We start from the raw sequence: 57,671 nt of genomic DNA, 5'->3' as shown, positions 1-57,671 counted from the left end.
AGGGGCTTGCCCTGGCCCGCGTGCGCAAGCCGGACGCCAACCTGGACGAAATGTACACCCGCTGGGGTCTGACCTCTGCCGCCAAGGACAGGCTGCGCGAACGCCGCCAGCAAAAGTTCTTGCGGCTCTCGCGTCAGGCGGCGCGCGACAGGCGTCCCTTCTTTACCAAGATGGCCGTTGCCACCTGGGACTGGCTCACCAAGCCGTGGGTCAGCTTCAAGTACGATTTCTACCGCAAGCACCAGATGCGCATCCGCACTTTTATGGAAGAAATCGACAACGAGTGGGAAGTGTTCAAGAGCCGCCTGCTGGCCCCCTGGCACAAGCTCACCCGCAAGTTGCCCAGCGCCAAGGCCGAAAGCAGCAAGGTCAAGGAGTTGACCGCCCTGTCTACGTGGTCGGACGATGGCCGCCGCAGCCGGTGGAACTACATTTCGCCGCGCTACAAGACAGACCGGGCCATCACCTGCCCCAACAGCGCCGCCTATGGCTGCCTTGACCTGTGGGGGCCTGACCTCTTTGCCGAATTCGCGGGCGTGTGCAGCCACTGCGGCTACCACTTTCCCATGGAGCCGGAATGGTATGTGAAGAACGTCTTTGACCTCGGCTCGGTCTTTGAATTCAACAGTGAGATTGAAGCGGGCAACCCCCTTGATTTCCCCAACTTCAGCGACCGAGTTCTTGACGCGCAGAAGAAAACAGGGGCCAAGAGCGGCTGCATGACCTTTGAAGCCCGCATAGACAACACCAAGATGGTCGTAGCCATGCTCATGGGCACCTTCCGGGGCGGCTCCGTGGGCGCGGCAGAAGGCTACAAGTTTGTGGAAGCCGCCCAGCGCGCCGCCAAGAAGCGTTATCCCTTCCTGGCCTATGTGCATGGCACGGCGGGCATCCGCATTCAGGAAGGTACGCACGGCGTTATCCAGATGCCCCGCTGCACCGTGGCTGTGCGCCGCTACATTGAATCCGGCGGCCTGTATATGGTGCTGTACGACACCAATTCCTTTGCCGGGCCTGTGGCCAGCTTCCTCGGCTGCTCGCCCTATCAGTTCGCAGTGCGCTCGTCCAACATCGGCTTTGCCGGGCCGGGCGTTATCAAGGAAACCACGGGCATGGACATCCCGCCCAAGTACCACCGCTCGTACCGCGCTCTTTCGCGCGGGCACATTCAGGGCATCTGGGACAGAAGGGAAGTGCGAGCCAACCTCAAGCAGGCCCTGCTGACCATTGGCGGCAGAAACCTGTATTACAGGTAGCGCCCCACTGCGTAGAAAAACGACAAGTATTCCGAGTGACGCGGCGGCCGGGAACAGTCCGGTCGCCATGCGCCGGCGGTTCGGGGGCAGCAGCCCCACCAACCGGAGCGTCGCCAATATATAACGTTAACGGACCCAAGCATGATAAACATATCTGCACTGCTGGACGAAATAAAGGCTTCGCCCTACCGCGAAATAGTCATCAGCACGCCCCACACGGGCAAGGTGACATTTGCGGGCATAAAACAGGGCGACAAGGTGGTAGGCCCGCAGGGCCAGTGGAAGGAAAAGCCCGGGACGCTCATCGCCACGCTTGAACGCGAACGCAATCCCAAATCCATCTGCGCCAACGAAAAAGGCGAGATCAGCCTTCTGCACACCGAACTTGAAGGCACATTTGTGGAGGCTGGCACTCCCCTTGCCGTGGTGCGGCACATGCTCACCCGCGCAGAGGTGGAACGCATCCTGCTCAAAAAAGCCCTGCATCTTTTTGTTGCGCCCGAGCGGGCCAAGTACTACTTCACACCTGAGGTGGACAAAAAAATCCGCGCGGCAGATTCTCAGTCGGTAGCCGTGCGCGAAGGCATGGAACTGCTCATCATGTCGCGCATGAAGCGCGAGGTGCCGCTGGTCTATACGGGGCCTGCGGGCGTTATCTATGCCGTCTACTTCACCTATAACGAAAACATCGACGCCGGAGCGCCCCTCATCGGCGTATGCCCGCAGGATCAGCTTCCCGCCATTCAGGAAGTCATCATGCGCGTGCAGACCGAATGGACTGAAAAAGACTAGGCTCTCCTGCCAGCACAGGCCGTTGGCCCTGCACACGCTGCCGAAAACAGCACGTCTGGGCGCGGCAAATTCGCATACGGGCGGCCCGCCGCCAAGGGAGCACCTATGGGCAATGCACTGCAAATCCGCGTGAGCGCCGTCACCTGGAACGAAGACCTGCTGGAAAAACTCTGGCCCAAACTTACAGAGCTGGCTTTCAGCGTTCCCATCAAGCACGAAAAACATGGAGTGCTTGAAATGGTGAAGGCGCTGGATGAAGGCTTGCAGTTTTTGCCCTGGTCGCCAGCCCGCCGCAAGGCCCTTGGCCCCGGCATTCTTGAAGCCGCAAGGCTCAAGGCCGAACTGGAAGCGGCCCTTGCCGAATGGCAGCCGCGCGAAGCCAACAAGTTGAGCGACTCCCTTGAAGACGTGCTGGATCAGCTCGAAAAGGCGTTTGTAGCCTGAGTCTGAAACTCGAATACCACCTTGGAGCATCACCATGCTGAATAAAGTAATGATTATTGGCCGTCTGGGCCGCGACCCCGAGCTGCGGTACACCCAGAGCGGTTCGCCCGTTGCCACCCTGAATGTCGCCACCGACGAATCCTACACCGACCGTGACGGCAACAAGGTGGATCGCACTGAATGGCACCGCGTTTCTGTTTTTCAGCGCCAGGCAGAAAACTGCGCCAACTTCCTTGCCAAGGGCAGCCTGATCTACGTGGAAGGCAGCCTGCAAACCCGCAAATGGCAGGATCAGCAGGGCCAGGATCGCTATACCACCGAAATCAAGGCTCAACGCGTGCAGTTTCTTGACCGCAAGGGCGGCGATGCCCCGCGTGAGGGCGGCGGTGGCCGTGGATTTGAAGACGACTACGGCGCGCCCGCTGCCTCTGCGGCTCCGCGCGGCAATGCCCCTCGCGGCGGCCAGGGCGCGCAGGGCGGACGCGGCGGCAATGCCCCCCAGGGCGGCAACCGCAAACCGCAGCCCATGGACGATGATCTCGGCCCGGCCTTTCCTTCCGAAGCCTCCAACATGGACGATGTGCCGTTCTAGGGGCTAATCCCTCAGATTTTTGACCGCAAGGCGTGGATGCTACATCCACGCCTTTTTTGTTGCTTCTGTTTTGACGAGGAGCTGGGCATGGTGGTTGAGAAAAATTTCCCCCAGTCAGCAAATTTCTATCCAGCCAAACAGTTTTTCTCCCTATTTCGCTGCCTGCAAGCAATTACGCCAATTCGCGCAACATAGCCTAGCAAAAGACTTTGCGAAAAAAAGCGCACTTTCACATGCTTTTTCGGGTTCAGGCACATTTTTATTGTGAATCCCCCTTCTCTTTTTGCGCGATTCAGCGTATAGGTATCGGTGAATTTTCCGTATTACCCGCTGTGGCTGTGGTTTTTTTGGCGAGTAGTCAGGAAAAGTTTTAAGAGGTAGTTGACTTTTTGTTAGATTATTCACAAGATGCGAACTGAACGCTGCCCTTCCGCATGGCGACGCGGCCACGGAAGGATGCCCACATAACTAAAACACGGAGGATTTCGCAATGTCCAAGCTGGTAGCTCCTCATGGCGGTAAGGGTCTGGTCTGTTGCCTTCTGGAAGGTAAGGCCTTGGATGACGAGAAGAAAAAAGCCGCAGGCCTGAAGCAGATCGAGATTTCTTCCCGCGCCAAGGGCGACCTGATCATGATGGGCATTGGCGGTTTCTCGCCTCTGAACGGCTTCATGAACAAGGCCAACTGGAAGAGCGTCTGCGAAAAGATGACCCTTTCTGACGGCACCTTCTGGCCCGTGCCCGTTACCCTTGATGTTCCCGCTGCTGACGCCAAGGCCCTCAAGGTCGGCGAAGAAGTGGCCCTGGTTCGCAAAGGCGAAATCATGGCTACCATGAAGGTCGAAGAAGTCTATGAAATGACCGAAGCCGACAAAAAGTGGGAATGCGAACTGGTGTTCAAGGGCACTGGCCCTGACTCCGAAAAGTTCTGGGAAGTGGCCCCCGCTGACCACCCCGGCGTGAAGATGGTTCTGGCTCAGAACGAATTCAACGTTGCCGGTACCGTTAAGGTTCTTTCGCAGGGCGAATTCCCCGAAAAGTTCCCCGGCGTGTACATGACCCCTGCTCAGCTGCGCGCCAAGATGGACGAACGCGGCTGGCAGAAGGTTGCCGCTCTTCAGCTGCGCAACCCCATGCACCGCTCGCATGAATACCTGGCCAAGATCGGCGTGGAAGTTTGCGACGGCGTGGTTATCCACTCCCTCGTGGGTTCCCTGAAGCCCGGCGACATCCCCGCCGAAGTGCGCGTGAAGTGCATCGACACCCTGGTTGACAAGTACTTCGTGAAAGACTTCGTCATTCAGGCTGGCTACCCCCTGGACATGCGTTATGCCGGTCCCCGCGAAGCCCTGCTGCACGCCACCTTCCGCCAGAACTACGGCATCAACAACCTGCTGGTTGGCCGCGACCACGCTGGCGTGGGCGACTTCTACGGCATGTTTGAAGCCCAGGAAATCTTCCGCAAGATCCCTGTGCCCGCCGAAACCGGCAAGCGTCTGCTCTGCGAACCGCTGAACATTGACTGGACCTTCTACTGCAAAAAGTGCGACGGCATGGCCAGCATGCGCACCTGCCCCCACACCAAGGAAGATCGCGTCATCCTGTCCGGCACCAAGCTGCGCAAGATGCTCTCCGAAGGCGCGGAAGTGCCGGATCACTTTGGCCGCGCTGAAGTGCTCGTCATCCTGCGCGAATACTATGCCAGCCTGACCGAAAAAGTTGAAATCAAGATGCAGCGTGCGGCCTCCGGCTCCACCATGTAAGCTTGACCGCAGCAACACAACGCGAGAGGACGCCCGAAAGGGCGTCCTTTTGTTTTAGCTGCATCCCCACTGCGGCCAACAGTTATGGCCCCCTGCGGCCTGGGCTTGCCGAATTTGGGCATATTGCCAGCCCTTGCCGTATGCGATCTGAAATAATAGTGCACGGCATACTTTCGCCACAGCCTCCGCAATATAGTTTTGCACAGCCCTTATTGGCGCACAACCACCATGCAACAGAGATGGGGCCGCGCTTTACGAAAAAGCAAAAACAGCCTATAACCTGAAACGAGTTGCATGAAATCGCGGCTACAGCCCGATGTTTCGGCGGGCCTAATGATGGTCAGTACCGGGCCTGTCGCGCTATTGCTGCACCAGCCGAAAAGCTATTACATTCACAGGTACCTATGAACCGAACCCATCAATTATTTCCTGGCATTCTGAGCATGGCCGTTCTGGCTGCGGCCTTCTGTATCTGGAGCGCCTTTGGCAACGAAGTGAACCTGTGTGTAACTTCTGGCTGCGCACTGTTCCAGGATACGTCCGTTGCGGGCATATCACTTTGGTGGGCTGGCGGGGTCATGTTCACGCTGCTTGCCGCAGCTGCCTTGATGGGTGCGGCCCAATTGGGCCTGATTCTGGCGGGTTTGGCCCTTCTGGGCGATATCGGCCTTTTGCTGCTCATGGCGGTTACGGCCCCCTGCGTGAGCTGCCTTATTGTAGCCTGCTTTTTTGCCATGATCTACGCTGGCTTTCGGCAAGCAGCGCAGCGCAGCCGCTCCGGTCTTCCGGCGGACAAGCCGGGCCGTTCGCTTTTGCTGGCTCTGTGGGCTCTGCTGTTTATCGTCAACACGGGTACCGCCCTGCGTACGCAGGCGGACGTGTGGGCCATCACGGACAACAGCAACGAAGCCAGCGTGCGCATGTTTTTTTCTCCCTCCTGCCCCAGTTGTCAGGAAGGCATCGCCCTTCTCTCCGGCCATGTGGATGTGGCCTTCTACCCTCTGGCAGAAAATGAAGCCGACATTCATACAGTCGCGCGCATGCTGCGCCTCATGGATAACGGCGCAAGTCTTTCTGAAGCCCTGACCAAGGCAAAAGACATTGCTGCGCCATCGGGCATGGCCGCCACCGCGCCCGACATGCTGCTGCTGCGCCTGCGCATGTTGCGCAACAAGGCCCACGTGTTCATGGCTGGTTCGCAGACAGTTCCATTTTTTGAATACCACGGCTTGCCCGCCATGCTGAAAAAGAATACCAAGCAGCAGGCAGGCCAGGCTTCTTTGCCGCAAGCTCCTACTCCCCCCCCGGCAGCAGGCAGTGCAGATTTGCCGCTTGACCCGCAAGTGGCTGGCCAGTGTTCTGGCACAACGCCCTGCCCTTAGGCAAAGCCGGCTCGAGTTCTTTTTGCCTCCGGCGCAGGAACTGCACGGGTCGATTTAGCCTGTCCAGGCGTGGCCTTAAACTGCCCTGGCTTATCGCCTCCACCGGGGCCTTGTGCAAAAAATGACAAACCTTGCGTTTTAAAAGCGCAAAGGGGCTTGACGCCCTTTGCGCTTACTATTTATATGAGAGAGCCTTAGACAAAAGGGCACGGGGACAGAATGAAAGCAATCGACGTGTTTCGTAAACACAAGAGCGAGATGGTGCGTTTATGGACAGACTCCGTATTCGACACCTATCCATTTGAAACAACAGGTTTTCTTCGCACAAAAGACGACCCCTTCGGCAATCCGGTAGCAAACATGACCAAGGAAGCCGCAGGGGCCGTGTACGATGCCGTTACCGGCGAATCCGTGGAAGTGGCCCAGACCCGCAAGGCAATGGACCGCTTTATCAAACTGCGGGCAGTGCAAAAATTCTCCCCCAGCCAGAGCCTGGCCGTGTTCAGCCTCATGAAGCCTCTTCTGCGGCAACACGTCATGCCTGAACTTATGGCCCAGGACGACCTGGCGGCCTACCTTGAGACCGAATCGCGCATCGACAGCCTGACGCTCCTGGCCTTCGACATGTATATGGAAGACCGGGAAATTCTGGCTGAGTCGCGCATTACGGAAATACGCAACCAGCACGCCCAACTGGCGCGCTGGGCGCAACAACTGGAAAGCGGAGCCGTTCCTTCAGGGGACGACCGCTGACATTCCGCGTTCATTAGGCCGTAGGGCCTGACCGTGGGCTTTGCAGCATGCGGGCCAGAGATCTCTCAAATCCCGTGGTGGGCTTTTGAGGCAACTTTAGTGGAAGTGAGGTAGGGAATGTTCAATTCATTACTGCTGGTGCTGCTCATAGGAGCCATCGCCTGGGCGGGAGCGGCCATAGGGCTTGCGGGCCTGTTCGGCGTGGCGCTGCCTTATGTGGCAGTAGTCGTGTTCATCGCCGGTGTCGTCTGGCGCATGGTGTACTGGGCCAAATCGCCCGTGCCCTTCTGCATCCCCACCACAGGTGGGCAGGAGCAGTCGCTTGACTTCATCAAGCAGGCAAAAATCGACTGTCCCAGCACAACTTGGGGTGTTGTGCAGCGCATGTTTCTGGAAGTGTTCTGCTTCCGTTCGCTGTTCCGCAACACGGTTGCGGAAGTAAGGGAATTTGATCCCGTCAGCAACGGGCCGCGCACCATCTATTATTCCTCCAAGTGGCTGTGGGTTTTTGCCCTGCTGTTCCACTACTGCTTCCTGCTGGTTTTTATCCGTCACTTCCGTTTCTTTATGGAACCCGTGCCTTCCTGTATTCGCTTTCTGGAAAGCATTGACGGCATCATGCAGTTTGGCTCGCCCCGTTTCTTCTGGACGGGCGGCCTGTTGCTGGTAGCGCTGCTGTTCCTTCTGGGACGCCGCCTGTTTAACGAACGCCTGCGCTACCTTTCGCTTGCCAACGACTACTTCCCCCTGTGGCTGATCATCAGCATCGTGGGTACCGGTATCTGCCTGCGCTATTTCGACAAGACCGAAATCGCCCAGGTCAAGATTTTCGTCATGGGCCTGACCCACTTTGCGCCGGTGTCCACCGTGGGCATCAACGCGCTGTTCTTCACGCACCTTACTCTGGTCTGCGTACTGCTGATTTACTTCCCCTTCTCCAAGCTCATGCACATGCCGGGCGTGTTCTTCAGCCCCACGCGCAACATGGCGAATAATTCCCGCCGCGTGCGCCACATCAACCCCTGGAATCCGCCCAAGCAGTACTTCACCTACGCCGAGTACGAGGACACCTACCGCGACGCCATGGCTGATGCCGGGCTGCCGCTGGAAAAGCAACCCGAAAAGGCCGCCGAGTAAGGAGTTTCCACGATGGCAAAATTACCTACGCCGCAAATGCTTGTGTCCAGCCGCCCGGCCTTTCCCGCCCAGGACTGGCTTGACACCAAGCCCGAATTTACACCGGGCAGCTTCTGCTATCCGGCCAAGCAAGAGACCATGGAACTTCTGCACATGCCCAATCCCCACGAATGGGATCCGGCGGCAGAAGACTGGAACCTGCCCGAAAACTGGGAACAGATTCTCTGCGATGCTTTTGAAGAACGCCTTGAAAAGCACCGTTCGCTCAAGCTGTTCATGGATATCTGTGTGCGTTGCGGCGCTTGCGCCGACAAATGCCACTTTTTCCTGGGCACCAATGATCCCAAGAACATGCCCGTGTTGCGCGCCGAGCTGCTCCGTTCGCTCTACCGCCGCGACCACACCATGCTGGGCAAGATACTCGGCAAGAAAGTGGGCGCTCGCGGCTGGGACAAGGAAGTAGTGAAGGAACTCTTCTACTACGCCTACCAGTGCACCGAATGCCGCCGTTGCTCGCTCTTCTGCCCCTACGGCATCGACACGGCGGAAATCACCGCCATCGTGCGCGAACTCCTGCATGAAGTGGGCCTTGGCATCCACTGGATCATGGATCCGGTCAAGAACTGCAGCTTCACCGGCAACCACCTTGGTATCAAGCCCCACTCCTTTGTGGAAATCGTGGAAATGCTGGCCGATGACTGCGAAACCATCACCGGCATCCGTCCCAAGACGCCCTTCAACGAAAAGGGCCACGAAATCCTGTTCATCACGCCCTCTGGCGACGTATTTGCCGACCCCGGCATCTACACCTTCATGGGCTATCTGATGCTCTTCCATGAGCTGGATCTGGACTACACCTTTTCGACCTACGCTTCGGAAGGCGGCAACTTCGGCTCCTTTACCACGTTCAACATGGCAAAGAAGCTCAACGCCAAAATGTACGCCGAAGCCGAACGTCTGGGGTCCAAGTGGATTCTGGGCGGCGAATGCGGCCACATGTGGCGCGTGATCAACCAGTACATGGACACCTACAACGGCCCGTCGCCCTCGCACATGACGACGCCTGTTTCTCCCTACACGGGCACGGTGTTCCAGAACGCGGCTTCCACCAAGATGGTGCACATTGCCGAGTTCACGGCTGACCTGATCCACCACAACAAGCTGAACCTCGACCCCAGCCGTAACGACCATATCATCACCACCTTCCATGACTCGTGCAACCCTGCGCGCGGCATGGGTCTGCTTGATGAACCCCGCTACGTGCTCAACGCCGTGTGTAACAACTTTGTGGAAATGCCCGAAAACACCATCCGCGAGCAGACCTTCTGCTGCGGTGCCGGTTCCGGCCTCAACACAGAAGAAATCATGGAACTGCGCATGCGTTCCGGCATGCCGCGCGGCAATGCCCTGCGCTATGTGCAGGAAAAGCACGGCGTCAACCACATGGCCTGCGTGTGCGCCATTGACCGCGCCACTCTGCCCCCGCTTGCCAATTACTGGGCGCCCGGCGTCAATGTGAGCGGCCTGCACGAACTGGTGGGCAATGCCCTTGTGATGAAGGGTGAGTGCAAGCGCACCATGGATATGCGCCAGGAAGACCTGCCCAACGTGGTAGAGGATGATGACGCGCCCGAGGCGCAGGGGGAGGGTCAATAGATGTATAACTCCAAAGCTGTAATTCTTGGGATCATTATCTTTGTGGTCCTGTTCACCTCCCCGTTCTGGGCAAGCATGCTGGGCAAGTCCTATACCAGCACCGGTATTGCGCTGCCCAAGAATGAAAAAGAGTGTGTGGAAAATGTGGATTTCATGCGCGACAAGCACATGCAGCTGCTCAACGAGTGGCGTGATGAAGCCCTGCGCAACGAAAACCGCACCTATGTGGCATCCAACGGTAAAAAGTGGACCATCAGCCTGCAGAACACCTGCATGAAGTGCCACACTGACTACAAGGGATTCTGCGAAAAGTGCCACGTTGCCAACAGCGTTGATCCCTATTGCTGGACCTGCCACATCATTCCCCAGGGGAGCAAGTAATGAACAAGAGCAGAAGAAGCTTTCTGAAAGTGGCGGGGCTTTCTGCCTGTGCCCTGAGCAGCGGGTTGGCTGGCCTTGGCGCCTTGTCCGGCGTTGCTCAGGCCAAGATTGCCCCCGGTCACTATGAAAAAGGTGCCAACGCCCTGCACGCCAAGCGCTGGGCCATGGTTATCGATACGCGCCAGTTCAATGGCCCCAAGGACTACGAACCGCTGATCGAAGCCTGCCATAAATTCCACAACGTCCCGCACGTTCCGGGCGATCAGAACATCAAATGGTTCTGGCTTGATTCGTTCGAGCACACCTTCCCTGATGAAATGAACGCCTTTTTGGACAAACGCCGGGCCGAAGCCAGCTATCCGCTGCTTTGCAACCACTGCACCAATCCGCCCTGTGTGCGCGTTTGCCCCACGCAGGCCACCTACAGGATGGAAGACGGCATTGTGGCCATGGACTACCACCGCTGCATCGGCTGCCGCTTCTGCATGGCTGGCTGCCCCTACGGCGCGCGTTCCTTCAACTTCAAGGATCCGCGCAAGTTCCTGGCAGATCCCGTGCCCAATCCGGCCTTCCCCACGCGCATGATCGGCGTGGTGGAAAAATGCACCTTCTGCGCCGAGCGTCTGGCCGTTGGCCAGTTGCCCGCCTGCGTTGAAGCTTCTGGCGGCAAGATTCTCTTCGGCGACCTGGAAGACCCCAATTCAACGGTGCGGCAGGCTTTGTCCGCCAACTACAGTATCCGCCGCAAGCCCAACCTGGGCACGCAGCCCGGCGTTTACTACCTCATATAGGGAGGACAGGCCATGGTTGAAAAATTGCTCGAAGGTCCCAAGACCTACTACTTGTGGCTGCTCTTCCTGCTCTGCGTGATCGCAGGCTGCGGCATTGTGTACCTGGATCAGCTCCAGAACGGTCTGTCTGTGACCGGCATGAGCCGCGACGTTTCGTGGGGACTGTATATTTCGCAGTTCACCTACTTCGTCGGTGTTGCCGCCTCAGCCGTTATGCTGGTGTTGCCCACGTACTTCCACCACTATAAAAAATTCAAGCGCATGATCATTTTTGGCGAATTCATGGCCGTTGCGGCCGTGGTCATGTGTGCCCTGTTCATCGTGGTTGACCTTGGGCAGCCCCAGCGCATGCTCAACGTTATGCTGCACCCCACACCCAATTCCGTCATGTTTTACGACATGCTGGTGCTCATTGGCTACCTTGGCCTGAACATCATTATCGGTTGGGTGACCCTTGAAGCCGAGCGTCACGAAATCGATCCCCCGAAATGGATCAAGCCCCTCATCTATCTTTCGATTCTGTGGGCCTTCTCCATCCACACGGTGACCGCCTTCCTGTACGCTGGCGTTCCTGGCCGCCACTACTGGCTTACCGCCATCATGGCTGGCCGCTTCCTGGCTTCCGCTTTCTGCTCCGGTCCTGCCATCCTGATGCTGCTCATGCTCTTGCTGCGCCGCCTCACCGGCTTTGACGTGGGCAAGGAAGCCGTGAAGACCCTGACCACCATCATCGTGTACGCCATGTGCGTGAACGTGTTCTTCTTTGTGCTGGAACTGTTCACTGCCTTCTACAGCAACATTCCCGGCCACATGGAGCCCATCCACGTGCTGTTCTTCGGTCACGGCGGGCATCTGCTGTGGGTGAGCTACTGGATGTGGGCTGCGGTTCTCATGGCCTTTGGTTGCCTTGCCATTCTTATTCCGCCCAAACTCCGCACGCACCCCACGCTCATGCCTATTGCTCTGGCCATGCTTGTGGCTGCTTCGTGGATCGACAAGGGTCTTGGTCTTCTGATTGGCGGTTTCACCCCCAACATGTTTGAAGCCATCACCCCCTACATGCCCACCGGTAAGGAAATTGCCGTGGCCCTTGGCGTGTACGCCGTGGGCGCGCTGGTAGTCTCCCTGCTCTGGCGGATTGCTCTTGGCGTGAAAAAAGAAGTGAACCACTTCTCTGACTAATCGTCAGGTACGTGTACTCAAACGCCCCCGCGTCGCTGACGCGGGGGCGTTTTGTCGTGCGAGCGGATATGTCAGCAAATAGCAGTCAGCACCACAAACAATGATCCGCGTAGCCATAACGGCATTTCTTCAACCGCAAGCTTGACTCGCACCCATGCTCGCGGGCATAGTATCAGCCATTCCCCGTTATTTTATTCGCAAGGAGCCATGGATGCATCAAGCGCTCAAAGACGCCATAACCATAAGCAAAACTCTGTTGCGCAACGGCTATGACGCTCATGTTATCAACGCCCCCTTGCAGGAGCACCTGCTGGAAAACGCCACGCAGCCCACTGTGGATATTGCCTGCGAGCCGGATCTCGATACGCTTATCAAGCTTTTTCCCAAGGCAGTGCCCCAGCACGACAAGCGCGCTCTGGCAACGCTGGAAGAAAACGGCTTTGTCTTCTGTTTTTATCCCTTGGAAGTAGCTGCTGCCGGTCACCCGGAGCTTTCCCTGCTGCGTATCACGCCCACCATGATGGACAGGATGCCCCATGAGGAACAGCTCAAGCTGCGCATTACGGGCTTTGGCAGCCCCGAGACCACGCAGGATGCCTACGACGGCTTTGAAGACGTCAAGGGCGGCGCTATCCAGCTTGCGGGGCTTCCGGATGAAACCCTTCGCCACAATTACCTACTGGCGATACGCGCTCTGCGTTTTGCAGCCAATTTTGACCTGCCCATCGAGCCAAACACTTGGCTTGCCATTGTGCGCGCCTCAAGCCGCGTGTTGGATTACGTTCCTGCCACGGACATCATGGACGAATGGCGCAAGGTTGCTGCCGAATCCATGTACCGTTTTGTGCGCCTGCTCTTTGATTCGCATATCCTTCAGGGGCTTATTCCTGAAGTGGCCTCCCTTTCCTGCCTCACCCAGATGCGTAACAAGGAAGGCGACACGGAAAACGTGTTTGAACACACGCTTGAGTGCATGAAGCACTACCCCGAAGAAGATTTCCACTACGATTGGCTTGGCACAATGGCCATGCTGTTCCATGATGTGGGCAAGCTCTACACTGGCGAATACTTCGATGGCATCTGGACGTACTACCAGCATCACCGCGTGGGCGCCAAGGTAACGCGCAAGATTCTGCGCCGCCTGCACTTTGCGCAGGAAGATATCGACCTGCTGTGTCATCTGGTGCGCCACCACATGCGCTTCCACTTCATGATGACCGACAGGGGCATCCGCCGCTTCAAGGCACTGGACGACTACCCCCGGCTTATCGCCATGGCCAGGGCCGACCTCAAGGCCCGCGACGGCATCCTCACTTCGTTCAACCACAATATGAAGTATCTGGATCGCGCGGAAACGCCGGAGCAGATGCTGGAACCGCTGCTGAACGGCAATGAGATCATGAGCGAAACCAAGCTGTCGCCCGGACCGCTGGTGGGAATTATTCGTGACGCACTGCTGCAGGCCCAGATTGCAGGCGAAGTTACGGATGTTGAATCCGCCGTAACCTTTGTGCGTGATTACGCGCGCAAGTCAGTGGGATAATCACCCAACCGCCTATGCTGACACTATGGGCGTTCCTTTGGGAACGCCCATTTTTGCTTGTCCGCCGCCCGTAATCGCGATGTTGCAGGCATGAAAATTTCTTGCCCATCAGCGCCAAACATCGTAGTTCAACAGCCAGTACACAATACTTCTGTACTACAAAACCTTATCTCATTCCGGCAGAGCATATGACCAATCTTCTCAACCTGACCCTTCCCGAGCTGGAAAACTGGCTTCAAACAGAACTGGGCGAGCGCAAGTTCCGCGCCATGCAAATTTGGCAATGGCTGTGGCAACGCATGGTTCGCGACTTTGAATCCATGACCAATATTTCAAAAGACTGCCGCGAAAAACTGACTACCAAGGCTGTCATTGTCTGGCCGGAGGTAGTCACGGTAGAGAAAAGCCAGGATGGCACCACAAAATTTCTGCTGCGCCTCGAGGATGGTGCGCTGGTTGAAACAGTGCTCATTCCATCGGATTCACGCGAAGGCGTGCGTCGCTGGACGCAGTGCGTGTCGTCCCAGGTAGGCTGCGCCATGGCCTGTACATTTTGTTCTACGGGGCAAATGGGCTTTGAACGCAACATGACCATGGCCGAAATTCTGGGGCAGATCCTTGTGGCGCGTGCGCACCTGGGTGATGACAGGCCGGAATGGCCCATGCTGCGCAATATTGTGTTCATGGGTATGGGCGAGCCATTGCTCAACATGCGCGAACTCATGCGCTCCCTTGAAGGCCTGAATAACGCCAAGGGGCTGAATTTCTCCCCGCGCCGCATCACAGTTTCCACATGCGGCATTGAAAAAGGGCTGCGCGAGCTGGGAGATAGCGGCCTTGCTTATCTGGCGGTTTCGCTGCATGCGCCAACGCAGGAACTGCGGGCGAAAATCATGCCCAAGGCCGCACGCTGGCCTCTTGACGAGATGTTTGAAGCGCTCAAGTCATACCCGCTTAAAACGCGGGAGCACATTACCTTTGAGTATCTGCTGTTGGGCGGGGTCAACGACGGGCAAGAACAGGCCAGGGATCTGGCCCGGCTGGTAGGCGATGTGCGGGGCAAGCTGAACCTTATTGTCTACAACCCCGCAGAAGGCGCTCCCTACGCCGCCCCCACGGAAGAAAGCGTACTGGCCTTTGAGCAGTATCTCTGGAAGCGCAAGATCACGGCCATACTGCGTAAGAGCAAAGGACAGGACATCAAGGCAGCCTGTGGACAGCTTAAGGCGGATCGACAGGCACAATTGGACTGAACCGGGGTGGCTGGCTGGAATAGTTCTAGCGTTGAGTCGGACGCCGCCTTGAGGCGCCGCAGCTCGTGTCTGCCCCATCGCGTGGTTTCAGCCAGCCGTACCCGCCCGTCCAGCGGCGGCAGAGCCTGTAAATCAGCAGGGGAAGCAAGGCCAGGGCACACACAAGATGCAACCCTTTAACGTATGCATACACACCATCGTACAGAGAAAAATCTGGCATGTTATGCATGATAAGCGCCAAGCCGCTGATGGCCAACCCTATCAGCAAACTCACGCGCAGCAGGCCGCAGCGGGTCAGGCAGTAAGCGCTACGCCCCTGAAGACGCCAGACTGTGAAGGCGTATGTTCCCAAGAACAGCAGTGCCGCTGACGAATAATAATGCGCAACAGATGGCGACCAGCTAGAGCTTTGAATCAGCCCATAGCGCCCGGCCTGCGGCAAATGCGCTAGACCGCTCCACACGGCTGTGAGCATGCTGGCCAGCCACAATACGCTGAAGAATGAGGAAAAAAGCGATGGATGGTTTTTCATGGATTGCGCCTCATCTTTCTTTCACGCCACAATCGCAGTACCGCCAGGGCCGCCCCCGCCACAGGGGCCAGCAGAACCGCCTTCAGCAGGCTGTTTTCTTTATCCATACTGGCGCCAGCCGGGCGCAAACTCGGCATACCAAAGCCTACCTTTCCCTGACGCAGCATGTTGGATTCAATATCGCGGAAAAGCACTGAAGAAACATAGATGGTGTTTGTGCCGCCATTTTCTTTGAGTCCAAAAATATCCCCGGCCCGCTGCTCCGCCATTTCCTTGGCCAGCTTAGCCATTTCCTCACGAGGTCCAATACGCATGGCCCTCTGCGGACAGGCCGTCACGCAAGCAGGGTTTTCGCCAGCCTTGAGCAGAGAACTGCAATAATCACATTTGAACATCTGTCCGTTGCCAACATACCTGGGCGCAAGGTTCAGGTAAGGGCCAACCCCCGCCTGGCGTTGCGGGATACCCCACGGGCAGGCCCGGTCACAGGGGCCGTCCCCCAGACAGGTGCTGCGATGAGAGTAAACTGCTCCTTCATTGCTTTGGCGCAAGGAGCCTGTGCTGCACAGAGTGACGCATTGTGGGTTCAGGCAATGCAAACAGCGCCGAGGCAAATATATCCGACGCTCCACACCGTTAACCGCGATGGAGCATGATTGAATAAAAAGCCAGTTGTAGGGAGTAAGGCGTGAAACTTCATCGCGGCGGGTCGACCAGTCGTTGACGCGCACCCATGCTGGGTAGGGGCGGGGAATTGGCTGAACAGGAAGTGGAATTTCTGCCAGATTTCTATCGCGGCAGGCGGACACGCAGGCTCCGCAACCATTGCAGAGATCCACATCAATGATGGTGGCGCGGTCATCACCGCCGCCCCAGTTCTGCAAGCTTGAGGCCATAGAAGATGATGCACCCGCCAGCGATAAGCCCGCAGTGCCTGCCATGGCCTTAATGACTGACCTGCGCTGTAGAAGCAGCTTGTTGCCCATGAGAATGCCTTGCCTGTTACTGTCTTGCAGTAATTCTATAGGCCTGCCTTTACCGTGGCGTCAACTTCTCAGACAATTGGCCCGGCGCAGTCTGATCATCCGGGTAATGCTTGCCACTCCATGCCTTGCACGGCAACTGACCGTCCAGATGTGCATCAGGCAAGCGCGGCTTTTTCAAAAGGCGGTGGTGGTCTCCAACGCCAGAACAAGGCCAGCAAAGGCACAAGGCCTGCCAGTTCTGCCAATTCACGCGGCGCGACCCGCCCTATCCCCCACCACATTCCTACGCAGGCAGCGCAGGCACCAAGCATGATTCCCCACTGCTCAAGCGACATGGGGCGCGCGGCCCACTGAAAATAGCCAACTGTAAGCAAGGCCACCCAAACCTTGGTAATGGTAAGGGACAAGGCCGCACCTTCAAGGGGCATGGCAGGAATGAGAGTAAAGCAGCATATCAGATTGCACACCAGGCCCGTGAGATAAAATACCAGGAGCAACCGGTGTTGGCGCATGCCGATCATGGCGTATGCCGCAAGGTTGTGCAAAAAGGCCGTTGCTAGACATGGTGTAAGCAAGCGCTGAGCGGTGACCGCACTTTGGTAGTTGGGGCCGTAAATCAGGGGAAGAAAGCGGTCGCTCTCCACACAGATAAGAAAGATAATGGGCAGCGACGCAGCCCAAAGGGAGCGTGCAGTCTGACCGGCCAGTTGTCGGAATGCGCCCTTATCCTGCTGCCAGAGTTTTGCCAGCAGTGGAAAAATAACCTTGCCCAGCAATGCGCTGGAAACAAGCACCGACAGGCCTTCAACTGTTTCCCAGGCAACGCCGTAGCCACCCACATCGGCATTACCACCGTACTGCTTAAGGAATATCACGTTGATCTTGTTATAAAACATGGCGCAGCCAGCCATGCAGGTAAAGATAAGGCCGTGCTTCATGTGCCGGGCCAGATCTTTCATGCCATCAAGTCCAACACCAGCAAGGGGATTGCGCTGTAATGCCAACAAGGCAAAAATGATGCACAGCACCGATTCTATGGGTTTGTACAGTGCAATCACAATGGGCGGCGCTCCAAGCACCACGCAGGCAATGCCAAAGCCAATGCCCATCAATGCAGACGGAACACGGATGCGCATTTCCACATCCTGCCGCCCCCGCGCCTGGCAGAGTGCAAAAAACGAATCGCTCACCCCGTCCAGTCCCAAACCAGCGGCAATGCACATAACCACAAGCCGCAGCTCAGGTGTATAGTTTTGCCAGCCAGTCACAAGCCATGTAACGCAGAGGGCCAGAACAAGCACAACGAGCTTGAGCCAGGTGACTTCACCCAGGAGGGCCAAGGGGCGGCCTTCGCGCCGGGCAAATGTTGAGAGCAGAAAATCATTAAGCCCCACGTCGGCTACGGTTTTCACCAAGTAGCCGAACGTGAGTGCCAGCACGACTTGCCCCAAGATATCGGGGCTGCGGCGTGCAAGAAGAATGGTAAAAGCGGTCCAGGCCAGGTCGCGCGTCCATTGCGCACCCAGAATGTACCCCAATCGTCGGGGGATGCTTTTCAGCTTCATGAAACGGGTTTACCTGCTCCCTTTGAAGCGCACCACAGCCTTGAACCCAGGCTTGAGTTCCAGACCAGGATTGGGAACAGTAAGCTCCACCGTGTAATATGAAGGATTTGAAACGCTCATATCATTAGAAACCCAGGAAATTTCATTCACTGTACCATTGAACTTTTTGTTGTTCAGCGAAGGAATTTCAACTTCCACCGAGTCTCCAGCCTTGATGCCGCTGATCTCGGCTTCGTAGACGGGCACCTGGATCAGCACGGGATCAAGCCGCCCCACGCGCACGGGCGTGGTGCCAGCGGCCAACAGGGATCCAGGATTGAGCGTGGAGTCAAGCGACAGCACATAACCGTCAATGGGAGAGGTAAGCGTAAGTGTCGCAGGCAGGCGCTCGCCTTCCTTGATGGTTGTGCCGAAATAGCCGCTCAGTTCCTCGAGTCGGGCGGCGAAATTCTGTTCAGACTTCTGAATGGTCGCAGTCAAAAGTTCAATGCGGCGCTTCAGGGAGTGAACATCGTCTTCCAGTCGGCTGGAAGCTTGGGCAGAGCCTAGCCCCGAGGCTGCAAGCTGGCGGGCCTTGTTGCGCTGGGCGGCAGTTTCTGCAAGCTTGCGGTCAAGATCAAGCACCTGTCCTCTAAGGCCCTCGGTAGCAGCCCCGGTGGTCACTTCTCGTTGCAGCACCCGCTCGGCTTCTTCCTGAAGGTGGTAACGCATCAGCGGCGCACCTTTGGCAATGGCTTCGCCGGGCTTGACCATCACTTCATCCACAACAGCGTTAAACGGCACAGGCACGGCGCGCGTGACCGTTGTAACGACCTTGCCGGTCAGAATGGTCGCGCCAGCGCCTATGGAACCATTCTCCGCAGCAGAGACTGCACCCTGAAATATCAAAAAAGCAGCAAGTAGCGTGACAGCAGACAATGCTGCGGCAAAACAACGCCGCCGCACCCGCGAGCTCGTTTTTTTATACATACCCAACATTACAGCAGCTCCTTAGCAGGCAGGCCGAGGAAGCGCTGGGCCAGAGAATTTGACAGGTCCATCCACTCAAGCTGGGCCAGCTTATAGTCAAGCTCGGCATTGATGTAGGCAATGCGCGCCTGAACCATGTCCTCCTGCTTGGAGGCCATGTCGGGCAGCTGCGCAATGCCTTCGTGGAAAGAAATCTGGGCTTCCTTGTACTGCATGCTGGCTGTGTCCAGACGGGTCTTGGCAAGCTTGAGTTCCGTTTCGGCCAAGGCTACCCGCTGTTCGCTCTGGAGCCACTTGTTGGAGTAGTCCGTACGTTTGCGGGCCAGATCGTGGAAGGCCTGGGCCTTGACCATACGTGCAGTCTGTACGCCACGGTATCTACGGCCCCAGTCAATAAGCGGGAAGTCGAAGGTCAGGTGCAAAAACGTGTCTTCAGTCCCACTCGGCGGCTGATACTGACCAGCCGGAGGGTTGTTGTTCACGGCAATGGACATGGTCGGCATATACTGTGCCCAGGCAACCATGATATTGTAATCGCCCAGAGTCACCTGTCCGCGAAGCAGCAGGTCATCTTCAGTGGCAGGCCAACGTTCTTCCCAGGTGAGCTTGCGGCCATCAAAACCGGCCAGCACGGAATCAGCGCTCTTGGTGTCCACCTCAAGCCTCTGCTGTGGCTCAACGCCAGCAAGAATCTTGAGCTGCGTGCGCTGCATGACTTCCCGCATTTTGGTCTGCTCCAGCTTGAGTTCAAGCTCGCGCTGGTGCTGGATTGCCATGTTGAGCGAAACCCCCTGGCGACCATCAACGGCCTCAACCTTCTTCCAGTAATCCACAAGCTCCTTGCCGAGCGGCAGCAGCTCTTTCTGCGCTTCCACAATCTTCTGCTGAGCCTGAAGCTGGAGATAGGCCTCGCCAATCTTCCCAATAGCCTTGCCCACGGCTTTGCGGTGGGTGGAGATTGCCAGATTGACCATGGCTGACTGCACCTTGTGCTCAAAGTAGGTGGCCATGGGATTGGGGAAGGCGGCATAAAAACCCACGCGGAACCGGGTTTGACCGTAATCGCTGGGCGTGTCTTTATTGTCCATATTATACCGGGTCAGGTTATTGGACACGGTAAAATTCATGCGCGGCTCGGGAAGATACTTCCACACGGCGTCTGTCTGGGCGAGACGTTTGATTTCAATATTCACGGCGCTGTTGACCAGGGCAGGCGACTGCTGAATGGTCAGGAACACGCAATCTTCGAAGGAAAAAACCTTCTTGGGATCATAGAGGTTCGGCACTGCGGCTTCAAGCTTGGCCTTGTTTTCAACAGGCACGCCTGGGGCTTCTTCAAGCCAATGCTTGGCGGGAAGTTCCGGCGACTTGAGCCCGGCCTTGTTGGAACAGGCTCCGGCAAGCAGGGCCGCCACAAGCAGCAGCGGCAGAAAAAGACGTGTAGTAAGGTTTGCTTGTGCAGTGAGCATCTGGCACCCTTTGCGTCGTTGCGCTTTGCGCGACGCTGAGCAGATTGAGTGTTTATGCCGAGGGATTCATGGCAGGGGAAAGCCCGGCCTGATCACCTCGGTCAAATTCAAGATGGTGAATTGTCAAAAAAACATGCCCTTCCTGATCAATGACCTGCGCGTCAAAACGACGCAGCCGTGCATTGGCCCAAGAACGTTGCATCAATATGCGCAAGGGGCCATCAGCACGGACAGGCCCGATGCGGATAAAGCCCACGGCATGCAAAGCCCACTCCTGCATAGCGGCAGCAAGAGCGGCAGTATCTGAAAAATCCTTGGAGTATTCGGATGTTATGGCAAGCCATGCAGCCTGCAATACGCCCTCCACCACAAGCATGTCGTCAGTATAGCCAGAATCAGCTTCGGGGGCAATGCATGTCTGGGGCAAACTCACCGCGCCAGAAAACAAGTCGTTGGGCAACATACAGAAGCTTTCCACAAAACGCCACTCGCGCCCCAGCCCGGCAGCAGTATAAAATGGCCCGGTGTCTAGCGCAGGGCTTGCCACGGAGGCTGCGGCAGGCACCTCCTCCCACAGGGGGGGCACACTGCTGCGATGGGCCGCAAGCCACACCATCCCCTCGCTTACCGGTGCATACTGGGCAGTATGCCTGCCGTTGGGCGTCAAGCCGCGCACTGAAAGCTCACTGCGGCACATGCGCGTCATGACTTTTTCCTGCAGCAGCCAGGGTTCTGCCTCAGCGGTCACCCGGCATTCGCGAGTAATGCCGGGCGGCAATTCCGGCGCATCAAAAAAACGCAAATCGCAAAAGCCCGTGACTGTCAGCCAGGGCAAGGATTGCCTCGAGCTTTCAAGCATGGCCTCCAGACTGCGGCAAACCGGCAGACGTGGCACATCTGCTCCAAGGCAGCTACCCGGTTGCGCGCCGTGCAGGGCCAGTGTTTTGTCGGCAAAACGCGAAAAATGGCAGGCCCCCTGAAACAGGGTGGCGGTTGAGCGGTATACGGGCTGTTTTTCAGGAAACACCAGCGGGAATCTCAACGGATTCTCCTTGATGATGTTCCGGACGGACGGCTCCTCACAAACAACCTGACCGTTCAAGGATCCAGGCCGCACCCAGAGCACCTGTTCGGCTGTGCCGCAAAGAATTTCACGCGCCAGCATGTCGCCCCATTCGTCAAGACTCGCTCTTTCAGGGCCGTGCAACATGCGAATTGCCCGCACAGCCACATCATGGGCGTGAGCCGCCGCATCCAGGGCTTTTTCCAACGGGGCGTCAAAAATGCAGTTTTCCACTTTGGGCGGCAGCACGGAGCAATTGCCAGCAAAGCGCAAGCCATGAGGCACGGCAGCCGCAATAGCCGCTTCCATCAACGCGCCAAGCCGCTCCGGCGCAGCATGTGACGGCACATCATCGGCAGAAGGCGCAACCATAATGCCAGCCGGGATCGGCGGCACAAAAAACAACCCGTCCACTCGGCCCTGTGCCTGTGCGAAATCCGCTATGGCCGTCTGCAACTGACTAACTGCAAGAGCGGTTTCGTCGCCATTGCCCAGATCTATATCAAGCGGCACCAAATTTGCCCCGGCCTTGGCAAGGGGCGCGCACCGCTCAAGCAGAGGCTGGGGCACACCCAGCACGCATCCCAGGGGTGCAATGCCGCTCAGCAGGCGGGGCAATATGTGAGCATCCAGTACGCAGAGGAGCACAACATCGCCAAGCTGCAGACTTATCCCTGAAGCACTGGGATCAAGCAGCAGAGGCTCAAGGCACAGCTCGCCATTGCTCCCAACTGCGGGCAAATCTTTAAGGGGGGCAAACCTGCGCAGAGGCTCCGCGCAAAGCTTTGCGGTTGCACTGACCCTTTCTGCGGTGTGCTCTGCCTGCCCTGCAAACGCAGAACCACCGGAAAGCACCCGGCCAAGATCACCGATGGTTGATACCTGCAGCAGGTCTTCAAAATTGACGGCAATGCCAAGGGCCTTTTCCACATCCTGCACAATATGGGGAAAGCGGCTGGAGCGCAGGGCAAGATCATACCGCAAGTCCATTTCTGGGCGTAGATCTTCAACCGGCCTGCCGCAGGCCTGAGCCAGAATTTGCAGAACCACCGCCATGTTTTCGGCATAGGATGCCATTACAGGTGCGGCATCCGAGGCAGCGACAGAAGAATCAGCGAGTTCAGCCGTTGCCGTTTCCATAACACTGGATTGCGGGGCATCTGACGCCGCCGAAGCGCAGGTATTTGCAACATTGCCAGCCACAGCAGGGCATAAACCGCAGTGGGGTGCCGGTTTGCAGGCCAACAAACGGGCTTCGCCGCCGCTTGCCGCCAGATGCATCCGCCGGGCCACAGCCTCACGCCGCAGGTACCCCAGTGAATACAGTTGGGCGCAGGCCTGACGCATGCCCTCTACTTCTTTCCCCTTGCGTCCTGCCGTCAGGCATTTTGCCTGCGGCTCATTGTCAGCCGCCAGGCTGCACAGCGTATCCTGCGGGCCAAGTTCAAGAAAATACCGGATGCCCTCACGGTTCCACATGGTCTGCACACATTCTGTCCATCGCACGGAATTTTCATCAAGATCGGCGATGTACTGGCAGATGGAGGGTTGATCTTCAGGGTAGAAATCTGCGGTAATACCGCTCAGCATGGGTCTTTCGGGCGCAGACATGTCGAGTGCGCTCAGACGGCGCAAAGAAATGTCGCGCAACACGCGCATGCTGGGATGGTGAAAAGCCAGGCTCACATTGAGAACAATGGCAGGGATGCGGCGTTTGCGCAGGCTCTTGCGGGCTTCCTGCAACACACCGCGAGGGCCGCTCAGAATAAACTGATGCGGCGTGTTGTAGTTGGAAACATAGAGTTCTGGCCAGGTGGCGCAGGCTTCGTTGATGATCTCGGCGTCCGCGTGCACGGCCATCATACCTGTTTCACGGGAGGCCCCAGCCTCCAGTTCAGCCATGTGTACGGCGCGCGTATCCAGGATATACCACGCCACTTCGGGGGCCAGTATGCCTGAAAAACAGAGAGCGATCAATTCACCAAGGCTATGGCCGCAAAAAAGCGAGGGGCTCAGCCCCAGCGAAGACAACACGCTCCACTGGGCGTACTCCAGCATGAATACGTAAGGAGACTGCCAGCGGGTAAGGCTGATTTTCTCCACGCCCGTTTCATCCATGAGGCCAAGCACGTCCCAATCCGCCACGGCGGCAATGCGATCCATTGCTGCTCGGGCTGCGGGAAAATTGTCGTACAGCTCACGGCCCATTCCGGGCCAGACCGCCCCAAGGCCGCAGCACATCACCGCCAAAGGCGGCGGGCCGTCAGCCCGCTCCGGCGCAATCCACAGACCGCGAGCTTCCAGCCTGCCAAGGGCTTCGGCATCGGGATTTGCTGGCAGAGCCAGTAATTCCTGTCGCCATGCGGGGTTGACGGCACCGATACGCCACTGCTGGCCAGCCTGTTGCAGGTTGGCATAACGCACGCCATCAAGAACTACTTCGTCTTGCATGGTGCCTGGTACTGGATTTTCATAGTCCTGACGCATATCTTAGTGCCTGTAAAGGGCCAAAGCCCGGCAACCCGACAGGGCCGAGGCGGGGCAAAAGGGGCATAGCAGCCATTTGGGTAAAGGATTATGTTAGTAGATATCATCATTCTTGTCCAGCCAGCGCCCGCAAACTCCTTTACCACACTGCCGACAGCTCAGCACTGCCTGTAAAGCTTTCAACAGCGCCGCCCAACACGTGACTTGCCATAACATCTTGCTTTGGCTATACTGACTCCTTACAATGTTGCGCCTGCCGGATTTCGGCCCTCATCTGGCCCACCAGGCACGGCTTTTTTGGACAAATTTACGAGGACGAGGCATGAAGAACAACCATTCCTATCAGGCTGGCCAAGAGGCGGTGCAAACTCCCGCCGCCGCCGAAAGCAGCGCTTCCGGATTTAACCGCACGCGTTCCAAGCTCGCCTTTGATCGGCTTGTGGAAATGGGAGCCAAGATGGGGATGGAAAATCCTCTGTTTCTTTGCCATGAGCGCGCGGCCAAGGCCACCACGTTCATTTCCGGCAAAGAATATCTCAATTTTTCCACATACGACTATCTGGATATCAACGCTCACCCCGAGATCACCGCTGCCGTCAGCGAAGCCGCTGCCATTTACGGCACCTCTGCTGGCGCCAGCCGCCTGGTCGGCGGCGAACGTCCGCCACACCGTGAGCTTGAGCGCGCCTTTGCCGACCTGTACGGAGTGGAAGACTGCATCATTTATGTGAGCGGGCACGCCACCAACGTCTCCACCCTTGGCTTTCTTTTCGGCCATCGCGACGCCATCTTCCACGATGGCCTGGCTCACAACTCACTGGTTCAGGGCGCGCGTCTTTCCGGCGCATCGCGCTACTCATACGCCCACAACGATTGCGATGCCCTTGAAGAAATGCTCAAAGCCAAACGCGCCGAGCACAAGCGCGCCGTTATCGTTACCGAAGGCTTGTTCAGCATGGACGGCAACATCCCTGATCTGCCGCGCATCATTGAACTGAAAAAGCGTTACGACTGCATGCTGCTTGTGGACGAAGCCCACTCCCTTGGCGTGCTTGGCGTAACGGGCCGGGGCGCGCACGAACATTTCAATATTGATCCCACCGATGTGGACATGTGGATGAGCACGCTCTCCAAATCCATGTGCGGTTGCGGCGGCTTCATTGCCGGCAGCCATGAGCTGATCGAATTCCTCAAGTACGGTTCGCCGGGCTTCGTTTTCAGCGTGGGCATGCCCCCCATTATCGCCGTGGCCTGCCACAAGGCTCTGGACATCATGCTGCGCGAACCCGAACGGGTGCACAAGCTACAGAAGATTTCGCACTTCTTTGTGGACTACGCCGCCAGCATTGGCCTTGATACGGGCGCGGCCCAGGGCTATGCCGTTGTGCCGGTCATGGTGGGCGACCCCATGGTGGCGGGCTTTTTGTCCAACGCACTGTTCAAGCGCGGCATCTATGTGATGCCCATCACCTTCCCTGCTGTCAAAGAAGGCACAGACCGTTTGCGTTTCTTCCTTTCCGCAGCCCATACGGAAGAACATATCCGCACTGCGCTGGATGCCGTGAAGGAAGAAATCCCCAAGGCCTGGGCCATTGTGGACGACTACAAGCGCCAGAACGCCAGCGAGAGCGGGCAGGCGTAACTTCATAGCGACCCGTGTTGCGTGGTCGGACTGTCGCTTGAGCGGGCGTTACATCGCCCGCTTGAGGGTCGCAACTGTGCGACTCTGCGGCATGTTCGCATTTTCGGGCAGATGGAACTTCCGTCTGCCGTGCCGGGCCAAGTGGCCCGGCTCTTGTTTGCAGCGGAGAAAACCATGACGCATATTGACGGCGCAAAAGCAGAGAAAAGCGCATCACAACCGAAAATGGACGCCTTGCCGGTTGTTGCCTATGTTCTGCTTTGGTTTCCCCTCTCCTCCGAAACGTTCATCTTTCGCGAGGTTGTGCAGCTTATGGCGCGGGGATTGCCTGTGCGCGCCTATACCATGTATGGGAAAAGCCTGAGCGGCTGTAGCGAAGAAATGCGCAAGTTTACCGGGCCTGTGGAACGCATGGGCGTTGGCGGCACAGTGCGCATTCTCCGGGCTTTCATGCGTGCCCTTTCACGCAATCCGCTCAAGGTCTGGAACCTCATGCGCAAGGGATTTTTCCACCGAATGCGCAACATGGAATCCCTGGGTGAAAACCTGTGGTGCTTCATGGCGGGCTTTTTGCTCGCCGAATTGTGCGTGAGGGATGGCGTGAAGCTTATTCACGCCCCGTGGGCCAACGGCCCGGCAACGGCATCATGGGTGGCTTCGCGTCTTACAGGTATTCCCTTTGCCTTTACGGGACGCGCTGGCGACATCTACCCGGAAGACGGCCTGCTGCGGGAAAAATCCGCAGATGCGCTCTTCATCCGCACCAACAATCACGCCAATGTGAGCTGGCTGCGCAACTTCTGCCCTGTTGGGCAGGAGCATAAAGTACACGCCATTTACAACAGCCTTACATTTACCCCCAAGGGGCAGTGTGCAGTCAGCATGCGCCCTCCTTACCGTTTGCTGGCGGTGGGGCGCTTTGCGCGCACCAAGGGTTTCCCCGACCTGCTCTCGGCCATGGCGCGCCTGCAAAGAGAAAACGTACCTGTGACCCTTACCCTCGTGGGCAACGGCCGCTGGCGGTTCAAGCTTATGGGTATGCGTGACCGACTGGGCCTTAAAAATATCGTGCACATGCCCGGCTTTATCCCGCATGATCAGATCTGCGGCTACATGCTCGACCACGACATGCTCATCATGCCGAGTGTTGTCCATTTCAACGGCGACCGCGACGGTATCCCCAACGTGATCATGGAAGCTCTCTCGCACCGCATGCCTGTCATTGCCACAGACGTGTGCGGCATCTCCGAAGTGATAATCAACGGAGAAACCGGCCTGCTTACCCCGCAGCGCAACCCGCGCGCTCTTGCCGACGCCGTACGGCATATGGTTGAAGACCGGGAACACGCAAGCCGCATGGCCGAGGCAGGCCGCGCCCGCGTTGAAAAAATGTTTGACCGGGAAAACAACATCACGGCTCTGTTGCGCCTTTATGTGGATGAAAGCCGTCGTTACTGGAGCCATTCCGGTGGACAGACCCGAAGCATTGCAGAGGACGACATCCCCGCCGCCATGAAAGCCGGAGCGGCAGGTCACGCATGAGCGTCAAACAGCCGCTCTATCTGGCCGTCAGTCTGGACGTTGAAGAAGAAGGCCTCTTTGGCGGACGCTACGCCCGCCGTGGCTTTTCCACGCGCAACACCGCCAGCCTGAGAGCCTTGACCCCTTTCTGCACCATGGGCGTGCGCCCCACGCTCTTCTGCGCTCACAGCGTATTGGCTGATAAAACATCCCACGAGACCCTGGCATGGCTGCGAGACGAACACCATGCTGAAATTGGCGTGCACCTGCACCACTGGAACACGCCGCCTCTGGCGCTGGACGGGTCGGAGCAAACCCTGCCCGACATGACCGACAGCGTGCCCGCTGCAGCACTGTCCAACGATCTGTTCGCCGCCAAACTCGCGGCCCTTATGGAGGCTGGCCGTGCAGTGCAGAGCGCGCCGCTCACTTCCTTTCGCATGGGCAGATGGGATCTGCACCGCCAGCACTGGCATCTTCTGGCCGCCGCAGGCATTCTTTGCGATGCCTCAGTGCGCCCCCTGCACTGCGCCCCCACGCCTATGCAGGGCCCCGACCATTTTGACGCGCCAGGCACTCCATACTGGGTTTCGGTGGGAGAGGACAATATTTTTGAAGTTCCCCTCACAGTGACCCCCCTCGTTCCGCAGCTTCCGGCCTTGTTGCGCAGCGTGTCCGGCCCGGCTGGCAAAAAAATACGCGCCAGCCTGAAAAGCTGGGGAGCACTGGCTCTGCTGCCTGTTTACCATCCTCTGTGGGCCATGTGCGCCATTACAAAAGTCTTTACGGCCCGTGGCGGACGGGTGCTTTCCCTGACCTGGCATTCATCAGAAATGATGCCCGGCGGCACGCCTCACCTGCCTGACGCCACAGCAGTGGCGCGCTTCACACGCAAAGTTGCCGACTGGCTCAACTGGCTGCACAGGCATTACAGTGTGCGGTGCGTGACCATGGACGAACTGCGCTGCGAGCTTGGGCCAACCGCCCCCACTTTGTTGGGCAAGGGCGACTGGACCGGGGAATCTACAAGTCCATAGTACAGCTTTCCAGAAAAAATTTACTAGCAAACCTTGATGATACATATACAAAGAGGCGGCGATAGCCTTAATACCCAGCAACCCGCTGAGAAAAGCCCGCCGCATTTGGAGACAGCCATGACGGAAACCAGCACCAAGGCCTCCCCCCCCGTATTCGAGACGGGCCTGCCGCACGTGGCCTATGTTCTGCTGTGGTATCCGCTGTTTACACAGCCCTTTATCTTCAGGGAAGTAGAAGGCCTCAAAAGGCTGCTTCCGCTTTCCGTATACAGCCTGTACGGCCCCAACCTGCGCCACTGTTCCAATGAGATGCGGGCCGTGGCCGGAGAGACGCACACTTACGGCATGCGCGCTCTGGGGCGTGTGCTGGGGGAATGCTTCCGGCAAATTGCGCTGCACCCTTTACGCTCGGGACGCCTCTTCCGCAGGGCCATATTCCGCCGCTGGCGCAGCTGGGAAACCTTGGGGGAAAACCTTTGGGCATTTTGCGCTGGCATGTACCTGGGCCGTCTGTTCAGCGAGGCTGGCATAGACATGATCTACGCTCCATGGCCACGCGGCACGGCCACAGCGGCCTGGGTTGCCTCGCAGATCGCCGGGTTGCCCTTTGCCACAGCCGCGCGCGGCGATAATCTGGAGCCAGCCGACTCGGACCTCGGCGACAAGCTGACCGCAGCTTTCTTTGTCCGTGCCAACAACGAGGCGGACAAAACACGTATCGAGGTTTTTGCCAAGGGGCAGGCCAAGGGCAAAGTGGAGTTGATCTACAACAGCCTTACCTTGCCGCCCTTGCCAAAAACTGAAGCAACCACAAGCGTTGCCGCACCCAAGGCACAGGAACATGCCCAGGCACAACAGCCCATGGAGCGCCCTGTGCGCCTTCTGGCTCTGGGGCGGTTTGACGTTACCAAGGGTTTTGACGTGCTGATCAAGGCCTGCGCTATCCTGCGCGACAGAGGGGTGGATTTCAGGCTTACCCTCGCAGGCGGAGGCGGCGCGGTTATGGGTCTAGGGCGTATGGAAGCAGAAATACTGCGCCTGCGCGAGGAGCTGCGGCTTGAAGACCGCGTACTGCTGCCCGGCATTATTTCGCACAACGAACTGCCGCACATTCTGGCCGAGCACGACATTTTTGCAGCGCCCTGCGTAGTGCACGAATCTGGCCGCCGCGATGGTATTCCAAACACGGTTATTGAAGCCTTGGCCTACGGCCTGCCCGTGGTGAGCACCACGGTCAACGCCTTGCCTGAAGTGGTGATCAACGGCAAAACCGGCCTTGCCGTGCCGCCCAATGATCCCGTGGCTCTGGCCGATGCCCTGCAGCGCCTTGCCGATGATGACGCCCTGGCTCAGGAGCTGGCGCGCAATGGCAAGCAGCTTGCGGCGGATATGTTTGACCCGACCCGCAACAATCGGCGTCTGGCAGACATTTTCATCAAACATTACACCATCTGGAAGCAAAAATGTGCGGTATAGCGGGCATTTGCCAAGTTGACGCCTCGCCTCTCACTCCCGAAGCCGGGCAGTGGGTCAAGGCCATGACCGATCGCATGTCCCATCGCGGCCCCGATGGTGAAGGACAGTGGAGCAGCGGCCCGGTATGCCTTGGGCACAGGCGGCTCTCCATCATCGACCTTTCCGGCGGCGGCCAGCCCATGCATAGCGCAGATGGTCAGATGACCGTCACCTTCAACGGTGAAATATACAACTATGCCGAGCTCAAGGAACAGCTGATCGCCCTTGGCGGACAATTTCAGACCAGTTCCGACACGGAAGTCATTCTCGAAGGCTACCGCATATGGGGGCCGGACTGCCTGGCCCGCTTTGACGGCATGTTTGCCTTTGCCCTGTGGGACAACCAGCAGCGCCGTCTGTTCTGCGCCCGCGACCGCTTTGGCAAAAAACCATTTTTCTACACCGTGCAGCACGGCAGGCTGTATTTTGCCTCTGAACTAACCGGGATTGAGCAGTTGCGCCATCTGAGCCTGACCATGAATCCGCAGGCCGTTATGCGCTATCTTGCCTACGAGTACGTGCCCACGCCACACAGCGTCTACACGGAGGTGCAGAGCCTGCCGCCTTCGCACATGTTGCTGCTGCAGGACGGTAATCTGAGCATTTCCCGCTACTGGGATATGCCCATGCCCGATGAGTCCGACAAGCGCAGCGACAATGAGCTTTGCGAAGAACTGCGTTTTCTGCTCTCACGGGCGGTGCGCCGCCGCATGGTCAGTGATGTGCCGCTGGGCGTGTTTCTTTCCGGCGGTATTGATTCCTCCATTGTAGCCGGGCTCATGGCCCGCCAGTCTTCCACGGCCATCAAGACATTTTCCATCGGCTTCAGCGAGGCCAGCTATGATGAGTCGCGCTATGCCCGCATCGTGGCCAAGGCCTTTGCCACTGACCACCATGAACGCGTGCTTTCCGCCGAGGAATGCGCGGATACCCTGCCCGGCATCATCAGCCGCATGGACGTACCCATGGCGGATGCATCCGTGGCCCCTACATGGCTGCTTTCCGGCGTCACGCGCGAAAAGGTCACCGTGGCCCTTGGCGGAGATGGCGCTGATGAACTTTGGGCAGGTTATGAGCATTACATCGGCTTCAAGGTTGCCCAGTGGTACAATGCAGCCCCCTCCGCGCTGCGCAAGGGCATCATAGAACCGCTCGCGCAACTGCTCCCTTCCTCTGCGGGGTACATCAACCCCCGCCTAGCCGTTGCCACATTCCTGCGGGCGGCGCATGCCCCGGCATGGCAGCGGGTGCAGACCATGCTCACGGCCTTTACGCCCGACATGCAGGAATCCATTCTGGATGCCGCTTTCAAGGCCCAACAGCCCGGCTTTCTGGCTCCCGAAGTTCTCTTTGCCCCCACGCGCGAGCACTATGACCACTGGCAGCCGCAAAACACCGCCACGCCGCTTGCCCGCGCTTTCCACGTGTATGCCCGCCAGTTCATGCTTGATGATATTCTGGTCAAGGTTGACCGCTGCTCCATGCTGCACAGCCTGGAGGTTCGCGCGCCGTTCCTTGACAAGGACGCGGCGGAGTTTGCAGCGCGCCTGCCTGTGAGCAGAAAACTGCACGGCTTCAAGCGCAAATGGCTGCTCAAAAAGGCTTTTGCCGAACTGCTGCCAGATGAAATCCTGTACCGCAACAAACGCGGTTTTCAGATTCCTGTGGCGCAATGGCTGCGGGGCCGCATGCGACCCCTCATGGAAGACCTGCTGAGCGAATCCACCCTGAAGGCGCAGGGCATATTCAACTATCAGTCGGTCCGCGCCCTCATGGACGATCACATCTCTGGCAGGGCCGATCTGCGCAAGCCACTGTGGACCCTGCTGGTGTTCCAGCTGTGGTGGAGGGCTCGCCATCCCTGAGCCAGCCCTGCTTGCCACCATCAACAGAGTGCTTATAATTAAAGAAGCATGCGGAAAACCCGCTGCTTAAATCTGCTTGAGAGGAAAATGCATGACCAGCCAGATCAAGACTGCTCTTCTGCTTGCCCTGCTTTCCGCCATTATAATCATGCTTGGCGGCCTGATGGGCGGGCGTACAGGCGTTATTTTTGCCTTTGGCCTTGCCTTGCTCATGAACGTGGGCAGTTACTGGTATTCTGACAAAATAGTGCTCTCCATGTACCGCGCGCGCGAGCTTGCGCCGGAAGAAGCCCCTTACCTGCACAAAATCGTGGAAGAGCTTTCCCACAATGCGGGCATTCCCAAGCCGCGCATCTGCGTGGTGCCTGAAGAAGCTCCCAATGCTTTTGCCACGGGCCGCAACCCGGAAAATGCCGTTGTTGCCGTCACGGACGGCATCATGCGCCTGCTCTCGCCCGAAGAACTGCGCGGTGTGCTGGCGCACGAAATCGGGCACATTGTCAACCGCGACATTCTTATTCAGACCATTGCGGGCGTTATGGGTTCCGCCATTGTGACCCTTGCCAATATCTTTCAGTTTACGGCCATATTTGGCGGCAACCGGGACGAAGAAGGCGGCGGAACCAACCCCATTGCCGCCATTGCTCTGGCCCTGTTGGCGCCCATGGCTGCCGGGCTTATCCAGATGGCGATTTCACGCTCGCGCGAGTATCTGGCGGACGACACGGGCGCCGCGCTTTGCGGTCAGCCCCTGGCCCTTGCCGGTGCGCTGAACAAACTGGGCATGGCCAGCGGCCAGATCCCCATGCAGGAAGGCAACCCCAGCACGGAACAGATGTTCATTGTGACCCCCATGTACGCTCATGGCGGCATGGCAAGCCTCTTCAGCACCCATCCGCCCCTGGAAGAACGCATTCGCCGTCTGCGCGAAATGGCAGCTTCCGGGCGCTGAAAACCACAGCCCACGAGGTAGATGATGCACGCACGCCTTGTTTGCGCCGCCCTGCTGAGCCTTGCGCTGATAGCCTGTAACAAGACCCAGCCAACGCAGGACGCTACGCCCCTTCCTCCGGTCGAACCCTGCCCCTTTGTATACATCTACGCCCCTGGCAACTACATTGTAGATATTGCCAGTGGGTCACAGGTGATTCTTGACCCTGGCGTACAGGAGTTCGACCTGTTCTGCTCGCCGGGCGAAGCACGGGCGGCTGTGAATGAAGCCGTGCGGCTCGGCGTCCTGACCGAGGGCGACTGGCGCATCTACCGCCTTGAAGGCTCCATGGAAGAGATTGGTCAGAGGCAGCGCAACAACCAGCATACCCTCACCCGCATGACCCAGATTGTGGACTGGGTTGCTGAAGGTTTCTAACTGCCGCATATGAATGAAATGCAAAAGCTCCGGACATGGAAAATGCCCGGAGCTTTTTTGTCTGCGCTGACAATATGGACTCAGTCTTTACGAAATACCATGGTCATCATATTGCCCCAGAATGGCGGCGAGATTCCTTCCGGCTCTTCCCCCCTGTTTCTGGCTTCAATGGCCCTGTACAGGGTCTGAATGTCCATGGGCGGGTCAGCGTAAGGAGTTTCCTCATAAAAGAACGTCTGCCCCACTGTGCTGCACCCCAGCGCCGCGAACTCGCCTGCCAGCGATTGCGGCGTGTAGCCCACACAGTCACACGGGGTAAGGCTGAAACGAAACCTGTTGCGGAAAGTCTGGTGGCAATAGGCCTCCATATTGGGCTGGGCCGTCACATAGACAAGCCCGCCGGAAGCCAGCAGCGATACCGCCTTGCTGAAAAAGCGGCGCGGCGCATGCACATACTGCAATACGCCGCGAAAAATGATCAGGTCAAATCCGGGGGTTATCTCCAGATCAGGAAAATACCCCTCCTGCACAGGGTAACGCTGCGCGGCCTTTAGTGCCGCCTCGTGCCCAAATTCCACACCATGGCACTGGTGCCCCGCAGCGGCAAACATGTCCAGAAACAGGCCGTCTGCACAGCCCACATCCAGCACCTTGGCCCCAGGTTTTAGAAATTGCGCGATATACTCGTAGTCCACAACATACATGCGTTGCCGCTGGGCGCATTCTTCTTCAACCGCACAGTGTTCACGGTTCTGATAATCCTGCCAGTAAGCAGACAGGCCAGCCTGATTAAGACGGTGGTCGCAATAGTATGCGCCGCATGCACACTTTTGCGCCATTACACCCTCGCCAGCTTGGTAGGCAATCTGGCTTTGCTGACCGCCACACACAGGACAGGAAGCAACTTTTTCCAGATAATGCCGGGCAAAAAAATTATCTTCCATCGCTTCCTCCGTTATAGAACACTAGAACGGCTTTGCGAACCTGTCCAGCATGCAGCCTATCACGGGGGCAACAGTGGCTAGGGCAGTGTTTTGCATGCACATATCTGACCCACAATTTCCATGGGCAGGGGCCGCCCACAGCCAGTGAGCCCTTCAAGCGCGTCCGTAAGAAATTTTACCAGGCAGTCTGCCAGATCAAGCCTGGCGGTTTCCTCGCCAAATACGGCAATTTCCGTATCGGGCATGGCAGGCAAGGCCAGGGATTCCGGTGCTTCCACAAGGCCCGGCCCCAGAAATGAACGGCCAAGCACAGAGAGCCCAAGGTTGCCAATCACTGCGGCCTGCAAGCCCATGATACTGTGCACCGTGCACGAGATACGCCACGGCAGTTGCGCAGCACGCAGCACATCCAGCATCACACGCCGGTACGAACAGGGCGCGGGCAAGGCCACCAGCGGCAGCGTGCCGTTGCCGTCACGCCGGAAGTCGGACGAGGCAATCCACACCAGTTTTTCACGCCAAATGACGCGGCCTGTCTGCGGCTGGGCATCACGCTTGGCTATCACAAGGTCAAGCTCGCCAGCGTTGAGCTTTTCCACCAGCATGGTGGAGAGTCCTGTCATGAGCTCAAGGCGCACCTGCGGGTGCGCCTTGCCAAAGCGGGAGAGCAGCACCGGCAACTGACGCGGAATAAAGTCTTCCGCCACGCCCAGGCGCATGCGGCCTTCAATGGGTGGGGCGGTCATTAGGCGCAGGGCTTCGTCGTTGCGGGCAATGATGGCATAGGCGTGTGCCAGCAGCAGCTCGCCATCTGCGCTCAACAGTACCGCACGGCTGGTGCGGTTAAAGAGGCTTTTGCCCACAATACCCTCAAGCCTGCGAATCTGCTGGCTGATAGCCGATTGCGTTCGGGCCAGCACATCCCCCGCAGAGGTAAAGCTGCCAGTTTCCGCAACCGTAACAAAGGTGCGCAGCAGGTCGATTTCCAGATCTGGCTGTTTCATGGACGATCAATAACAAAAACTACTTAATGTCACAATAACTATTAATTTTACTTTTTACTACTCTCTGCCTATAGCTGAATACAGGCAGAAGACACATGATTCTGAACATACCATGCGTTTTTGCCGTGTGGGGAGCGAGATACCGTATCAAACCCCCGCGTGATGCCTCATGCAACCGAGGGCTGTTGGGTACAGACGGCGGTTGCGATCTGGGTGGGGCTGGCGCAGCCAGGATTTGTCAGGCCCTGCCTGCCCGGCCCCACCACCAGACAGAGTACTAACCACAGGAGCATACCATGAACGCAGTTATCGCCACTGGCGGCCACAGCCCGGATTCGCCCCAGGCATTCACTGACCAGGAGCGGCCCGTGCCTGTTCCCGGCACGCACGACCTGCTGGTAAAGGTTGCAGCAGCAGGCATGAACCCGGTGGACACCAAGGTGTTTGCACGGCTCGACCAGGGGGTGCAACGCGTTTTGGGCTGGGATGCCGTGGGTGAAGTTGTGGCTGTGGGGCCAGAAGCAGGCAAATTCAGGCCCGGCCAAAGAGTCTTGTACGCGGGCGATCTTACCCGCGATGGTAGCAATGCAGAGTATCAGCTTGTGGACGCACGCATCGCGGCACTTGCGCCCTCAAACCTCAGCGATGCCGAGGCAGCAGTAATGCCGTTGACCAGCATCACCGCGTGGGAAGGCGTGTTTGACCGACTTGGATTTGTTGCCGCCCCAGGCGCGAACCAGGGCCGCAGCCTGCTTGTTATCGGCGGTGCTGGCGGGGTTGGCTCCATGATTATTCAGCTTGCGGCATGGGCTGGCATAACGGTGGCGGCCACGGCAGGCAGACCCAATTCTGCCCAGTGGTGCAAGGAGCTGGGCGCGTCTTTGGTGATCGGGCGTGACAATATCCCCGCACGGCTGAAGGAAGCAGGCCTGCCCCAGACAGACGCCATTTTTTGCACCACCCACGCTTCAGACCACTGGGCAACCATGGCCGAAGTGATAAAGCCGCAGGGCAGCGTGTGCCTTATTGATGACCCTTCCGGCCCACTGGACATCACCCTTTTCAAGCCCAAGTGCGCCCGCATCTGCTGGGAATTCATGTTTACCCGTTCCCTGTTCCACACGGAGGACATGGAAAGGCAGGGCCAGATTCTGGATGCCGTGGCCCGCATGGTGGAAACAGGCACGCTGCGCACCACGCTGGCTGATACGCTTACGGGGCTTTCTGCCAACACTGTGCGGCAGGCACACCTGCGGCAGGCATCTGAAACCATGGTGGGCAAACAGGTGATCGTTTTCAACGCATAAGGTACCGTGCATGCATGGGCATGCTCCGGGCACCCTCACCCGGCTTGCCACACTACCACGCGAGATACCCAACTGCTACCGCAAGGCCCACGTGCGCAACAAGGCCCGCATCGCCCAGTAATCTCTGGTGCGGTGCGGGCCTTGAATATATGGCGAGCGGGGCGCTCTGCCTATGAGCGGTAGTCTGAATTAAGGGTCACGTACTCGTGACCAAGGTCGGAAGCCTGGAAGTTGTAAAAACCAGTACCGCCACCCAGGTCGATCTCCACCTGTACATCCTTGGCCTTGAGCAGCTCGGCCAGTGCGTCCTCCTGATCTTCGTTCACGGGGCACCCCTTGCGGAAGCGCTCAATGCCGCACAGCTTCATGCTTACCTTGGTGGGGTCAAACTTTGCGCCGCTGTAGCCCACGGCGGTAACAATGCGGCCCCAGTTGGCATCGCCGCCGTAAATGGCGGTTTTGACCAGCTGCGAATGGCCCACGCTGCGGGCCACGGTGCGGGCATCGTCATCATTTGCAGCGCCGGTAACGGTGATGTGGATGACCTTGCTGGCTCCTTCACCATCCATAACCAGCATATGCGACACCGTGCCCAGGATGTCGGTAAGCGCTTCTTCCAGCAGTGTCAGGTCAGCCGCACTTTCAGCGGCAACGCCAGACGCTCCGTTGGCAAGGCCCAGAATGGTGTCGTTGGTGGAGGTGTCGCCGTCAACGCTCACCCGGTTGAAGGTCTTTTCCACGGCGCGGCCAAACATGGCCTGCCAGGGATCGCGCGCCACCTTGGCGTCTGTGAGTGCCACGCAGAGCATGGTTGCCATATTGGGGCAGATCATTCCCGCGCCCTTGGCCATCACGGTAAGGCGCACAGTGCCGCCTGCAAGCGTAACCTCGCGCATGGAAAATTTGGGAAAGGCATCCGTGGTCATAAAGGCGCGAGTAAAGCCCTCCGCATCGCGGGTGCCAATATTGCTGACCAGTTTGGGCACTGCATCAAGCCACAGATCCATCTTGAGATGCGCGCCCACAACGCCAGTGGAGAGGGGCAAGATTTCATCAGCCTCAAGCCCGGTAAGCCCAGCCACCATTGCCTGCGTGGCGCGGCAGTTGGCAAGGCCTTCGTCGCCGGTGCAGGCGTTGGCCTGACCGGAATTTGCCAGAACAGCACGCGCCGTGCCCCGGCTTGCCAGTATCTCCTGACACACCAGCACAGGAGCGGCCTTGAACAGATTCTGGGTGAACATGCCCGCCAGCACGGCGGTTGTGTCTGAAACAATAATGCCAAGGTCGTCCCGGCCAGCCTTTTTGAAATTGGCAGCCGCAGCCCCAGCCCTGAAACCCTTTGGCAGATCGTCCTGCATCACCTACTCCATCATATCGTTGACTGTGCCATGATGCCCCAGCAGAGTGCGAAGCCTCACGCAATATAGCAAATCCAAGTTTCCGTTACAGCAGAATGCCCTTTTCTGGCCCTGCCAACAACAGCTAATTTTAGTGCCCGCCACAAGCAAGGCGGGGGAGAAAGCACACCGCTTCCTCCCCCGCCGTATAAAGCCTTGAGCGGCTAGGCCGCCAGGCTCAGATTATGTGCGGCTCTTCTGGATTTCTTCGGCAATGGCCTGGGGCACGCGTTCGTAGTGATCGAACTGCATGGTGAAGGTGGCGCGGCCCTGAGTGCGCGAACGCAGGTCAGTGGCATAGCCGAACATGGCGGAAAGCGGCACCTGAGCGCGCACGCTCTGCGCGCCGCCAGCGCGGGCTTCCATGCTCTGCACGCGGCCACGGCGGCCATTGAGGTCGCCCATGACGTCGCCGAGGTATTCTTCAGGCGTCACCACTTCCACGTCCATGATGGGTTCGAGCAGCACAGGGGTAGCCTTGCGCATGCCGTCCTTGATGGCCATGGAGCCAGCCACGTAGAAGGCCTGTTCCGAGGAGTCGACTTCGTGGTACGAACCGAACACCAGGGTAACCTTCACGTCCACCACGGGGAAGCCAGCGAGCACGCCAGACTTCAGGGCATCATTGATACCCTTGTCCACAGCGGGGATGTATTCCTTGGGAATAACACCGCCGGTGATGGCGTTGACGAACTGGTAACCGTTGCCGGGGTTGGGCTCAACGTCAATGACAACGTGACCGTACTGACCGCGACCACCAGACTGCTTGGCGTACTTGAGGTCCGACTTGGCAGGCTTGGAGATGGTTTCACGGTAGGCAACCTGGGGCTTGCCGACGTTGGCGTTCACGCCGAATTCGCGGGTGAGGCGGTCAACGATGATTTCCAGATGCAGTTCGCCCATACCGGCGATCAGGGTCTGGTTGGTTTCGTCGTCGCCCTTCACGCGGAACGAGGGGTCTTCCTTGGCCAGCTTGTTCAGAGCGGCGGAAAGAGCGTCGCGGTCGGCCTTGGTCTTGGGCTCGATGGCAACTTCGATAACCGGATCAGGAATATTCAGCGATTCCAGAATGACTTCGCGCTTTTCATCGCACAGGGTGTCGCCGGTGGAGGCGTTTTTCAGACCCACCAGAGCCACGATGTCGCCAGCGCCAGCCCATTTCACGTCTTCACGCTTGTTGGCGTGCATCTTCAGGATGCGGCCAATGCGTTCGCGCTTCCCGGTGTTGGCGTTGTACACGGTCATGCCGGATTCAAGGAAACCGGAGTAAATACGGAAGAAGGACAAGTGCCCGATGAAGGGGTCGGAGAAAAGCTTGAACACCAGGCCAGCAAGGGGTTCCTTGTCGTCGCAATGGCATTCCACAATTTCTTCGGGCTTGCCGGCAATGTGGCCGGGCATGGGCGGGATGTCCACCGGAGAAGGCAGGTAGTCCACCACGGCGTCCAGCAGGGGCTGCACACCCATGTTGCGGAAGGCGGAGCCCAGCAGCACCGGCACGATGTTGCGGGCAATGGTGGCCTTGCGGATGCAGGTGATGATTTCTTCTTCGGTAAGGGTCTCGCCGCCGAGATACTTTTCGAGCAGGGCTTCGTCTTCTTCGGCCACCGCTTCCAGCATCTCGTGATGCTTTTCTTCGTAAAGATCCTTCATGTCGGCAGGCACGTCTTCAACGCTGAATTCCGCGCCCTTGGAGCTCTTGTCAAAACGGATGGCATGCCCGCGCACCAGATCCACCACGCCTTCAAACTTGTCTTCGCTGCCGATGGGCAACTGCAGCGGCACGGCCTTGGCGCCAAGACGGTCGTGAATCATGTCCACGCAGCGGAAGAAGTTGGCGCCGATACGGTCCATCTTGTTCACAAAGCAGATGCGGGGAACATTGTAGCGGTCAGCCTGACGCCACACGGTTTCAGACTGGGGTTCCACGCCGGCAACGGCGTCGAACACGCACACGGCACCATCGAGCACGCGCAGCGAACGTTCCACTTCAATGGTGAAGTCAACGTGGCCGGGGGTGTCGATGATGTTAACGCGGCAGTCTTTCCAGAAGCAGGTGGTGGCGGCAGAAGTAATGGTGATGCCGCGTTCCTGTTCCTGCTCCATCCAGTCCATGGTGGAGGCGCCGTCGTGCGTTTCGCCGATCTTGTGGTTAACGCCGGTGTAGAAAAGAATGCGTTCGGTGGTGGTAGTCTTGCCTGCGTCAATATGGGCCATAATGCCGATATTGCGCTGTTTGTTTACAGCAACGGTGCGGGACACGGTGTTTCCTCCATACTGCGGATGCGGTGTGGTGCAAAGCCGACGCCGCTTCCTTGCGGACGCGGCGTCGGGCTGAATTCAGATAAAAAACGGAAGGCCCTCTTACCAGCGGTAGTGAGCGAAAGCCTTGTTCGCGTCGGCCATGCGGTGCGTGTCTTCACGCTTTTTCACCGCGCCGCCGCGACCGTTGAAAGCATCCAGCAGTTCGGCGGAAAGTTTGGCAGTCATGCCTTTTTCACCGCGCGAACGGGCATAGTTGATAAGCCAGCGGATCGACAGGGAAACCTGACGTTCCGGGCGCACTTCCATGGGCACCTGGTAGGTGGCGCCGCCGACGCGGCGGGCCTTGACTTCCATGTGGGGCTTCACGTTGTCCAGGGCCTTTTCAAAGGCGCGCATGGGTTCTTCGCCCGTCTTTTCAGCCAGGGTCTCAAGGGAGCTGTAGAAAATCTTTTCGGCTGCACCCTTCTTGCCGTCGAACATAAGCCTGTTCACAAACTTGGTGACAAGGCGGCTGGAGTACAACGGATCGGGCAGCACTTCCCTCTTGGGGATAGGACCTTTACGGGGCATGGGGTTTCTCCTTCATGCTTGTTTTGCGGCGGCACCAAACCCCGCGGCGACCGGCGCTCCCCAAGGGAAGCAGCCAGGCGGGCCGCATGGCACGCGCCGAAAGAATAAAACTACTTGGGACGCTTGGCGCCGTACTTGGAACGGCTCTTGCGACGATCGGCCACGCCGGACGTATCAAGGGTACCGCGCACGATGTGGTAACGGACACCGGGCAAGTCTTTTACACGACCGCCGCGGATGATGACCACGGAGTGTTCCTGAAGGTTGTGGCCTTCGCCGGGGATGTAGGCCGTAACTTCAATGCCGTTGGTCAGGCGCACACGGGCGACCTTACGCAGAGCCGAGTTAGGCTTTTTCGGGGTGGTGGTGTAAACGCGGGTGCAAACGCCACGGCGCTGCGGGCAAGCCTGCAGGGCGGGGGTCTTCTTGCGCTTCACCACGGCCTTCCGCTCGATGCGGATAAGCTGGTTAATCGTGGGCATTATTTCCCTCCATATGGGATATTGCGCTCAAAAATGAGCTTTTTGAACGACAGGACATAGCGTTTCCGCCGAAGCCTGTCAATAGGCTGTCCCCGGCGGGAACGCGCACAAAAAATTTATTTTTATACCAGAGCCTGTCAAAAAAACAAGCTGTTAGCGCGCTGGCGATCAACGCAACTTCATTTTAATGGGGCATGGAGCCTGAAAAAAAATGTATGACAAGCACGCCAAGCACAATCAGCCCAAGGCCGAGGCAGGCGGCAAGGTCAAGCTTCTGCCCAAAAACCAGCAGCCCCAGAAGCGAAACCAGCACAATGCCAATACCGCTCCAGATGCCGTATGATATGCCCATGGGCACCACATTGAGCACCTTGGAAAGCAGATAGAATGAAATGCCATAGCCGAGCAGCGAAGCAAGGGTGGGCAAAAGGCGGCTCATGCCCTCTGAATGCTTGAGGCAGGCCGTGGCCCCCACCTCGACCAGAATGGCCGCTCCAAGCTGAACATATGCCATTGCGGCAGGAGTCATACCAACCTCTTTTGTATACCGGGGCAGCAAAGCCGCCCGCAGGAACGGCGGCGCGGACGACAGGCAACTGCCCGCCGTCCGCGCCGCGTATAAAAACAGCAACCCTTGAGGGTTACAGAAGATTACTCTTCGCTCAGGGCCTCGGCAAAGCGGGCGCGCAGGGCCTGCATTTTTTCCTTGGCGTCCAGCAGCTTTTCGGCGCGTTCGCGCTCGCGGGCCACCACATCCGCAGGGGCGCGGCTCACAAAGCTCTCGTTACTCAGCTTCATGTTCACGCCCACCACGTCTTTTTCAAGCTTGGCGATTTCCTTGTCCAGGCGGGCAAGTTCGCCGTTGAGGTCCACAGCACCCTTGAGGGGCACAATAACCTGGCAGCCTTCCACCACCGCAGAGGCCGAAGCCTTGGGCGCGTGAACATCCGCACCAATGGTGAGGGTCTCAAGCCGCGCCAATGTGGTCATGCACTGGCTGTTGGCCTGGAGCAGCTCGGCCTGGGCCGCGTCCACGGGATGCAGCATGAGGCTGACCTTGTGGCTCGGGCTGATGCCAAGCTCGGCCTTGATGGTACGCACGGCCACGATGATGCCCTGAATCAGCTCCATGCGACCACCCTCGGCAGGCCGCAGGCAGGCCGGGCGCGCGGCGGGGTACAGCTCGCGGGCGATATCTGTGGCCTTTTCTCCAGCCGCCACGGGCAGCGCGGCCCATATTTCGGCGGTCACAAAGGGCACGATAGGGTGCAGCAGCACCAGCAGCTCGCGCAGGGCCAGCCACAGCACGTACTGGGCCTCGGCCTTGCGCTTGGGGTCTTCAGACTGCATGTCGGGCTTGATAAGCTCAAGATACCAGTCGCAGAATTCATTCCACAGGAACTTGTAGCCCAACTGCGCCGCATCGTTGAAGCGGTAGTCGACCAGGGCCTTGTCCATGTCCTGCTTGACCACTTCAAGCCGGTGCAGCAGCCACTGGTGGTGCAGACCGGGAACCGTCTCGGGAGCCACCGGAGCCGGGGCTTCTTCCGGCAGGTTCATGAGGGCGAAGCGGGCCGCGTTCCACAGCTTGTTCACAAAGTGGCGGTAGCCCTCGATGCGCTCCTCGGAAAGACGGATGTCGCGCCCCATGGCGGCAAAGGCCGTCAGGGTAAAGCGCAGGGCATCACAGCCGTATTTGTCGATCATTTCCAGCGGATCAATGACATTGCCCGTGGATTTGGACATCTTGCGGCCCGAGGCGTCGCGCACCAGGGCATGCAGGTACACGTCCTTGAACGGAACTTCGCCCATAAAGTGGATGCCCATCATCATCATGCGGGCCACCCAGAAGAACAGGATGTCAAAGCCCGTCACCAGCACCGAGGTGGGATACCAGCGGCGCAGATCCTTGGTGTCCTCAGGCCAGCCCATGGTGGAGAAGGGCCACAGCGCGGAGGAGAACCACGTGTCCAGCACGTCTTCTTCCTGCTTCAGCGCGCCGCCGCACTTGGGGCAGACTGCGGGGGCTTCTTCGGCCACCACCAGTTCGCCGCATGATTCGCAGTTCCACGCCGGAATGCGGTGCCCCCACCATATCTGACGGCTGATGCACCAGTCGCGGATATTATCGAGCCAGTGGTAGTAGGTCTTGAGCCACGTTTCGGGAAAAATCTTGGTCATGCCGGGCACGGCATCGCGCGCGGCAGGGGCCATCTTGGTGGCTGCCACAAACCACTGCGTGGAAACGTGCGGTTCAACCACCGTATGGCAGCGGTAGCAATGGCCCACGGCGTGGTCGATTTCCTCAATGCCCTCAAGCTGCCCGGCGGCTTCGATATCGGCCACGATGCGGGTGCGGCATTCTTCCTTGGCAAGGCCAGCATAGGCCCCGGCCTCGGCGGTCATGACGCCGTTTTCGTCAATGGCCTTGAGAAAAACGAGGTCGTGCTTCTTGCCCAGCATCCAGTCGTTATGGTCGTGGCAGGGCGTCACCTTGAGCGCGCCTGTGCCGAATTCGCGGTCAACATAGGCATCGGCGATAATGGGGATCTCGCGCCCAAGCACGGGAATCACAGCCTTTTTGCCTATGAGGGAGGTGTAGCGCTCATCCTCGGGATGCACGCAAATGGCGGTGTCGCCGGGGATGGTCTCGGGCCGGGTGGTGGCAATGGTGATGTGCCCGCTGCCGTCGGCCAGCTGATAACGCACCTTCCACAACTTGCCCCGGCTCTGCTCGTGTTCCACTTCGTCATCGGCAAGAGCCGTGTGGCAGCGCGAGCACCAGTTGATGATGTAGTCGCCCTTGTAGATCAGCCCTTCATTGTAGAGCTGCACAAAAACCTTGCGCACGGCGGCGGAGAGGCCTTCATCCATGGTGAAGCGCAGACGCGTCCAGTCCACGGAATCGCCAAGGGCGCGCGCCTGATCGAGAATGCGGTGGCCGTATTCATCGCGCCATTCCCACACCCGGTCGATAAAGGCTTCGCGGCCCAGATCCTTGCGGCTCTTGCCTTCCTTGGCAAGGGCGCGTTCCACCACGTTCTGCGTGGCAATGCCCGCGTGGTCGGTGCCGGGCACCCAGAGCACGTTCTTGCCCTTCTGACGGGCGTGACGGCAGAGCACGTCAATAAGTGTATGGTTGAGCGCATGCCCTATGTGCAGCGCGCCCGTGACGTTGGGCGGCGGAATGACAATGGAATACGGCTCGCCGGGAGCGTCCGGATCGGGCGTAAAGGTTTTGTCATCTTCCCAGTGCTTGCGCCACCGGGCTTCAACGTCATGGGGCTCATAGCCCTTGGGTAGCGTATCCGCCATCTTGCTTTCTCCATGAAAGGCGGCGATAATGCGGTATATGTTTGCCGCACAGCCAATCTGCATTTTATGGGACGCGTCCCACATCTGGGGCCTCATGGCCTGGCGCGCTGTTCGCGCGCTGGGACTGCCCTGCCGCCTGGTTAAGGGACAAGAAATAGCCGAAGGCGCGTATTTAGGCAAGCCGGGGGGCGTCAGCCCCAATGACGGCCTGCATCAAGGCGGCGCGGGCGTAAGCCTGCTGCTGGTTCCCGGCGGCAACGCACGGCTCAAGGCCTCGGCCCTCGGCAAGAACGGGCGCGAGGCCGTGCGCCAGTGGGTGGAACACGGCGGCAACTATCTGGGCTTTTGCGGCGGTTCCGGCCTTGCTCTAAGCCACCCCACCCCAGACCACGGCCTGAATATCTGCCCATGGGCACGGGCCGCCTATCCTGAGCGCCTGTACCATCTTATTTCCGGCCATGTGCGGGCGCACGTTGCCGCCGGGCATGAATTTTCGCCCCGTAGGCCTGCTGCGCGAACCAGCCCACCCGAGAACGGGCACAACGACACGGGCGCAACTGCCCCCCTTTGCCCCGGAGTTCGCCGCGCTGCCGCGCAGCAGCCCCAGAGCGGAGCATCGTCTGAAATATTTTCTCCCTCGCTGCCTGTCTGGTGGCCGGGGCGCTTTGCGCCTGAAAAGAACGACAACGTCACCGTACTGGCCTCCTACGGTTCGCCAGATGCGGATTTCTGGCTGGCGGACCTGCCCCTGCAAAGCCTGCCCGCCAAGGTTTTTTCTCACTGGCGCGACCTGTACGGTCTGAACCTCTCGGCAGATTTTCTCGAAGGTCAGCCCATGGCCGTGACCGGAGCTTACGGACAGGGGCGCTATGTGCTGAGCTACTCGCACCTTGAAACGCCGCACAGCCCCGATGCCAACGCGTGGCTGGCCCAGTTGCTGCGCAGCATGACAGGCCTTGAACCCGCGCGCGAGGATGTTCCCCTGTGGCAGTTGCGCCACCCATGCGCCGCCTGGCCCCAAGGCTCGGGCGGCCCCCTGCTGGACGCACTGCGCCACATGCGCGAGCTGCTTGACCTGGCTGTGGCCCACCATCTTTTCTTTGGGCGCACCCACTGGCTGTGGGGCTGGCGCACGGGCCTGCCCGGCGCCGCCTGCAACAACCTGCACGCGGCCCTGTGCACGGCGGCGAGCCTTGAACCGTCTGCGGCGGCGCTGGCCTACTGGCAGCAAGTGGCCCCGCGCTTTGCCAAGCTTGAAGGCCTGTTTGCCGCCGGAGCGGAAGATTATTTTCTGGCCTGCCGCCTTGCGGAAACCCTCTCCCCCACCATGCCGGACGCCATTGACAAGCGCGGCCTTGACCACCAACGCGAATCGCTGTTCGGGCACCCCATGAATGGCGGGGGCATTCTGTCCGAGCTGCTGGAAATGACCGAGGAGCTTGTTTACCTTTCCCAGACTTCCACGCCCTGCGATCTGGCCTGATTCCTCTGCGGCTGATCCGGCACGGCGGCATGCCCGCCGCTGCGCGCCGCAAACGCTGGACGCCGAGGCCGCAAGCCGTTATGAGGGCTTTTTTTGCCTCAACCTCCAATGCCCAAGGCTCACATGTACGCATTTGATCTCGGTTGCACCGCCTATCAGCAGGCCTTTGAAATACAAAAACAGGCGCAGGCATACGTGCTTCAGGGCGGCGACGACATTCTGCTGCTTCTGGAGCATCCGCCCACCGTCACCCTTGGCAAAAACTCCGGTCAGGAAAATCTGCCTCCCAACCTCGCCAGCCTGTGGGGTTCGGCGGTGGATGTCGTGCACAGCACGCGCGGCGGCAATATTACCTGCCATTTTCCCGGTCAGCTGGTGGCCTACCCCATCATCAACCTGAAAAAACGCTCCGGCGGCGTCCGGGCCTATGTCAATGATGTTGAAGAAACCGCCATCCGCACGGTACGGCGCTTTGGCATTGAAGCGGCCCGCAAGCCGGGCTTTCCCGGCGTATGGGTGGGCGGCAGCAAGATTGCATCTCTGGGTATTGCCGTGCAGCGCCACGTGACCCTGCACGGTCTGGCCATGAATGTGGACAGGGATCTTTCCCTTTTCAACATCATCACCCCCTGCGGCCTTGACGGCGTGACCGCAACCTCGGTGCAGCGGGAGCAAGCTGGCGACCCGGCTACTATGGACGCGGTGAAAGCCTGCTTTCTTGAATCCTTTTGCGAAGTTTTCAGCCAACCGCTGCCGCCCCTGCAATCGGCGCAAGCCTGCGAAGCCCTGCTCGTGGGCCAACCGTAACGGGATGCAGGACGAATCAAATCACAAGCCAAACACCAGTTCAGGCAATTTGCGGCATGCCGCCGCAGGTGCCACAGCAAGGACGAAACAGATGACCCAACCCGATTCTTCCGATAATTCCGGTTCTGCCAGCGCCCCTCTGCGCAAGCCCGCATGGCTGCGCCGCCCGCTGGCCTCCGACAAACGCTTTTTCACCACTTCCGCCCTGCTGAACGAGCAGGGGCTTTCCACCGTCTGCAAGGAGGCCAACTGCCCCAACCGGCAGGAATGCTTTTCTTCCGGCACGGCCACATTTCTGATTTTGGGTGAAACCTGTACGCGTAACTGCCGCTTCTGCAATATCCACCCCGGCCAGACCAGCGCCCCCGACCCCACGGAACCGCAGCGCGTGGCTCAGGCCGCCATGACGCTTGGGCTCAGGCATGTGGTTGTCACTTCTGTGACGCGCGACGACCTCACGGATGGTGGCTCCGCCCAGTTTGCCTCAGTGATTACGGCGCTACGGCAAGCTCTCCCCGACAGCAGCGTTGAGGTGCTTATCCCCGATTTTCAGGGTAACGCTGATGCCCTGCGCACGGTCATGGACGCCAAACCTCATATCATCAACCACAATGTGGAAACGCACCCCGCGCTCTATGCGCAGGTGCGCCCACAGGCCGACTACGAACAAAGTCTGGAACTGCTGCGCCGCGTAAACGACTGCGGCATGACGGCCAAAAGCGGCCTCATGGTGGGGCTGGGGGAGACAGACGCGCAGGTGCTTGAGGTGATCAAGGATCTGCACACCGTGGGCTGCTCCATTGTGACCATCGGCCAGTATCTGCCGCCCACAAGCCAGCACCACAAGCTCGACCGCTATGTGACGCCGGAGCAGTTTGACGAGTACGCCGCCTACGGCAAATCACTGGGTTTGCGCCATGTGTTTTCCGGCCCGCTGGTGCGCAGCAGCTACCACGCAGCCAACTTTGCCTGATTGCGGGCCAGTGGCAGGTTGACTTTTATCTGCCGCAGCCGCACAACCATAAAAAAAGCGGGCTTTGCTCCCCGGATCACCGCCGGAGAACAAAGCCCGCTTTTCGTTCCTCAAATTTCAAGGCCCGGCTCAAACCATGCCCAAGATCTGAAAACCCCATACAAGACCTGTCAGGGTAAAAATGCTCAGTCCGTTGGCGACCACCGCCGTAAGGGCCGCTTCTTCCGGCACGGCGCTGTACACCTCGGCGATGACCGTCACTACCAGAGCCGTGGCCGTGGCGCTGATGATTACGCTGATGACGAGCCACAGGCCGGAAACCCCCAAGGCCGCCAGCATGACCCAGCACAGCAGCGGGTGGAGAACCAACTTGCAGAGAATAAACCACGTTTGCCGCGCAAAGGCGTGTCCGTGCGCCTGCCGCGTCGCCACTACCAGCTTTTGCCGCAAATCCAGCCCCAGAGCCAACAGCATGCAGGGGGCCGCCGTGTAGCCCACAAGGCTCACCGCGCGGTCAAGGGGTGCCCACAGGCCAAGCCCGGAGGCAGAAAGCGCTATGCCAGCCAGTGTCGAAAGCAGAATGGGGTTGCCGAGGATGAAAACCTTCAGAAGCTTGCCTACAAACTTCAGGGGATTGCCGCCGTCCCAGGCCAGCGACCCGGCCAGCGCATCCAGACGGGACTGCCCGATTATCATGACCACATTGGGCGTGAGGGTACACAGACCGGCAATGAGCATGGCCGTGGCATTGCCGGGAAACAAATTGGACACGATGGGCAGGCCCACAAAGGCGGCATTGCAGGCGGAACAGGAAAGCCCGGCAATAACGCCCGGCCCCACGCCGCGCCGACAAAAAATCCTGTCGCCCACATAACCAAGGCAGTACACCACAAGCTGGGAGCCAAGAATGCCCCCCCAGAAAGCCCAGTGCCCAAGATCAGCCAGGCTGGCCCCGGCCAGCAGGTGCAGAATCAGCAACGGCAAAGCCAGCTTGAGTACATAAATGCCAAGAACAGGGCCAGCGTTTTCGGGCAAGACATCGCGACTGCGCAAAAGAACACCCGCGCCAATAATCAGAAATACGGGCATGACGGCAAACAGCGCTTGAAACATAATCAACCTTTTCCATTCGGATGCGTTTTTCACCCACCGGCATACCCGGCTGGCGACGGCGAAACTATGGCGCGGCTTGTCCACCTTGTCCAGTAAAAACTGTTTGGTCGTTCAAACAGTTTTTAAAATGTACAATTACAGACTATTACAAAAATCATATCATCTGCTTCAAACAATTGCCAACCCTTTGCCAAAGGTTCGACACCGCCAGTTTTTCAGCTCCCTCCTCTCAACCCCGCATGCAGACCATAAAAAAGCCCTCCGTCAATGACGAAGGGCTTTAGCAAACATTCAGCCGTCAAATACAGCCGAAAGAATCTGTCTTACTTCTTGGCCTTGGCAGCCTTGTCGTCCTTGGGCGTTTCGGCCTTGGGGGCGGCGGCTTCCGGAGCCTTTTCAGCTTCGGGCGTCACAGACTTGAAATCAAGCTTCTGCTTGTTCACAAGTTCCAGCACTTCATTGGTCACGTCGCTCTTGGAATCAAAAGCGGCGACAGCTTCACTGCTGATGATGACGGCATAGCCCTTTTCAGTGCGGTAGGTATTGATCACGCGCTGAATGGCATCATACAGCAGGTTTACAACATTCTGCTGTTCCACCTGCATGCGCTGCTGGGCAGACATGTAGACGGCCTGCAGCTCTTTCTGCGCTTCAGCGTCCTTGGGGTTGGCTTCCAGGCGCTGCTGGATGTCGTTAAGCCTGGTCTGCATGTCGCCCTGAAGGCTTTCAAGGAACTTCACGCCGGCCTTGCCAGGTTCGCTATCGCGCATCACGCGCGCCATATCCACCACCGCCACCTTGGGCTGGGCGTTATTGTCGCCCTGTTGGCAGGCAAAAAGCATGAAGCTCAGCAGCAGAGCCAGCGGCATAAAAAAACGGATTCGCATGGTTGTGACCACTCCTCTAATAAATGCCGGGCATAGAGTTGGGGCTCGGCGTTGAAGAACATGTACGTTGTTTTTATAGGCACCACAACCATTTTTCGCTGAAATTCCCTCTTGGGCGGTGCTTTGCGCGCGCCCTGCGCGAGGTAAATCCGCATCAGCGCAGCGAGGCGTACTGGGCCTTCATTCGCTGCACCCGGGCAACGTAGAAACGTGTTTCACGGGCAGGCAGGCGTGTGGCAAGATCCCTGTAAAAAGCGTCAACCGTCATGGCGTTTATGGTGTCCACGGCTTCTTCCATGGTTTTGCCGTAGAGCCGCAGAAAACGGTTCGGACCCATATTGTAGGCGGCAATTGCGCAATATTCCCTTGCCAGAGGATTGTGCACCCCGGAAAAATACCGGGTGAACAGGATGTGCAGATAGGTGGTGCCATAGCGGATGTTGGTTTCGGGCACGCGCAGGTCTTCAAACCCCACATCGCCCATGCGCCCGTAAAGGTATTTGTGCACCTCGTCGTTGGCAGTATCCGGCACTACCTGCATGAGGCCCATGGCCGACTTGTTGCTGACCAGGGTTGGCGAAAAGTCGCTTTCGCTATGAATGATGGCGTACACAAGCTCGGTGCTCAAATTGTAGCGACGCGAAAAATTCTCCACCAGGTTCTGATACCGGCGGGCTCTGGCCTGTAGTTTTTCCATGTCGTTATCGTCAATATCGCCCACAAAGTTATCAAAAACAGCACCGTGGCGCAGCACTTCAATGGCAGCCCTGCGCACCACGCGGGGCGAATAGCCCGCCATCATGGCCGTAGGCGTCACCCAGCGCAGCGGGAGGCCCGCCGCATCAAGGGCATCGCCGTAATCGCGGGGCTGATTGCTGACCAGAAGCGGAATGGAAACGCCGTCCAGAGCCAGCAGCGGGGCAAAATCGCCCTGCGCATCGCCGGAAAAGGCCAATGAAGGTTCGCCAGTATCAAGAATGACGCCGCCCGGCCCAAAGGAAACAATGCGCCTGACCAAAGCCTGATCTGTAGCCTTACCAGTGGCAGGGTCCGTAGCAGAGGATATCCCCTGCGTTTTGTCAGCACCGGATACCGGGCGGGCAGATGTGCTGGCATCGGCAGCCAGACGCGTCTGCGGTCTACCCCCGGATGTCTGTTCAGAATGCGGTTCCACCGCCCCGCGCACGGCCCACTGGCGTATGCCGTCGCCCTGCGCCTGAATGGGAACGGGCATGTCTTCCGGACGCAGGCGGGCCACCATACTGCTGGCGCGGCGGCGCAGTTCCGGGCCCTCGCTCTGCGGCACAAAACCGGCCAGCAGGCCGAGCACCAGCAAGGCGGCGGCAAGGCCGAGCGATATGAGCAATAGTGTGTTACGTTGTTTCATGGGCATCCCCGTGGGCGTCGGCACGGCCTTGGGCCCGCCGCCGTCTGACGGTTGTAGGGCTGATCTCATGCACCCTGCCCGCAGGCAGAATATTGCGTCGGAAATCCGACAGCCGAGAATCTTCCGCAACACTTCTTGCAATTCCTTTGCCAATTCTCCACACGTCCCTGACAAACCACTTTACAAAATGTGTACTTTAATTCAGAACAGACGGCCCCTTTTATGAGCTACCGTTGACCAGACCTTTTTTCCCACCTATACTTATTTCTGTGAAAAAAGGCTTGCACGCCATGCGCGCGAGCGCCATCGCACGGGCCTCAAAAGAGCGCCCAACGTGGTCATTTCTCTGGGAATCAGGCGGTTCAGCCCGGGCAACAACGTCTTAATACGCGCATAGCCGCGCCGGTTCCCCACACTGCCAGCCAACCAGGCACCCCGGGGAAATGGAGCAAACCGTGTCCCAGCATTCGCCAGAATACATTCGCGAAGAAATCAAGCGACTCCTCAAATATGCGCCGCCCGAAATGCGCGCCGCAGCCATTGCCCTGCTGCCCGCCGCCAAGCGCTCTCTCAACACCGGCTATCACCCCTGCCTGCGCGGGGTGCCCATGCGCAGCTGGCGCTGCCTGCTCATGTTGCTCACCTCCATATCTGCCATGCAGAACGATACCGAAATGCTGCTGCGCGTTTCCAACGATCTGCTTGCCATTGCCGACCGCATGGCCCCTCCCGGGGAAGTGCTGCGGCAAAGCGCTGAAATTCTTGTCCACGCCCTGTACGCCGATATGTACGTGTGCCGCCTGCGCAATGCCAATGGCGAATGGGTGGCGCGCTCGGCCAATCAGGTGGACGGCGGCAGCATTCCCATCGTGGCCCCAATGCTGGAGGAAGGCCTGCGCGAACACCCCGTGATGCGCGCCATTCTTGAAGGTCACGCCCGCTATGTGGTGTCAAACAACCTTCAGGCCCTGGCCATGGGCGGCGAATCCTTTGACTGCATCATCTACAAGGAAGGCTACCGTTCGCGCCTGGCCTTTGTGCTGCGTGAGCGCAGCAACAAGCCTCCCTTCGGCCTGGTAATGTTGTATACCAAACGTGAGTATGGCTTTGAAAGCTTTGACGAACGTTTTCTTTCAAAATGTGCCAGCATTGTTTCGCTCACCGTGGGCCGCCGCGTGGCCGTTGCCCGCGACACGCTGGAAAAAGCCGCCGGAGCCATGGCCCACTATGGCAACAACGCCCTGAACGTCATGCGCAATCAGGCGGAATATTGCGGCGAACTGGTGGAAGATCTGGACGCCAATCAGGCGCGCAGTCTGCGCCTTGCGCGCGAGCTGCTGGCCGAGTTTCCTGAAAATTCGCGCGGGCGCATGCTGGGCATGGAGCTGGAACGCGCGCTCGCCCGCAACGACCTCACCGAGCTGGCCGGGCATCTTGGCGGCGTGCTTGAAGGTACGCGCCGCATGACGCGCATTATCAATTCGCTTAAAAAATCCGCAGACCGGCCACGCCTGATGCACTACGCCCTTGGGCACGATGTGCTGCGCCTTGAGGACGATGTAACCCGCGAGGATTAGTCATGCGAGCCGCCCGGCTTTTTCCCTTTCTTGAGACCATCAGGAACTATTCCGCCCAGGATTTCAAGGCGGACATGACGGCGGCCCTTACCGTGACGCCTATGGCTGTGCCTCAGGCCATGGCCTACGCCATTATTGCCGGGGTTCACCCGCAGTACGGCATCTACGCCTGCATGCTGCCCGTGGTGCTGGCCGCCCTGTGGGGATCATCCCGATTTATGGCCGCTGGCCCCACCAACGCCATCTCCATGATTATTTTTTCCACCCTAGCAACCATCAGCGTGGGCGGAGAACTGATCAGTACCATGCCCGAAGAATCGCGCATGGCCTATATTTTCGGCATGGCGCTCCTGTGCGGTCTTATCCAGCTGGGCATGGGGCTGGCGCGGCTGGGCGATCTGGTCAATTTCATCTCTCACTCGGTCATGGTGGCCTTTTCCACCGGCGCAGCGCTGCTCATTGCCGCAGGGCAACTCTTCATGGCTATGGGCCTCACCGGCCCCAAGCCCTCGGGCTTTTTCAACCAGATGTTCGGCGCGCTGCACGGCCTGCCCTTTATCAATTACTGGAGCCTCGGCATTGCCGTTGGCACCATTGTTCTGACCGTGGCATTCAAGCGCCTGTCGCCGCGCTTTCCCGCATCACTGGCCGCGCTCGGCGTGATTACGCTCTTTGCCGCCGTGTTCAGCGTGGACGAAAGGGGCGTTCCGCTGGTTGGGGCCATCCCAAGCGTTGTGCCTCCCTTTTCCCTGCCGCCCTCCTTTGATCTGGACGCGGTGCGCGACCTGTTCATGCCTGCGCTGGCCATTGCCCTGCTGGGTACCGTGGAATCACTGGCCATTGGCAAACAACTGGCAAACATCAAGGGCGATGCGTTTGACGGCAGCCAGGAACTTATCGGTCAGGGCCTCGGCAATATCGCCGCTGGCCTTACCTCGGGCATCCCCGGCTGCGGTTCCTTTACCCGTAGCGCCCTTGTGGTCACATCCGGCGGCAGAACGCGCATGGGCACGGTGTTTTCGGGCATTCTCGCCCTGCCGCTGCTGTTTTTGCTGGCCCCGCTCATAAGCTGGCTGCCGCTGCCCGCCCTGAGCGGCATACTGCTGCTCATTTCCTTCAAGATGATAGACATTGACGCCATCCGCCTCTGCGTTGTGGCGACCAGCGTGGACAGGGCCGTGCTGCTCATCACCTTTTTGTCCACACTGCTGTTTGATCTTGAAAAAGCCATCTTCATCGGCGTGATGCTTTCCCTCACGCTGTTTATTTACAAGACCGCCCACCCGCGTGTGAACAGGCTCCACAAGGGCGACCCGTTGCTGCGCGAAGGCCCCGCCGAACTGCCGCAGGGCGTCACCGTGTACATGATTGAAGGAACCCTGTTTTTCGGGGCCATCCACGAGCTTGAACGCCTGCTGTATGCCGAGGACAGCGAGCCAACCCGACTTGTGGTGTTGCATCTTTCGCGCGTGTTCTGGATTGATGCGTCAGGGGCGCATGCGCTTTCGCAATTTATTGAACGCTGTTATGCCCGCAGCCTGCCGGTCATTCTGGTGGTGGGCAGCCCCTCTGTGCGTACCATCTTGCGGCGCACAGGCCTTCTGGATTATCTCAGCAACGGCTTTGTGGCCGACACCACGGGCGAAGGCCTGCGGCTGGCGGCAGCCATGCTGAACCGCTTTGCCTGCAGCGATGCCCAGTGCGCGACCGTAGACGCAGATGCAACCGAGGCGCAGCCAGAGCAAACCGTGCAGGCAGCCCCGCCTGCTTCCGCCAGCCCTGGTCCGGAGTATATGGCGCAGTCTGCCCGCGTGGCGCTGGATCCCCAAGGCAACGTGTTGCCTGCCGAACAAACCGCCCCTGCGGAAAATTCCACCGAACCGCCGCGCGAGATCAAGGAGCGCCCGTGACCAAGGTTTTTCAACTGCCCACCTGCCCCGCAAACCCGGATTCCTTGGCCTTTGGCCCCGAGCACCCCTGGCTGGCCCCGCTGGCCGGGTACAGCGATCTGCCCTTTCGCCTGCTCTGCCGCGAATACGGAGCAGCCGTGTGTGTTACCGAAATGGTCAGCGCCAAGGGGCTTGTTTATGAAAGCCCCGGCACCAACGAGCTGCTCATGACCCTGCCCGAAGATCAGCCGCTGGTGGTGCAGCTTTTCGGCGCGGAGGCATCCTTTCTGGGGCGAGCGGTGGAGCTGTTGCGTCAGTCCGGCTTTGGCTGGTTTGACCTGAACATGGGATGTTCTGTTTCCAAGGTTTTGCGCCAGAGTGCGGGCGCGGCCATGCTGGGCGACACGGAGAACGTGCTTGCCGTGGCCCGCGCCATGATCGAGGCCGCAGGCCGTGGACGCGTGGGCTTCAAACTGCGCCTGGGGCTGGACGACACCCGCCCGGTGCTGCCCGATCTGGCCTTGCGTCTTGAGGATGCGGGCGCTGGCTGGTTGACCCTCCACCCCCGCACAGCCCGTCAGGGTTTTGGCGGCACCGCGCAATGGGAAGCCATTGCCATGCTGGCCCAGCGCCTGACAATCCCCCTGCTTGCCAGCGGTGATCTCTTTAGCGCGGAAGACGGCGTGAACTGCCTTAAAAGCACCGGGGCCAGCGGTGTCATGTACGCCCGTGGGGCCATGCACAATCCCGCCATCTTTGCCGACCACGCAGCCCTGCTGGCCGGAAACACCCCGGTTCAGGCCGATGCCCCCCGCTTGCGGGCCATGATTTCCCGGCATCTGGAGCTTGCCCGCGCCCACTGCCCCGGCAAGGCCGCACTGTGGAAAATGCGCTCTGTGGTGCCGCGCTACGTGCGTACCCTGCCCGGCGCTCGGGCCTTGCGTCAGGAGCTGTGCCGCTGTAATGATTGGGAAGAACTTGACCGGTTACTGGATATTTTTCTGGGAAGCCCCGGCTAGCAAGGAACCAAGGCGCATACGGTTATGTTTGCTGCGCTTCTGCAATACAGTATTACATACAGATAAATTTTTGTTGGCGGGTGAAATCAGACGAGGGGCAGTGCCGGCACGCCCCCCCTTGAAGGAGAGCCGTAATGGATGTTTACCGCGCCAAGACAGCGGGCTTTTGCATGGGCGTAAGCCTGGCCCTGCAAAAACTTAACACTGCGCTGGAGCGCAAGGGGGGCACCCCCGAGACGACCCGCATCTGTACCCTTGGCCCCATCATCCACAATCCGCAGGTTCTGGCGGAGTATGAGTCGCGCGGCGTGGTCTGCGTCAAGGAAGCCGCGCAACTGCACCCCGGCGATGTGGCGGTTATCCGCGCCCACGGCATCACCCGGCAGGTTGAGGAGCAGGTCAAACAAAGCGGGGCCGACATTGTGGACGCCACCTGCCCCAAGGTAAAAAAAGCCCAGCTTTCCATCGGGCGGGCCACCGCTGATGGTGCAACCCTGCTGCTCTTTGGCGAGGCGGATCACCCAGAGGTGCGCGGGCTGGTTTCTTACGCCTGCGGCCCGGCCCATGTGTTCGGCACGGCGGCAGAGCTTGAATCCCTGCACCTCGCCGAGAACAAGGCCTATGTACTGGCCTCGCAGACAACTCAGGATCGTCAGATATTTCAGGTAATTGTGGAAGATCTGCGCACGCGCATTGCTGACCTTGTGGTGCTTTCCACCATTTGCGACGCCACCCGCGAGCGGCAGGAGGAGGCACGCAACATTGCCTCCTGTGTGGATGTCATGGTAATCATAGGCGGAAGGCAGAGCGGAAACACCCGCAGACTGGCTGATGTGGCCGCTTTGAACGGCATCGACACCTACCTTGTGGAGCGTGTCGAAGAACTGGCCGCAGAAAAATTTTCGCAAAAAAATCGTGCAGGTCTAACGGCTGGCGCATCTACGCCGAAAAGTCTAATTGACGCGGCTCATTTGTGGCTGCAGTCGCTTTAATCCCGTTTGCTCCTGAAGCGGTACTTTTCTGGAGGCAGCATGGCCCAGACCAATATTCTGCTGGAAGCCGGCACCAACGAGCTGGAAGTGGTGGAATTCTATCTTGAAGAATTCACCCCTCCTTCTGCCGATGCGCCGCAGTTGGACGAAAATGGCGAACCCGTTCCCGCCAAGCCCTATCGCGGCTACTATGGCGTCAACGTGGCCAAGGTACTTGAAATTATCCGCATGCCCAAGGTGACGGCGCTGCCCGAAGTGCAGCACCCGAGCGTGCTCGGTGCTTTCAACCTGCGTTCGCGCATTATTCCGCTGGTGGATCTGGCCATGTGGCTGGGCAAAACCCATCCTGCGGAAGAAGAACAGCCCAAAACCATTGTGACGGAGTTCAACAACGTCACCACGGCCTTCATGGTTTCCGGCGTCAACCGCATCCACCGCATCAGCTGGGAGCAGGTTGAACCGCCGAACAAGTACGTTGCCGCCGTATCCAACAATACGGTCATCGGCGTGGTCAAACTTGAAGACCGCATCATCTTTCTGCTCGACCTTGAAAAGGTGGTCGCCAACCTCAATCCCAAGCTGGGTCTGCGCCTTGACGATCTGGGTGAAGACTGGACGAATGAAGGCTACCGCGCCCTTGTGGCCGACGACTCCGCCCTTATCCGCGAAATGCAGCGCGACCTGCTGGAAAAGGCGGGCTTTACCGTTGAAGTTGTTTCCAACGGACGCGCGGCCTGGGATCGTCTGCTGGATTTCAAAAAGAGCGCCGAAGAAGGCAACCGCCCCATCACAGACTTTGTGCATGTGGTGGTTTCAGACATCGAAATGCCGGTCATGGACGGCCTCAATCTCACCTTGCGCATCAAGGAAGACTCCGTGCTCAAAAAACTGCCGGTCCTGCTCTTTTCCTCACTCATTACTGAAAAGCTGCGCCACAAGGGCGTAAGCGTGGGTGCGGACGACCAGATTTCCAAACCGGAAGTGACCCAGCTGGCCCACAGGGCCATGACCCTCATCAAGGCCAGGGAACAGGGCGAAGCCTAAACGCCTCAATCCGTTTTTGCCATTTTCAAGGGGACTCCTTTACACAAGGGGTCCCCTTTACATTTCCAGGCGGTCGCTGTTTGCAAAGGCGCTTGCCAGAGTGTAAACTCGGCCCAAGACCACCAAGGAGCTTTTATGGCAGTAGTGCTAGGCACGGCAGGGCATATAGATCACGGCAAAACATCGCTGGTACGGGCGCTTACAGGCATTGACTGCGACCGCCTGCAAGAAGAAAAACGCCGGGGAATCACCATTGAACTTGGCTTTGCCTG

Annotated in this window: 48 protein-coding genes (2 of these 48 cut by a window edge); 31 read left to right on the top strand and 17 right to left on the bottom strand. The window is 58.7% G+C overall.

What is annotated here, in order from left to right:
* The 14 genes from ACUZ79_RS14585 to rlmN all read left to right on the top strand — a co-directional run.
* Positions 1–1,256 carry the 3' portion of an acetyl-CoA carboxylase carboxyl transferase subunit alpha/beta gene (locus ACUZ79_RS14585; RefSeq protein ID WP_240825441.1) on the top strand. The gene continues 1,000 nt to the left of window position 1, outside the view, so 1,256 of the gene's 2,256 nt are visible here — the last part of the coding sequence; its start codon lies off the left edge, out of view; the stop codon is at positions 1,254–1,256.
* Positions 1,257–1,397: 141 nt separating this feature from the next.
* Entirely contained in the window at positions 1,398–2,048 is a 651-nt protein-coding gene (locus tag ACUZ79_RS14580; RefSeq protein ID WP_209818207.1) for a biotin attachment protein, read from the top strand.
* Between the two features lie 105 nt (positions 2,049–2,153).
* A complete protein-coding gene (locus ACUZ79_RS14575) occupies positions 2,154–2,492 on the top strand; it encodes a hypothetical protein (protein ID WP_240825440.1) in 339 nt (112 codons plus the stop codon).
* A 34-nt stretch (positions 2,493–2,526) separates the two neighbouring features.
* Positions 2,527–3,084 (top strand): single-stranded DNA-binding protein, encoded by a 558-nt coding sequence (locus ACUZ79_RS14570; protein ID WP_449252025.1) that lies wholly within the window; start codon positions 2,527–2,529, stop codon positions 3,082–3,084.
* A 490-nt stretch (positions 3,085–3,574) separates the two neighbouring features.
* Positions 3,575–4,846, top strand: coding sequence for a sulfate adenylyltransferase (sat, locus tag ACUZ79_RS14565; RefSeq protein ID WP_411330173.1), 1,272 nt, complete (start codon positions 3,575–3,577; stop codon positions 4,844–4,846).
* Between the two features lie 404 nt (positions 4,847–5,250).
* A complete protein-coding gene (locus ACUZ79_RS14560) occupies positions 5,251–6,228 on the top strand; it encodes a hypothetical protein (RefSeq protein ID WP_240825436.1) in 978 nt (325 codons plus the stop codon).
* A gap of 219 nt (positions 6,229–6,447) precedes the next feature.
* On the top strand, positions 6,448–6,981 hold the full coding sequence (locus ACUZ79_RS14555; protein WP_022659763.1) for an RsbRD N-terminal domain-containing protein: 534 nt from the start codon (positions 6,448–6,450) through the stop codon (positions 6,979–6,981).
* Positions 6,982–7,098: 117 nt separating this feature from the next.
* Positions 7,099–8,118, top strand: coding sequence for a sulfate reduction electron transfer complex DsrMKJOP subunit DsrM (gene dsrM, locus ACUZ79_RS14550; RefSeq protein WP_192112733.1), 1,020 nt, complete (start codon positions 7,099–7,101; stop codon positions 8,116–8,118).
* A 12-nt stretch (positions 8,119–8,130) separates the two neighbouring features.
* A complete protein-coding gene (dsrK, locus tag ACUZ79_RS14545; RefSeq protein ID WP_192112732.1) occupies positions 8,131–9,774 on the top strand; it encodes a sulfate reduction electron transfer complex DsrMKJOP subunit DsrK in 1,644 nt (547 codons plus the stop codon).
* A complete protein-coding gene (gene dsrJ / locus ACUZ79_RS14540; RefSeq protein WP_192112731.1) occupies positions 9,775–10,155 on the top strand; it encodes a sulfate reduction electron transfer complex DsrMKJOP subunit DsrJ in 381 nt (126 codons plus the stop codon).
* Positions 10,155–10,946, top strand: coding sequence for a sulfate reduction electron transfer complex DsrMKJOP subunit DsrO (dsrO, locus tag ACUZ79_RS14535; protein ID WP_022659759.1), 792 nt, complete (start codon positions 10,155–10,157; stop codon positions 10,944–10,946). The genes dsrJ and dsrO overlap by 1 nt, the downstream gene beginning before the upstream one ends.
* A 12-nt stretch (positions 10,947–10,958) precedes the next feature.
* A complete protein-coding gene (gene dsrP / locus ACUZ79_RS14530) occupies positions 10,959–12,128 on the top strand; it encodes a sulfate reduction electron transfer complex DsrMKJOP subunit DsrP (RefSeq protein ID WP_449252024.1) in 1,170 nt (389 codons plus the stop codon).
* 211 nt (positions 12,129–12,339) lie between these two features.
* Positions 12,340–13,671 (top strand): HD domain-containing protein, encoded by a 1,332-nt coding sequence (locus ACUZ79_RS14525; protein WP_240825435.1) that lies wholly within the window; start codon positions 12,340–12,342, stop codon positions 13,669–13,671.
* Positions 13,672–13,859: 188 nt separating this feature from the next.
* Entirely contained in the window at positions 13,860–14,924 is a 1,065-nt protein-coding gene (rlmN, locus tag ACUZ79_RS14520) for a 23S rRNA (adenine(2503)-C(2))-methyltransferase RlmN (RefSeq protein WP_449252023.1), read from the top strand.
* A 25-nt stretch (positions 14,925–14,949) separates the two neighbouring features.
* On the opposite strand, the gene ACUZ79_RS14515 is transcribed toward rlmN, so the two are convergent.
* The 6 genes from ACUZ79_RS14515 to ACUZ79_RS14490 form a co-directional block, all read right to left on the bottom strand.
* Positions 14,950–15,456 (bottom strand): FeS-binding protein, encoded by a 507-nt coding sequence (locus tag ACUZ79_RS14515; RefSeq protein ID WP_449252022.1) that lies wholly within the window; start codon positions 15,454–15,456, stop codon positions 14,950–14,952.
* Positions 15,453–16,442: a 4Fe-4S dicluster domain-containing protein gene (locus tag ACUZ79_RS14510; RefSeq protein ID WP_449252021.1), complete on the bottom strand. Its 990-nt coding sequence runs from the start codon at positions 16,440–16,442 to the stop codon at positions 15,453–15,455. Before ACUZ79_RS14510 ends, ACUZ79_RS14515 begins: the two co-directional genes overlap by 4 nt.
* Positions 16,443–16,597: 155 nt before the next feature.
* Positions 16,598–18,007: an oligosaccharide flippase family protein gene (locus tag ACUZ79_RS14505; protein ID WP_449252020.1), complete on the bottom strand. Its 1,410-nt coding sequence runs from the start codon at positions 18,005–18,007 to the stop codon at positions 16,598–16,600.
* A 9-nt stretch (positions 18,008–18,016) separates the two neighbouring features.
* Positions 18,017–18,985: an HlyD family secretion protein gene (locus ACUZ79_RS14500; protein ID WP_449252019.1), complete on the bottom strand. Its 969-nt coding sequence runs from the start codon at positions 18,983–18,985 to the stop codon at positions 18,017–18,019.
* On the bottom strand, positions 18,985–20,445 hold the full coding sequence (locus tag ACUZ79_RS14495; RefSeq protein WP_449252018.1) for a TolC family protein: 1,461 nt from the start codon (positions 20,443–20,445) through the stop codon (positions 18,985–18,987). The genes ACUZ79_RS14500 and ACUZ79_RS14495 overlap by 1 nt, the downstream gene beginning before the upstream one ends.
* Positions 20,446–20,497: 52 nt before the next feature.
* The gene (locus ACUZ79_RS14490; protein ID WP_449252017.1) at positions 20,498–23,959 is read right to left on the bottom strand and encodes an acyltransferase domain-containing protein; all 3,462 of its coding nucleotides are present in this window, start codon (positions 23,957–23,959) and stop codon (positions 20,498–20,500) included.
* A gap of 358 nt (positions 23,960–24,317) precedes the next feature.
* On the opposite strand from ACUZ79_RS14490, the gene ACUZ79_RS14485 reads away from it, so the two are divergent.
* The 7 genes from ACUZ79_RS14485 to ACUZ79_RS14455 all read left to right on the top strand — a co-directional run bounded on the left by ACUZ79_RS14485 (position 24,318) and on the right by ACUZ79_RS14455 (position 32,944).
* Positions 24,318–25,637 carry an aminotransferase class I/II-fold pyridoxal phosphate-dependent enzyme gene (locus ACUZ79_RS14485; RefSeq protein ID WP_449252016.1) on the top strand — a complete coding sequence of 440 codons (1,320 nt, stop codon included), beginning with the start codon at positions 24,318–24,320 and terminating at the stop codon, positions 25,635–25,637.
* Positions 25,638–25,862: 225 nt separating this feature from the next.
* A complete protein-coding gene (locus ACUZ79_RS14480; RefSeq protein WP_449252183.1) occupies positions 25,863–27,179 on the top strand; it encodes a glycosyltransferase in 1,317 nt (438 codons plus the stop codon).
* Positions 27,176–28,195, top strand: a complete 1,020-nt coding sequence (locus tag ACUZ79_RS14475; protein WP_449252015.1) for a glycosyl transferase family 1 — start codon at positions 27,176–27,178, stop codon at positions 28,193–28,195. Before ACUZ79_RS14480 ends, ACUZ79_RS14475 begins: the two co-directional genes overlap by 4 nt.
* Positions 28,196–28,312: 117 nt before the next feature.
* On the top strand, positions 28,313–29,671 hold the full coding sequence (locus tag ACUZ79_RS14470) for a glycosyltransferase family 4 protein (RefSeq protein WP_449252014.1): 1,359 nt from the start codon (positions 28,313–28,315) through the stop codon (positions 29,669–29,671).
* Positions 29,659–31,575, top strand: coding sequence for an asparagine synthase (glutamine-hydrolyzing) (gene asnB / locus ACUZ79_RS14465; protein WP_449252013.1), 1,917 nt, complete (start codon positions 29,659–29,661; stop codon positions 31,573–31,575). Before ACUZ79_RS14470 ends, asnB begins: the two co-directional genes overlap by 13 nt.
* 91 nt (positions 31,576–31,666) lie before the next feature.
* Positions 31,667–32,527: a zinc metalloprotease HtpX gene (locus ACUZ79_RS14460; RefSeq protein ID WP_449252012.1), complete on the top strand. Its 861-nt coding sequence runs from the start codon at positions 31,667–31,669 to the stop codon at positions 32,525–32,527.
* Between the two features lie 24 nt (positions 32,528–32,551).
* Positions 32,552–32,944, top strand: a complete 393-nt coding sequence (locus tag ACUZ79_RS14455; RefSeq protein ID WP_449252011.1) for a DVU_2496 family lipoprotein — start codon at positions 32,552–32,554, stop codon at positions 32,942–32,944.
* Between the two features lie 80 nt (positions 32,945–33,024).
* On the opposite strand, the gene ACUZ79_RS14450 is transcribed toward ACUZ79_RS14455, so the two are convergent.
* Together ACUZ79_RS14450 and ACUZ79_RS14445 are read right to left on the bottom strand one after the other, a co-directional pair.
* Positions 33,025–33,888, bottom strand: coding sequence for a class I SAM-dependent methyltransferase (locus ACUZ79_RS14450; protein WP_449252010.1), 864 nt, complete (start codon positions 33,886–33,888; stop codon positions 33,025–33,027).
* Positions 33,889–33,965: 77 nt separating this feature from the next.
* On the bottom strand, positions 33,966–34,892 hold the full coding sequence (locus ACUZ79_RS14445) for a LysR substrate-binding domain-containing protein (RefSeq protein ID WP_449252009.1): 927 nt from the start codon (positions 34,890–34,892) through the stop codon (positions 33,966–33,968).
* Between the two features lie 296 nt (positions 34,893–35,188).
* Here ACUZ79_RS14445 and ACUZ79_RS14440 point away from each other — a divergent pair, with 296 nt between their 5' ends.
* The gene (locus ACUZ79_RS14440) at positions 35,189–36,199 is read left to right on the top strand and encodes a zinc-binding alcohol dehydrogenase family protein (RefSeq protein ID WP_449252008.1); all 1,011 of its coding nucleotides are present in this window, start codon (positions 35,189–35,191) and stop codon (positions 36,197–36,199) included.
* Positions 36,200–36,369: 170 nt separating this feature from the next.
* On the opposite strand, the gene argJ is transcribed toward ACUZ79_RS14440, so the two are convergent.
* The 6 genes from argJ to ACUZ79_RS14410 all read right to left on the bottom strand — a co-directional run bounded on the left by argJ (position 36,370) and on the right by ACUZ79_RS14410 (position 44,228).
* Positions 36,370–37,557, bottom strand: coding sequence for a bifunctional glutamate N-acetyltransferase/amino-acid acetyltransferase ArgJ (argJ, locus tag ACUZ79_RS14435; protein ID WP_449252007.1), 1,188 nt, complete (start codon positions 37,555–37,557; stop codon positions 36,370–36,372).
* A 222-nt stretch (positions 37,558–37,779) separates the two neighbouring features.
* Complete coding sequence (gene fusA / locus ACUZ79_RS14430) at positions 37,780–39,858, bottom strand: elongation factor G (protein ID WP_240825411.1); 2,079 nt, start codon at positions 39,856–39,858, stop codon at positions 37,780–37,782.
* Positions 39,859–39,960: 102 nt separating this feature from the next.
* The gene (gene rpsG, locus ACUZ79_RS14425) at positions 39,961–40,431 is read right to left on the bottom strand and encodes a 30S ribosomal protein S7 (protein ID WP_192112713.1); all 471 of its coding nucleotides are present in this window, start codon (positions 40,429–40,431) and stop codon (positions 39,961–39,963) included.
* A 110-nt stretch (positions 40,432–40,541) separates the two neighbouring features.
* Positions 40,542–40,913, bottom strand: a complete 372-nt coding sequence (gene rpsL, locus ACUZ79_RS14420; protein ID WP_008683436.1) for a 30S ribosomal protein S12 — start codon at positions 40,911–40,913, stop codon at positions 40,542–40,544.
* A 184-nt stretch (positions 40,914–41,097) separates the two neighbouring features.
* Positions 41,098–41,427, bottom strand: a complete 330-nt coding sequence (locus tag ACUZ79_RS14415) for a DMT family transporter (protein ID WP_366005759.1) — start codon at positions 41,425–41,427, stop codon at positions 41,098–41,100.
* A 137-nt stretch (positions 41,428–41,564) separates the two neighbouring features.
* The gene (locus ACUZ79_RS14410; RefSeq protein WP_449252006.1) at positions 41,565–44,228 is read right to left on the bottom strand and encodes a valine--tRNA ligase; all 2,664 of its coding nucleotides are present in this window, start codon (positions 44,226–44,228) and stop codon (positions 41,565–41,567) included.
* 28 nt (positions 44,229–44,256) lie between these two features.
* On the opposite strand from ACUZ79_RS14410, the gene ACUZ79_RS14405 reads away from it, so the two are divergent.
* From ACUZ79_RS14405 to lipA, 3 genes are all read left to right on the top strand, one after another.
* Positions 44,257–45,711, top strand: a complete 1,455-nt coding sequence (locus tag ACUZ79_RS14405) for a BPL-N domain-containing protein (protein WP_449252005.1) — start codon at positions 44,257–44,259, stop codon at positions 45,709–45,711.
* 123 nt (positions 45,712–45,834) lie between these two features.
* Positions 45,835–46,518: a lipoyl(octanoyl) transferase LipB gene (gene lipB, locus ACUZ79_RS14400; RefSeq protein ID WP_449252004.1), complete on the top strand. Its 684-nt coding sequence runs from the start codon at positions 45,835–45,837 to the stop codon at positions 46,516–46,518.
* A gap of 91 nt (positions 46,519–46,609) precedes the next feature.
* The gene (gene lipA, locus ACUZ79_RS14395) at positions 46,610–47,491 is read left to right on the top strand and encodes a lipoyl synthase (RefSeq protein ID WP_449252003.1); all 882 of its coding nucleotides are present in this window, start codon (positions 46,610–46,612) and stop codon (positions 47,489–47,491) included.
* A gap of 129 nt (positions 47,492–47,620) precedes the next feature.
* Here the strand turns inward: lipA and ACUZ79_RS14390 are convergent, their stop codons facing one another.
* From ACUZ79_RS14390 to ACUZ79_RS14380, 3 genes are all read right to left on the bottom strand, one after another.
* Positions 47,621–48,604, bottom strand: coding sequence for an AEC family transporter (locus ACUZ79_RS14390; RefSeq protein WP_449252002.1), 984 nt, complete (start codon positions 48,602–48,604; stop codon positions 47,621–47,623).
* Between the two features lie 323 nt (positions 48,605–48,927).
* Positions 48,928–49,491 carry an OmpH family outer membrane protein gene (locus tag ACUZ79_RS14385; RefSeq protein ID WP_240825405.1) on the bottom strand — a complete coding sequence of 188 codons (564 nt, stop codon included), beginning with the start codon at positions 49,489–49,491 and terminating at the stop codon, positions 48,928–48,930.
* 154 nt (positions 49,492–49,645) lie between these two features.
* Positions 49,646–50,947: a transglycosylase SLT domain-containing protein gene (locus tag ACUZ79_RS14380; protein WP_449252001.1), complete on the bottom strand. Its 1,302-nt coding sequence runs from the start codon at positions 50,945–50,947 to the stop codon at positions 49,646–49,648.
* Positions 50,948–51,333: 386 nt separating this feature from the next.
* Between ACUZ79_RS14380 and ACUZ79_RS14375 the strand changes: the two genes are divergently transcribed.
* The 6 genes from ACUZ79_RS14375 to selB all read left to right on the top strand — a co-directional run.
* Positions 51,334–52,455: a hypothetical protein gene (locus ACUZ79_RS14375; RefSeq protein ID WP_240825402.1), complete on the top strand. Its 1,122-nt coding sequence runs from the start codon at positions 51,334–51,336 to the stop codon at positions 52,453–52,455.
* A 2-nt stretch (positions 52,456–52,457) separates the two neighbouring features.
* The gene (locus tag ACUZ79_RS14370; RefSeq protein WP_449252000.1) at positions 52,458–54,365 is read left to right on the top strand and encodes a SulP family inorganic anion transporter; all 1,908 of its coding nucleotides are present in this window, start codon (positions 52,458–52,460) and stop codon (positions 54,363–54,365) included.
* Complete coding sequence (locus ACUZ79_RS14365) at positions 54,362–55,363, top strand: tRNA dihydrouridine synthase (RefSeq protein WP_449251999.1); 1,002 nt, start codon at positions 54,362–54,364, stop codon at positions 55,361–55,363. The genes ACUZ79_RS14370 and ACUZ79_RS14365 overlap by 4 nt, the downstream gene beginning before the upstream one ends.
* Before the next feature lie 134 nt (positions 55,364–55,497).
* Positions 55,498–56,355, top strand: a complete 858-nt coding sequence (gene ispH / locus ACUZ79_RS14360; RefSeq protein ID WP_449251998.1) for a 4-hydroxy-3-methylbut-2-enyl diphosphate reductase — start codon at positions 55,498–55,500, stop codon at positions 56,353–56,355.
* Positions 56,356–56,394: 39 nt separating this feature from the next.
* On the top strand, positions 56,395–57,399 hold the full coding sequence (locus ACUZ79_RS14355; protein WP_240825397.1) for a chemotaxis protein: 1,005 nt from the start codon (positions 56,395–56,397) through the stop codon (positions 57,397–57,399).
* 135 nt (positions 57,400–57,534) lie between these two features.
* On the top strand, positions 57,535–57,671 hold the 5' end (the start) of the coding sequence (gene selB / locus ACUZ79_RS14350; RefSeq protein ID WP_449251997.1) for a selenocysteine-specific translation elongation factor. It continues 1,837 nt past the right edge of the window; only the first 137 of its 1,974 coding nucleotides appear in the window; the start codon lies at positions 57,535–57,537; its stop codon lies off the right edge, out of view.

This window comes from Desulfovibrio faecalis, assembly GCF_053570625.1.
The sequence above is the reverse complement of the archived record's forward strand: the minus strand, read 5'-3'. Positions and strand labels throughout refer to the sequence as shown.

Excerpts from the sequence above, each read along its gene's own strand:
- ACUZ79_RS14580 (WP_209818207.1), top strand. The coding sequence starts at position 1,398 with ATGATAAACATATCTGCACTGCTGGACGAAATAAAGGCTTCGCCCTAC.
- ACUZ79_RS14575 (WP_240825440.1), top strand. The coding sequence starts at position 2,154 with ATGGGCAATGCACTGCAAATCCGCGTGAGCGCCGTCACCTGGAACGAA.
- ACUZ79_RS14570 (WP_449252025.1), top strand. The coding sequence starts at position 2,527 with ATGCTGAATAAAGTAATGATTATTGGCCGTCTGGGCCGCGACCCCGAG.
- sat (WP_411330173.1), top strand. The coding sequence starts at position 3,575 with ATGTCCAAGCTGGTAGCTCCTCATGGCGGTAAGGGTCTGGTCTGTTGC.
- ACUZ79_RS14560 (WP_240825436.1), top strand. The coding sequence starts at position 5,251 with ATGAACCGAACCCATCAATTATTTCCTGGCATTCTGAGCATGGCCGTT.
- ACUZ79_RS14555 (WP_022659763.1), top strand. The coding sequence starts at position 6,448 with ATGAAAGCAATCGACGTGTTTCGTAAACACAAGAGCGAGATGGTGCGT.
- dsrM (WP_192112733.1), top strand. The coding sequence starts at position 7,099 with ATGTTCAATTCATTACTGCTGGTGCTGCTCATAGGAGCCATCGCCTGG.
- dsrK (WP_192112732.1), top strand. The coding sequence starts at position 8,131 with ATGGCAAAATTACCTACGCCGCAAATGCTTGTGTCCAGCCGCCCGGCC.
- dsrJ (WP_192112731.1), top strand. The coding sequence starts at position 9,775 with ATGTATAACTCCAAAGCTGTAATTCTTGGGATCATTATCTTTGTGGTC.
- dsrO (WP_022659759.1), top strand. The coding sequence starts at position 10,155 with ATGAACAAGAGCAGAAGAAGCTTTCTGAAAGTGGCGGGGCTTTCTGCC.
- dsrP (WP_449252024.1), top strand. The coding sequence starts at position 10,959 with ATGGTTGAAAAATTGCTCGAAGGTCCCAAGACCTACTACTTGTGGCTG.
- ACUZ79_RS14525 (WP_240825435.1), top strand. The coding sequence starts at position 12,340 with ATGCATCAAGCGCTCAAAGACGCCATAACCATAAGCAAAACTCTGTTG.
- rlmN (WP_449252023.1), top strand. The coding sequence starts at position 13,860 with ATGACCAATCTTCTCAACCTGACCCTTCCCGAGCTGGAAAACTGGCTT.
- ACUZ79_RS14515 (WP_449252022.1), bottom strand. The coding sequence starts at position 15,456 with ATGAAAAACCATCCATCGCTTTTTTCCTCATTCTTCAGCGTATTGTGG.
- ACUZ79_RS14510 (WP_449252021.1), bottom strand. The coding sequence starts at position 16,442 with ATGGGCAACAAGCTGCTTCTACAGCGCAGGTCAGTCATTAAGGCCATG.
- ACUZ79_RS14505 (WP_449252020.1), bottom strand. The coding sequence starts at position 18,007 with ATGAAGCTGAAAAGCATCCCCCGACGATTGGGGTACATTCTGGGTGCG.
- ACUZ79_RS14500 (WP_449252019.1), bottom strand. The coding sequence starts at position 18,985 with ATGTTGGGTATGTATAAAAAAACGAGCTCGCGGGTGCGGCGGCGTTGT.
- ACUZ79_RS14495 (WP_449252018.1), bottom strand. The coding sequence starts at position 20,445 with ATGCTCACTGCACAAGCAAACCTTACTACACGTCTTTTTCTGCCGCTG.
- ACUZ79_RS14490 (WP_449252017.1), bottom strand. The coding sequence starts at position 23,959 with ATGCAAGACGAAGTAGTTCTTGATGGCGTGCGTTATGCCAACCTGCAA.
- ACUZ79_RS14485 (WP_449252016.1), top strand. The coding sequence starts at position 24,318 with ATGAAGAACAACCATTCCTATCAGGCTGGCCAAGAGGCGGTGCAAACT.
- ACUZ79_RS14480 (WP_449252183.1), top strand. The coding sequence starts at position 25,863 with ATGGACGCCTTGCCGGTTGTTGCCTATGTTCTGCTTTGGTTTCCCCTC.
- ACUZ79_RS14475 (WP_449252015.1), top strand. The coding sequence starts at position 27,176 with ATGAGCGTCAAACAGCCGCTCTATCTGGCCGTCAGTCTGGACGTTGAA.
- ACUZ79_RS14470 (WP_449252014.1), top strand. The coding sequence starts at position 28,313 with ATGACGGAAACCAGCACCAAGGCCTCCCCCCCCGTATTCGAGACGGGC.
- asnB (WP_449252013.1), top strand. The coding sequence starts at position 29,659 with ATGTGCGGTATAGCGGGCATTTGCCAAGTTGACGCCTCGCCTCTCACT.
- ACUZ79_RS14460 (WP_449252012.1), top strand. The coding sequence starts at position 31,667 with ATGACCAGCCAGATCAAGACTGCTCTTCTGCTTGCCCTGCTTTCCGCC.
- ACUZ79_RS14455 (WP_449252011.1), top strand. The coding sequence starts at position 32,552 with ATGCACGCACGCCTTGTTTGCGCCGCCCTGCTGAGCCTTGCGCTGATA.
- ACUZ79_RS14450 (WP_449252010.1), bottom strand. The coding sequence starts at position 33,888 with ATGGAAGATAATTTTTTTGCCCGGCATTATCTGGAAAAAGTTGCTTCC.
- ACUZ79_RS14445 (WP_449252009.1), bottom strand. The coding sequence starts at position 34,892 with ATGAAACAGCCAGATCTGGAAATCGACCTGCTGCGCACCTTTGTTACG.
- ACUZ79_RS14440 (WP_449252008.1), top strand. The coding sequence starts at position 35,189 with ATGAACGCAGTTATCGCCACTGGCGGCCACAGCCCGGATTCGCCCCAG.
- argJ (WP_449252007.1), bottom strand. The coding sequence starts at position 37,557 with ATGCAGGACGATCTGCCAAAGGGTTTCAGGGCTGGGGCTGCGGCTGCC.
- rpsG (WP_192112713.1), bottom strand. The coding sequence starts at position 40,431 with ATGCCCCGTAAAGGTCCTATCCCCAAGAGGGAAGTGCTGCCCGATCCG.
- rpsL (WP_008683436.1), bottom strand. The coding sequence starts at position 40,913 with ATGCCCACGATTAACCAGCTTATCCGCATCGAGCGGAAGGCCGTGGTG.
- ACUZ79_RS14415 (WP_366005759.1), bottom strand. The coding sequence starts at position 41,427 with ATGGCATATGTTCAGCTTGGAGCGGCCATTCTGGTCGAGGTGGGGGCC.
- ACUZ79_RS14410 (WP_449252006.1), bottom strand. The coding sequence starts at position 44,228 with ATGGCGGATACGCTACCCAAGGGCTATGAGCCCCATGACGTTGAAGCC.
- ACUZ79_RS14405 (WP_449252005.1), top strand. The coding sequence starts at position 44,257 with ATGCGGTATATGTTTGCCGCACAGCCAATCTGCATTTTATGGGACGCG.
- lipB (WP_449252004.1), top strand. The coding sequence starts at position 45,835 with ATGTACGCATTTGATCTCGGTTGCACCGCCTATCAGCAGGCCTTTGAA.
- lipA (WP_449252003.1), top strand. The coding sequence starts at position 46,610 with ATGACCCAACCCGATTCTTCCGATAATTCCGGTTCTGCCAGCGCCCCT.
- ACUZ79_RS14390 (WP_449252002.1), bottom strand. The coding sequence starts at position 48,604 with ATGTTTCAAGCGCTGTTTGCCGTCATGCCCGTATTTCTGATTATTGGC.
- ACUZ79_RS14385 (WP_240825405.1), bottom strand. The coding sequence starts at position 49,491 with ATGCGAATCCGTTTTTTTATGCCGCTGGCTCTGCTGCTGAGCTTCATG.
- ACUZ79_RS14380 (WP_449252001.1), bottom strand. The coding sequence starts at position 50,947 with ATGAGATCAGCCCTACAACCGTCAGACGGCGGCGGGCCCAAGGCCGTG.
- ACUZ79_RS14370 (WP_449252000.1), top strand. The coding sequence starts at position 52,458 with ATGCGAGCCGCCCGGCTTTTTCCCTTTCTTGAGACCATCAGGAACTAT.
- ispH (WP_449251998.1), top strand. The coding sequence starts at position 55,498 with ATGGATGTTTACCGCGCCAAGACAGCGGGCTTTTGCATGGGCGTAAGC.
- ACUZ79_RS14355 (WP_240825397.1), top strand. The coding sequence starts at position 56,395 with ATGGCCCAGACCAATATTCTGCTGGAAGCCGGCACCAACGAGCTGGAA.